Genomic DNA, 55,965 nt, shown 5'->3' on the forward strand with positions numbered 1-55,965 from the left:
TTTCCCTTTCCGGCGAGTCCGACTCTATCAGATCCTTTCGGGCCTGATTCCCAGTCAGTGGGATTTGTCTTCCCGGCTGTTGGGCCGTTCCGACGAGTGAGACTTTAGCGAATCCTGCGCCCCGACGCTAATCGGGGTCACGCTCCTTCGAACGCGGATTCTTCATTTCGCAAATACGCACGCAAAGCCGGGCGACAGGCGTCGCTCGCTCGTTGTGGTTACTGCGGAATGGCTGTCCGGGGACCGACCGGGGTCGGCACTCACGTCGGACAACTCGGAGCACATTACGGATGCAGGCGGGCCATGTCAACCTCCGGTTGGTCCAGGGTGTGCTGGAAAGCCAGGCGGTAGTCACGGGGGCTGGTGGCCAGGTGGGTGGCGAAGTGCTGGCGCATCGTGATCTCGCTGCCGAAGCCGGTACGGCGGGCCACCTCGGGGAGAGGGAGGTCGGTGCGCTCCAGAAGCTTTTGAGCTGCGGCGATGCGCTGAGTGATCAGCCAGCGCAGGGGGGTGGTGCCCGTAGTCGCCTGGAAGTGGCGGGCGAAGGAGCGGGGGGACATGCCGGCGCGGGCGGCGAGGCCCGCCACCGTGTGCGGTTCGGCCAGATGGGTAAGAGCGTAGGCCCGTACGGCGGCCAGGGTGTCGGCATCCCGGTCGGTGTGCGGGGTGGGGTGCTCGATGAATTGGGCCTGGGTTCCGGTGCGGAACGGGGCCGTGACCATCGAACGGGCGATCGCTGCTGCGGCTTCGGCGCCATGGGTCGTACGGACGAGATGGAGGCAGAGGTCGATGCCGGCCGCAGTGCCCGCTGACGTCCAGATGTTGTCGTCGTGGAGGAACAGCGCATCCGGGACGACCGTCACGCGGGGGTGGTGGGTGCGGAGGAGGTCGGTGAGGTTCCAGTGGGTGACGGCCCGGCGGCCGTCGAGGAGGCCTGCCTGGGCGAGGGTGAATGCGCCGCCGCAGAGCGCGGCGATCGGGGTGGAGCGGGCGTGGGCGCGGCGGAGGGCTTCGAGGACCGGGGCGGGGGCGGGTGTCAGGTGGTCGTCGAGGCCGGGGACGACGATCAGGTCGGCGCGGGTCAGCCAGGCGAGGGTGCGGTCCGGGGTGAGGGAGAGGCCACCGCGCAGGGGGATGGGGGCCGGGTCGGCGGCGATGCGGCGCAGGTCGAACGGCGGGACGCCGCGGTCGGTGCGGTCCACCCCCCAGACCTCGGTGATGACCGAGACGTCGAACGCCCGGACGCCAGGGAACGAGAGAAGGGCGATGCGGGCGGGGGTGGGTGTGTGTCCGGTCGCCATGGTGGCAGTAAAGCATCGATCGATGACTTTTCGACCTCTGGGCGATACGGGCGCGAGGCGGCAGCATCGTTCCCATGGAGATTGCAGAGAACGCAACATTGGTCGTGGTGGACGTGCAGGAAGGCTTTGAGGAGGAGGGGTACTGGGGGCCACGGAACAATCCCGAGGCGGATCGGAACATCGCCGAGCTGATCGATGCGTGGCAGGAGAGCGGGCGCCCCGTCGTATTCGTACGGCATGACTCGACGAAGCCGGATTCGCCACTGCGGCCCGGGTACTCGGGGAACGCGTTCAAGGGATACGTGGAGGAGCGGCGGGGGAAGGGTAGTGGGCCCGAGCTGTTCCTGACGAAGACGGTCAATTCCGCCTTCTACGGGACGCCCGATCTGGGGGTGTGGCTGAACGAGGCCGGAGTGCGGCAGATCGTGGTGGCTGGGATCCAGACCAATATGTGCGCAGAGACGACGGCGCGAATGGGCGGGAATCTCGGGTACGAGGTGTTCTTCGCGTTCGATGCGACGTACACGTTCGACGCGATCGGGCCGTGGGGGTGGGAACTGAGCGCGGAGCGGCTGGCGCGGGCCACCGCTGTGACGCTGCACAGCGGTGGGTTCGCGAAGGTTGTGGCGAGTGCGGAGCTGGTGGCGGCCGCGGGGAAGTGAGGGTCAGCCGTTGCCCGAGGCCAGCTCGCGGCTGCGGTCGCGGGCTGCTTCGAGGGCGGCGATCAGGGCGGCCCGTACGCCGTGGTTCTCCAGCTCACGGATGGCGCTGATGGTGGTGCCTGCCGGGCTGGTGACGGCTTCGCGGAGCTTGACCGGGTGTTCGCCGCTGTCGCGGAGCATCACCGCAGCGCCGATGGCGGCCTGCACGATCAGGTCGTGGGCCTGGGCGCGGGGCAGGCCGAGCAGAATGCCCGCGTCGGTCATCGCCTCGACAAGGAAGTAGAAGTACGCGGGTCCCGAGCCGGAGAGCGCGGTCGCCGCGTCCTGCTGGGACTCGGGGACGCGAAGGGTCTTGCCGACGCCGCCGAAGATCGCCTCGGCGGCGGCGAGGTGTTCGGTGGTGGCGTGACTGCCCGCGGAGATGACGGACATGCCCTCGTCCACGAGGACCGGGGTGTTCGGCATGACACGTACGACCGGAGTCCTCGCAGCGAGGCGGTCCTCGATGAAGCCGGTCGTGATGCCGGCGGCGGCGCTGATGACCAGGCGGTCGGCGGTGATGTGAGGGGTGAGCTCCTCGAGTAGCCGGCCCATGTCCTGGGGCTTGACCGCGAGGATGAGGATGTCGGCGCGCTTGGCGGCCTCGGCGTTGGTGACGGACTCGACGCCGTAGCGGGTGCGGAGTTCCTCGGCACGCTCGGAGCGGCGGGCGGTGACCAGCAGGTGGACGGGGCGCCAGCCCGCCCGGATCATGCCGCTGAGCAGGGCCTCGCCGATCTTGCCGGTGCCGAGGACTGCGACTGTCTGGGTCATGCGGTTCACCCTCCGGACGGTGCGGTGGTACGCGGTTCTGGTGGTACGTCGTCGCCGCCATCCTCGCACCGGGACATCAGGCGGTGCGGCGGCGGAGGGTGGCTGCGCCGAGGGTGAGGACGAGGAGGGCGCAGCCCGCCACGATCAGGACGTCACGGACGAAGTTGCCGGTGACGTCGGTGTGGTGGAGGACTTCATTCATGCCGTCGACCGCGTAGGACATGGGCAGGACGTTCGAGATGGCTTCGAGGACGGGCGCCATCCGGTCGCGTGCGATGAACAGGCCGCAGAGCAGGAGCTGCGGGAAGATCACGGCCGGCATGAACTGGACGGCCTGGAACTCGGATGCGGCGAAAGCGGAGACGAACAGGCCGAGCGCCGTGCCGAGCAGGGCGTCGAGCAGGGCGACGAGGAGCAGCAGCCAGGGGGAGCCGACCACGTCGAGGCCGAGCACCCATACCGAGAGCGCGGTGGCCAGGAGGGACTGGAGGATCGCGACGGCGCCGAACGCGAGGGCGTAACCGGCGATCAGATCACCCTTGCCCAGCGGCATGGCGAGGAGGCGTTCCAGGGTGCCCGAGGTGCGTTCGCGGAGGGTGGCGATCGACGTCACCAGGAACATCGTGATCAGCGGAAAGATGCCGAGCAGCGAGGCGCCGATCGCGTCGAACGTGCGCGGGCTGCCGTCGAAGACGTACCGCAGCAGGGTGATCATCACGACCGGGATGAGGAGCAGCAGCGCGACCGTGCGCGGGTCGTGGGTCAGCTGGCGCAGGACGCGGGCGGCGGTGGCGAGGGTGCGGGCGGGGCTGAGGGCCTGGGTCCCGCGCTGCGCGTGGGGGTGAGGGTCGGCGGTTTCCTGCGGAGTGGCGGGGGCTTGCTGCGGTGTGTGCGTCGAGCTCATCGGGCGTTCTCCTGACGGGTGGCGGCCTCGTCGACCAGGTGGAGGAAGGCTTCTTCGACGGTGGCGGTGCGGGCGTCGGTGCGCAGCGCCTCGGGGGTGCCGTCGGCGAGGATCTCGCCCTCGCGCATAAGGAGCAGTCGGTGGCAGCGCTCGGCCTCATCCATGACGTGGGACGAGACGAGGAGTGTGGTGCCGTGGTCGGCGGCGAGGCTGTGGAAGAGGTTCCACAGATCGCGGCGGAGTACCGGGTCGAGCCCGACCGTGGGTTCGTCGAGGATCAGCAGTTCGGGGGTGCCGAGCAGGGCGGCGGCGAGGGAGACGCGGGTGAGCTGGCCGCCGGAGAGAGTGCCGGCAAGGGCGTCCGCGTGGCTGGTCAGGTCCACATCGGCGATGGCCCGGGCGACGGTGGCCCGGCGGGCGTCCCGGTGGCTGCGGCCCGGCTGGAGGATGGCCGCGAAGTAGTCGAGGTTCTGCCGGACGCTGAGGTCGGTGTAGACCGACGGTGCCTGGGTGACGTACCCGATGCGCGGGCGGAGGGTGGGGTGGCCCGCAGGAGTGCCGAGGACGTCGAGGGTGCCGGTGACCTTGGCCTGGGTGCCGACGACAGCTCGCATCAGGGTGGTCTTGCCGCAGCCCGAGGGGCCGAGGAGGCCGGTGATCCTGCCTGGTTCGACGGTGAAGTCGAGGCCGCGCAGGACGGTTCGATCGCCTCGTACGACGGTGAGGCCGCGGGCCTCGATGGCGACGCCCGAATAATTCATCATGCGATGAATTTTGATCCCGTGGCGTCCCCGCGTCAAGGGACCTGGCTATGGCGATACGGGCGCGGGGCCGTCGGGGACAGGCGGAGCCTCCGCTTCGGCATGACGGTCAGCACGTTGCCACGCTGAGGTCGACCACGTAGCTCTCCTCGACCGTGCCGTCAGGGAAGAGCTCCGCGAGGCGGACGCGCTCCTCGGCGAGGAACCGGCGGGTGGGTTCCTCACCGAGGACGAGGAACGCGGAGTGACTGCCGAGGTTGGCGAGGTGGGTGTCCAGCGGCACCCGGCGGGTCCAGGGCACCGTGCGATGTACGAAGCCGAGCCCGGCCGGCAGGTCGCGGGAGCGGACGGGCGAACCATGGGCGCTGTCGCCGGCGCCGAAGAAGCGGCGGAGGCGGGCGTCCTGCTCGGCGATCCAGGGGACGGAATGGTCGGAGACGTTCCACCAGAGCGCAAGGGCGCCGCCCGGGCGCAGGACACGGAGGGCCTCGGGGGTGGCGAGGGCCTGGTCGGTCCAGTGCCAGGACTGGGCATAGGTGATCAGATCGGCCGAGGCCGTGGCGAAGGGGAGGCGGTTGCCGTCACCGCGCACGATCGGGATCTGCGGGAGCTCCCGGTGGAGTTCCGCCGCCATGCCGGGGCCCGGCTCGACGGTCGTGACGTGGGCGCCCCGGTCGTGGAGGAGGCGGGTGGAGATGCCGGTACCGGCCCCGATGTCGAGGGTGCGGGCACCGCGCAGGGGGCGACCGCTGAGCCCTTCGACCGTGGTGAAGAGAGCGGGCGGGTAGCCGGGCCGGGCCGCGGCGTACTGGGCGGCGGCGCGATCGAAGGACAGGGCGCGGGGATGGGGGGTGGGCGGGTCCGTGTGAGGCACGGGGCCATCGTCGCCCGGGTGGAGCTACTTGCGCCGGGGTTTCCTGGCCTTGGCCGTCTTGCGGCCCGCCGGGTTTCCGGTCCTCGTCGAGCGGCGCTTCGCGTACCGGGCGAGGGCCGTCTCGTACTCCGTACGCCGCAGCTTCTCGCCCGGCGCCTCCAGGAACGAGCGGACGAAGTACGCAAGCAGCGAGCCGATGAAGCCGATCGTCTTGAGACCGCGCAGGTTGTCCTCACCGGCCTGGTCGGCGGGGCGGTGGCTGAATCCTTCCCAGGTCTTGCGGAAGGCGACGGCGCTGCAGACGGCGAACATCAGGACGACCAGGATGCCGACGAGGCTGCCGACATCGGCGATCTCCAGGCCCTGGTAGGCGAAGCGGAGCACGAAGCAGGAGGCGACGGCCGCGGCGAGGGAGCCGAGGGCGACGCCGACGCGGCGGAGCCCGTACTGACCGTCGTGCTCCACCCAGGTCGTACCGAAGAAGCGGATGGGCTCGGGCCGCGGGCCCGGGGCGGTGGATCCGGGCTCCGGGCCGCTGGGTGCTTCGCTGTTCTCGCTCACGAGGTCGATTATCCCCGGGCGGCGACGGTGGCTGCCGCGGCACTGTCCCAGTGCGGGGCAAGGGCAGCCTGATCCTCAGCGGGTGTGCGTCGGCCCCCGGCGATCACTGGGTCGCCGGGGGCCGGGAGAGGTCGGGGTGTGTGCGCGTCAGCCGAGCCTGGAGACGTCGCGCACGGCGCCGCGGTCCGCGCTCGTCGCCATCGCCGCGTACGCCCGCAGCGCCGCCGAGACCTTGCGCTCGCGGCTCTTCGGCGCGTACACGCCGTTCAGCGCGTCACGGCGGGCGGTCAGCTCTGCCTCGGGGACGAGGAGGTCGATCGAGCGGTTCGGGATGTCGATCCTGATCCGGTCGCCGTCCTCGACGAGCGCGATCGTGCCGCCCGAAGCCGCCTCCGGCGAGGCGTGGCCGATCGACAGACCCGACGTACCGCCGGAGAAGCGGCCGTCGGTCACCAGGGCGCAGCTCTTGCCGAGGCCGCGGCCCTTGAGGAAGGAGGTGGGGTAGAGCATCTCCTGCATGCCGGGGCCGCCGCGCGGACCTTCGTAACGGATGACGACCACGTCGCCCTCCTTGATCTCCTTGCGGAGGATCTTGTCGACGGCCTCTTCCTGGGACTCGCAGACGACCGCCGGGCCCTCGAAGGTCCAGATCGACTCGTCGACGCCCGCCGTCTTCACGACGCAGCCGTCCTCGGCGAGATTCCCCTTGAGGACCGCGAGACCGCCGTCCTTGGAGTACGCGTGCTCCAGGTCGCGGATGCAGCCGCCCGCCGCGTCCAGGTCGAGGGTCTCCCAGCGCTCGGACTGCGAGAAGGCGGTCGCGGAACGGACGCAGCCGGGGGCCGCGTGCCACAGCTCGACGGCTTCGGGGGACGGAGAGCCGCCGCGGACGTCCCAGTTCTTCAGCCACTCGGCGAGGGTGGCGGAGTGCACCGAGTGCACGTCCTCGTTGAGCAGGCCGCCGCGGTGGAGCTCACCGAGGATGGCGGGGATGCCGCCGGCCCGGTGGACGTCCTCCATGTAGTACGTGCCGCCGGGGGCCACGTTGGGCGCGACCTTCGACAGGCAGGGGACGCGGCGGGAGACCTCGTTGATGTCGTCGAGGTCGTAGGCCAGCTCGGCCTCCTGAGCGGCGGCGAGCAGGTGCAGGATCGTGTTGGTGGAGCCGCCCATGGCGATGTCCAGCGCCATGGCGTTGTCGAAGGCGGCGCGGGTGCCGATGGAGCGCGGCAGGACCGTCGCGTCGTCCTGCTCGTAGTAGCGCTTGGTGATCTCGACGACCGTACGGCCGGCCTCCTCGTACAGCGCCTTGCGAGCGGTGTGCGTGGCGAGGACGGAGCCGTTGCCGGGGAGCGAGAGGCCGAGGACCTCGGTCAGGCAGTTCATCGAGTTGGCGGTGAACATGCCGGAACAGCTGCCGCAGGTGGGACAGGCGTTCTCCTCGATACGGAGGATGTCCTCGTCCGAGACGTTCTCGTTGACCGCGTCGCTGATCGCGTTGATCAGGTCGAGCTTGCGGACCGTACCGTCGACGAGGGTGGCCCGGCCGGCCTCCATCGGGCCGCCGGAGACGAAGACCGTCGGGATGTTCAGACGCATCGCGGCCATCAGCATGCCGGGCGTGATCTTGTCGCAGTTGGAGATGCAGATCAGCGCGTCCGCGCAGTGTGCCTCGACCATGTACTCGACGGAGTCGGCGATCAGGTCGCGGGAGGGGAGCGAGTAGAGCATCCCCGCGTGGCCCATCGCGATGCCGTCGTCGACGGCGATGGTGTTGAACTCGCGCGGCACCGCGCCCGCGGCCTTGATGGCATCGGAGACGATCCTGCCCACCGGTGCGAGATGGGTGTGGCCGGGGACGAACTCGGTGAAGGAGTTGGCGACCGCAACGATCGGCTTGCCGATGTCCTCGCTCGCTACGCCCGAGGCCCGCATAAGGGCGCGGGCGCCCGCCATGTTGCGGCCGTGGGTGACAGTGCGGGACCTCAGCTGGGGCATCGTCGCTCGCTCCTTCGACAGATATGACTCCCTCCGAGGGTACGCCTCGGCTCCAGGATCTGGACACTCTGTCCGGAATGCGGGACGGCGTGCTCGCTGTGCGAGCGGGGCGCCCCGCTCCCGTGCCTGAACGGCGGACGGGCCGGTCGATGACGCCCGGAAGATCGGTCAGGCCTGCGTCAGATAGCGCTGCAGCGTCGGTGCGACCATCGCGACGATCTTCTCCGGCTCCGCCGAGGCCAGCGGCTCCGCCTTGATCACGTACCGCAGCATCGCGATCCCGATCATGTGCGAGGCGGCCAGCTCCGCGCGGAAGGTCGCGTCCGGTACGTCCAGTGCCTCCGCGATCCGTTCCAGCAGTCGCCGCAGCACAAAGCCGCGCAGCACCTTGGCTGCCGCCTCGTGTGTCAGCGCGGACCGCATGATCGCCAGCAAGGGGGCTCTGGACGCCGGGTTCTCCCATACGCCGATGAAGTAGCGGGCCAGCCGCTCCCCCAGGCCGTTCGTGCCGCCGCTGAGGATGGCCGGGATCACCAGCGCGGGTTCGAAGGAGACCTCGATCGCCGCTGCGAAGACCTCGTCCTTCGTACCGAAGTAGTGGTGCACGAGCGCGGCGTCGACTCCGGCCTTCTTGGCGATTCCCCTGATCGACGTCTTGTCGTAGCCGCGCTCGGCGAACTCGGTACGGGCCGCCTCCAGGATGCGTTCGCGGGCGCCGGGGCCGGTGGTCTCGGCCGTACGGGCGGGGCGGCCGCGGCGTTTGGGGCGTTCGGCGGGGCCGTGCGGGCCACTGCCCCCGTCGGTGGTCACGGGCGCGGCACCTGCGCCGTCGCCGACGCCAGGTGGAGCCGGGTGAAGGCCAGCGCCTCCGCCAGGTCGGCCTCACGTTCGGCGGCGGACATGGCGCGGCGGGTATTGACCTCGATGACCACATGGCCGTCGAAGCCGGTACGGGCCAGCCGTTCCAGCAGTTCGGCACAGGGCTGGTCACCGCGGCCGGGCACCAGGTGCTCGTCCTTGTTGGAGCCCTTGCCGTCGGCCAGGTGGATGTGGGCGAGCCGGTCGCCCATCCGCTCGACCATGGCCATGCCGTCGGTACGGGCGGTCGCGGTGTGCGAGAGGTCGACGGTGAAGTGACGGTAGTCGTCGTTGGTGACGTCCCAGTCGGGGGCGTACGCAAGCATCTCGCGATCCCGGTACCGCCACGGGTACATGTTCTCGACGGCGAACCGCACGTCCGTCTCGTCCGCCATGCGCCAGATACCGGTGACGAAATCGCGGGCGTACTGCCGCTGCCAGCGGAACGGCGGATGGACGACGACCGTCGACGCTCCGAGCTTCTCCGCGGCCGCCCGGGCCCGCTGGAGCTTCACCCATGGATCGGTGGACCAGACCCGCTGCGTGATCAGCAGACAGGGCGCGTGAACGGCGAGGATCGGCACCTGGTGATAGTCCGAGAGCCGTCGTAGCGCCTCGATGTCCTGGCTGACGGGGTCGGTCCAGACCATGATCTCGACACCGTCGTAGCCCAGACGCGCGGCGATCTCGAAGGCCGTCGCCGTCGACTCCGGATAGACGGAAGCCGTCGACAGGGCGACCTTCGCATCCGGGATGCGCACCACTGGTTCTGCCACGGAGACAGGGTACGGGGCGGCTGTGCGCGCCACCGAGGGGCCGAGGCGGAAAGTGAGCAGGGCCATGGTCGGCTCCACGTGCTTCCGATCGACCCTCGGCCGGGCTTCGGTCGGTTGCGGGCGGCTTTCGGTCGGCGCCGGACGGTTTCGGTCGGCGCCGACCTGTTTCCGGTTGGCTGCGGACGGCTTCCGCGGCTCCGGACCGCTTCCGGCTCGGCTTCCGGACGGCTTCCTGTCGGGTCCTCCGCGTCGTCCGGTCCGCGGGGTGGGAGCTGGGTGAGGCGTGGGTCAGTTCAGGGCGGCGGACGCCGTCGGGAGGTGGTCCAGGCGGCGCAGGATCACTCCCTCGCGCAGCGCCCACGGGCAGATCTCCAACTCCTCCACCCCGAAGAGGTCCATCGCCCCCTCGGCGACCAGCGCCCCGGCCAGCAGCTGCGCGGCCCGCCCCTCGGAGACCCCGGGCAGGCGCCCGCGCTGGTCGGCGGTCATCGCCGCCAGCTTCGGCACCCACTCCTCCAGCGCCTTGCGGGTCAGGGTGCGCTGCACGTACAGGCCCTCCGCGGAGCGCGCGGCGCCCGCGATCCTGGCGAGCTGCTTGAACGTCTTGGAGGTCGCCACGACATGGTCGGGACGGCCGAAGCGGCTGAATTCGCCGACCGTACGGGCGATCTGGGCCCGCACATGGCGGCGCAACGCCTTCACCTCCGCCGGGTCCGGCGGATCGCCAGGCAGCCAGCCGGAGGTGAGGCGTCCGGCCCCGAGCGGCAGCGACACCGCGGTGTCGGGCTCCTCGTCGATGCCGAAACCGATCTCCAGCGAGCCGCCACCGATGTCCAGGACCAGCAGCCTCCCGGCCGACCAGCCGAACCAGCGGCGGGCGGCGAGGAAGGTGAGCCGTGCCTCCTCCGCGCCGGTGAGGACAGCGAGGTCGACGCCGGTCTCTTCCCGCACCCGGGCCAGTACCTCGTCGGCGTTGCTCGCTTCCCGTACCGCGGACGTGGCGAACGGCAGCACGTCCTCGCAACCCTTGTCCTCGGCGGCCTGCAGCGCATCGGTGATCGTCATGACAAGCCGGTCCACGCCGGCGGGTCCGATCGCCCCGTCCGTGTCCAGCAGCTCGGCCAGGCGCAGCTCCGCCTTGTGCGAATGCGCGGGCAGCGGGCGGGCACCGGGGTGCGCGTCCACCACCAGCAGATGAACCGTGTTCGACCCCACGTCGAGGACTCCGAGTCTCATACCCGGCACGCTACTGCTCCCGCGGACTTACTCTTGGCCTGTGCCAAAGACGAAAAAGGCGAAGCCGGGCAAAGTCACCAAGAAGCAGAAAACGAAGCAGGAGATGCAGCAGCCGGAAGTGAGCGGGCCGGACCGGTCCGAAGACGAGAAGGGGATCGACTTCGCACGTGCCTGGGTCGAGTTCCCCGACCCCGCGGACGACGAACAGGTCTTCCGCTGCGACCTGACCTGGCTGACCTCCAGGTGGACCTGCATCTTCGGCAGTGGTTGTCAGGGCATCCAGGCGGGCCGTGCGGACGACGGGTGCTGCACGCTGGGCGCGCACTTCTCGGACGAGGACGACGAGAAGCGGGTGGCGGACCATGTCTCCCGGCTGACCCCGGAGCTGTGGCAGTTCCATGACGTCGGTACGGAGACGGGCTGGGTCGAGGTCGACGACGACGGGGAACGCCAGACGCGCCGCTGGGAGGGGTCCTGCATCTTCCAGAACCGGCCCGGGTTCGCGGCCGGAGCCGGCTGTTCGCTGCACATCCTGGCGCTCCGGGAGGGCAAGGAGCCCCTGGAGACCAAGCCGGACGTGTGCTGGCAGCTGCCGATCCGGCGTACATACGACTGGATCGACCGACCCGACGACACGCGCGTGCTCCAGGTCTCGATCGGTGAGTACGACCGACGGGGCTGGGGTCCGGGCGGTCACGATCTGCACTGGTGGTGCACGTCGGCGACGTCGGCGCACGGGGCCGGGGAGCCGGTCTATGTGTCGTACCGGCCCGAGCTCACCGAGCTCATGGGCAAGGAGGCGTACGAGCGGCTGGTCGAGCTGTGCGAGGAGCGGCTGTCCTCGCTGCTGCCCATGGCGCCGCATCCTGCGGATCCTCCGGTGCAGCCGTCGGGACCTGCGGGCTCCTGACGAGGCCGGGGCGGCGGGCTGAAGCCGTCTTTCAGCCCGTCGGCGCCGGGTCGCTCGGGCTTGTCCCCGGGTCGGAGGGGTCAGGGGACGGGTCGGAGGGGGTGGACGGGTGCGACGGGTCCGGGGACGGTGCCGGGTTCGTCGGTGACGGCGTGGGATGTGTCGGGTGGGTCGGATCCGTCGGCTCGGGCGAGGTCGATGGTGGGACGGACGGATGGCTCGGGCGGGACGGCGCAGTGGGGCCGGTCGGGCCGCCGGGCGGTGCCGGCGTCGCCCGGTGCCCGCGGACCAGCACTGTCGAGCTCGACGGGGCGAGACGGATGCTCGCACTCCAGGCCCCGGCCGGTTCCCGCGGATGGTCCACGTAGACGCGGATCGTGACGCTCTGCCCCGCGGCGAGGGTTCCGGAGTGCCTGCTGAGGCGGAGCCAGGGCGCATCCACCCGTGCCGACCAGGCCACGGGTGCACCGCCTGAGGCGGTCAGAGTGATCAGCGTGGTGTCGCCGGACGAGCGTGCCGTGACGGCGAACCGGCCGGGGCCGTGTTGCCCCGTCCCGGAGCTGATGACTTCGGCGGAGACATCCGGCATACGACTGCCGTCCTTGAAACGGGAGCCGGGCTCGGGGCTGGCATTGCCGGCGTTCTGGTAGCGGTCGTACGGGTCGCCGTCGAACTCGCTCCGGCCGTCCGTCTCGGTCGCGGTGACCGAGGAGCCGTCGTGTCCCTCGCCGGTCAGCGGCGCGCCCCGGTAAGCGGACCACAGCGCGATCACGGGGGCGGCGACGACCGTCGCCACCAACGTCGTCGTCACGACTCTCGCCCGCAGCCGGTCCCGGCGCGCGGCGTGGTCCTTCGGGTCCATCGGGAAGCCTGTCCGGTCGAAGCGCGGAGTGGCGGACCGATTCCTCTGTGCGTGGACCATCGCCACGTACGCGGAGGGCCGCGGGGCCTCGACGACCGGAAGCGCGGCACCCGGGCTGACGGACGCGCCCGGCCAGGGGCCTTCGGCGCCCGCCCGCTCGGCAGCGCGGCGACAGCGGGGGCAGTCGTCGACGTGGCGGACGAGCTCGCTGCGCAGGGCGGCGGAGAACAGGACGCGACGGTCGCCGAAGAGCCGGGCGACGGTGGAGCAGTTGCCGGTCTCGATGACGGCGAGGGCGGCCCGGGTGCGTTCCACTTCGCAGGCCGCGGCGGCCAGGAGCTCACGGGCGGTCGCGGGGTCGAGGCCGAGGACGGAGGCGACGGCGCGCGGGGCGAGGCGGTGGCGTACAGCCAGTTCGAGCGCTTCGCGCTGTTCGGGCGTGGTGCCGGCGGCCTCGGGCCAGGCGAGCTGCGCGAGTTCGCGGCGGTGCGCTTCGGCTGCCGCGGCGGTCTCGGAGGCGTCCGTAGCGTCTGCGGCGAGGGCGGTGGCGTTGGGGGGCAGACAGGTTTGTGACCGCGCCCCCTGGGCGGCCGCGGTCGTACCGCCCGGCCGCCCGGCCGCATGCTGGCGGTGCGCCTGCCGGCCCCGATTCTGCCTGTGGTTCTTCTGCTCCGCGAGCTTGCGCAGACACGTCCACCTGGCCAGCGCGTACAGCCAGGTTTTACGTTCCTCCTCCCCCCTGGGGCACCGCCCGTCCTGCCGTTCCGCAATGGCGAGTACGGCGCCCAGCGCCTCGATGGCTCCGTCGTGATCGCAGAGCACGGAGAGGCAGTAGGTGAACAGGCCGTCGAGATAGGCGTCGCAACGGGCAGGCGTTCGCTCCGGCGACGCCTGGGGCGCACGGCGCTGCGCCCGGTGTGCGCCGGTGGTGTGCCTGGGGGTCTCCAGCCTGCTGCTCGTCACCTTGCGACCGTAAGCAAGGCAGAGCATGGCCTTGGCACCCCTTTCGCACATTTAACCCTTACGGGTGAACGTATCCCTTGAAAGGGGACAGGAATCGTCAATTCCGTCGGACTTCCTGACCGGTCGCCCCTCTCCCGGCACTCCCCCGCGCTTCGCCTCCCCACACACCACAGACACCACCGCGAGCCCCCGCGTACCCTCGCCGGGCGGCGCTGTCAGTCCTCACCTATACGGTGGCGCCATGGCTGCCCGTACAAAATCCGCGAAGGACCGGCCGTCCTACCGCTGCACCGAGTGCGGCTGGACGACCGCCAAGTGGCTCGGCCGATGCCCCGAATGCCAGGCGTGGGGGACGGTGGAAGAGTTCGGCGGCGCCCCCGCCGTGCGGACGACGGCGGCCGGCCGCGTCAGCTCGGCCGCACTCCCCATCGGCCAGGTCGACAGCCGGCAGGCCACCGCCCGGCCGACCGGGGTCGACGAGCTGGACCGGGTGCTCGGTGGTGGGCTGGTCCCCGGCGCCGTGGTGCTGGTCGCGGGCGAGCCGGGCGTCGGCAAGTCGACGCTGCTGCTGGATGTGGCCGCCAAGGCCGCCAGCGACGAACACCGCACCCTCTATGTCACCGCGGAGGAGTCCGCGAGCCAGGTGCGGCTGCGCGCCGACCGGATCCGGGCGATCAACGACCACCTCTACCTCGCCGCCGAGACCGACCTCTCCGCGGTCCTCGGCCATCTGGACGCGGTCAAGCCGTCCCTGCTCATCCTCGACTCCGTGCAGACCGTCGCCTCGCCCGAGATCGAGGGCGCGCCCGGCGGGATGGCGCAGGTCCGGGAGGTAGCCGGTGCGCTCATCCGCGCCTCCAAGGAGCGCGGCATGTCCACGCTGCTGGTCGGCCATGTCACCAAGGACGGCGCCATCGCCGGGCCGCGGCTGCTGGAGCACCTCGTCGATGTGGTGCTGTCCTTCGAGGGCGACCGGCATGCGCGCCTCCGGCTGGTCCGGGGCGTGAAGAACCGGTACGGGGCAACCGACGAGGTCGGCTGTTTCGAACTGCACGACGAGGGCATCACGGGCCTCGCCGACCCGTCCGGCCTCTTCCTCACCCGGCGCGACGAGCCCGTGCCGGGCACCTGTCTGACGGTCACACTGGAGGGGCGGCGCCCGCTCGTCGCCGAAGTGCAGGCGCTGACGGTCGATTCGCAGATCCCCTCACCGCGGCGCACCACCTCCGGCCTGGAGACGTCCCGGGTCTCGATGATGCTGGCGGTTCTGGAGCAGCGCGGCCGGATCAGCGCACTCGGCAAGCGGGACATCTACAGCGCCACGGTCGGCGGCGTGAAGCTTTCCGAACCTGCCGCGGACCTTGCGATCGCGCTTGCGCTGGCCAGCGCGGCGAGCGACACACCGCTGCCCAAGAACCTGGTGGCGATCGGCGAGGTGGGCCTCGCGGGCGAGGTCAGACGGGTTACGGGCGTGCAGCGCAGACTGGCCGAAGCACACCGTCTGGGCTTCACCCACGCGCTGGTCCCGACCGACCCGGGAAGGGTTCCATCCGGTATGAAGGTCACGGAAGTCGCCAACATGGGCGACGCGCTCGGAGTGCTCCCGCGCCGGTCTCGTACAGAGGCCCCACGGGAGGCCGACGCACGCCGGTAGACTTTGCCCTGGTCTCGCCCGTCCGTACGAACGGTATGAGGGACATAAGGGCACCGCAAACCTGTGACCGGAGGAGTGCAGTGGCAGCCAGCGACCGGGCAGCATCGCCCGGAAAGTCCGGCCAAGGCACCGGTAATGAGGCGCTGATGCGCGCCTCATTGAGCGCCGTCGCGCCCGGAATGGCCCTGCGGGACGGCCTGGAGCGCATCCTCCGTGGCAACACCGGCGGCCTGATCGTGCTTGGCATGGACAAGACCGTCGAGTCGATGTGCACCGGCGGCTTCGTGCTGGACGTGGAGTTCACCGCGACGCGGCTGCGCGAGCTGGCCAAGCTCGACGGGGCACTGATCCTCGACAAGGACATGACGAAGATCCTGCGGGCCGGCGTGCAGCTGGTCCCGGACGCCTCCATCCCCACCGAGGAGACCGGAACCCGCCACCGCACGGCGGACCGGGTCTCCAGGCAGTGCAACTTCCCGGTCGTCTCGGTCTCGCAGTCGATGCGTCTGATCGCGCTGTACGTGGACGGGGAGCGCCGGGTCCTGGAGGAGTCCGCCGCGATCCTCTCCCGCGCCAACCAGGCCCTCGCCACCCTGGAGCGATACAAGCTCCGCCTCGACGAGGTCGCGGGCACGCTCTCCGCGCTGGAGATCGAGGACCTGGTGACGGTGCGGGACGTGACGGCTGTCGCACAGCGTCTGGAGATGGTCCGCCGGATCGCGACCGAAATCGCCGAGTACGTGGTGGAGCTGGGCACCGACGGCCGGCTTCTCTCCCTCCAGCTCGACGAGTTGATCGCGGGAGTCGAGCCGGAGCGAGAGCTGGTCGTGCGTGACTACGTGCCGGAGCCGACCGCCAAGCGGTCGCGTACGGTCGCGGAGGCGCTGACCGAGCTGGACGGGCTCTCCCACACCGAGCTGCTCGAACTCCCGGTCGTGGCACGGGCCCTGGGGTACAGCGGCTCACCCGAGACCCTCGACTCGGCGGTCTCGCCCCGCGGTTTCCGGCTGCTGGCGAAGGTGCCGCGGCTGCCCGGGGCGATCATCGAGCGGCTGGTGGAGTACTTCGGCGGACTGCAGAAACTGCTCGCAGCGAGCGTCGACGACCTTCAGACGGTGGACGGAGTCGGCGAGGCGCGGGCGCGGAGCGTGCGCGAGGGGCTGTCGCGACTGGCCGAGTCGTCGATTCTTGAGCGGTACGTGTAGCGGTACGCAGCTTGCGCGGAGCAGTACATGTCTCGGGGCCCGGTCGGTGAACCGGGCCCCGAACGTTTCGGACCGCGCCCGTGATCGACAGTGCCCGTGGTCGCGACAGTGATCGCGCACCGGTCCGGGACTGCTCGGACGGGCCCCGCTCAGTCCTTCGCGAGGACGAACGAGGCGCGCTGCACCGGCTCGCCGAGAGCGTTCGCCTCGACGAGATACGTACCGGCCCCCGCAGCCCCCGCGGGCGGCGTCGCGCACTGCGGGGCGCTCTTCCTCCGGTCCCACTCCACGGTGTGGACGATGGTCGCGCCCGCCGGAACCTCCAGCAGCACACTGCCCGCATTGCGTGGGCAGTCCTTGGAGGACCACACCTCGTCGTCGCCGCCACCGGCTTCGGTGATGGTCACCACCGCGCTCTTCGGCCCGAAGTCGGCCTTGCAGGCGGTGGACGAGGTGTTCTTGGCGACCAGTTCGAACTTCGGGTTCTCGCCGGGGCTGTAGTTGAGCTTGGTGCGCAGAGTCAACTGCAGTGCGGAGGACGTGCAGTCGGGGATCGAGGAGCCGGCCGGAACCTGCTGCCCCTCACTTCCGCCACCGGACGCGCTGCCGGAACCCGATCCGGATCCGGCGTCGGTGCCGGAGCCACCGTCGGCGGTGCCGTCGGAACCCGCGTCCGCGCCGCTGCCCCCACCGGAGTCGTCCGAATCGTCGCGCCCGCCCGGTTGTTGACTGATGGCCGGGCCGGAACTGGCGGGTCCCGGAGTGATCGAGTGTGCGGGGCCGGACCCGTTGGGCCGGGAGTCGTCCATGTTCCCCTTGCCGCCACCGGAAGTGACGACCCAGGCGATCAGGAACGCGAGCAGCGCAATCAGCATCACCGCTACGGCCCTCCGTCGCCAATAGATGCTGGAGGGAAGCGGCCCGATCGGATTGCGCAGAGATCCCACGGCCCAAACTGTACGAGAGATCCGCGCCAACTCCCGCCCCACCCGCCGCTCTGATCCTCAAGTTTTGCGGATCATCATCATGCAGTGGCCTGTTCCGACCCCGACTTTCCTCAGGCGTGCCCCCTGGTGATCGCCCACTGTGACAACCCAGCCCTGTTGGCTACGGTCCGTCACGTGGAGAGTTCAACTCCCTTCTCCTTCCTGCACAGCGACATCACCGATTTCGCACACGGCACGTGCGCGCGGCGCGGATGCGGGAGCCCTGCCCCTGTCTCTGCTCGCGCCACTCGCAGCAGCCGTCACCCACGTCGCCGGTGAGCTCCTCAAGTCGGTCGCGGACGACGAGCGTCCATACCGGTCGGTCGTTGCTGCGGCGGCCTCACCGGGCGCCGTGTCCGCCGACGGACCACTGGACGTTTCCCGGTAACCACACGGGGACAGCCGGCGCGACCGCCGCCGCTCTCGCGTTCCCCCCGGCCGCGCACGGCCCGGTGCACGGTGCCGCCGGCGCTGCTGATGGCGTTCTCGCGGGTCTTTGCCGGGGTGCGCCTTCCGCACGACGTGGCGGTTGGCCTGCTCGCGGGGGGATCGGTCGCGGCGCCGGTGATCGTCCTGCTGTCCCGGCCGGCACGGTCGCTCACCCTGACGGCAAGGAACCAGCCGGGTGCCCGTCGCGGTCCGGATACCGGGCCCTGGAACGGACGGCCGAGCCCGCGCCGAGCCCGGATGAAGACGCCGACCGAGGCTCACCGTGGGGACAGACGGGTGGCATTATCACTCCATGGGCCCCCATGACGGGCGACACCCCCGCTGCCATGACCGTTGTCCGCCCTTCCGTGCCAGGATCGGCTTGCGATGACTGCCATGACTGCGACACAGACGCCCCCCGCATCCCTCCACGCGCCCGTCATCGGGTGGTTCGACCAGCACGCCCGCGATCTGCCCTGGCGCCGCCCCGAAGCGGGCGCCTGGGGCGTGATGGTGAGCGAGTTCATGCTGCAGCAGACCCCCGTCAGCCGGGTTCTCCCGGTGTACGAACAGTGGCTGGCCCGCTGGCCGCGCCCCGCCGATCTGGCTGCCGAGCCGCCCGGTGAAGCGGTCCGCGCCTGGGGCCGGCTCGGCTACCCGCGGCGAGCGCTGCGCCTGCACGGAGCCGCGCAGGCAATAACTGAACGACACGGCGGCGACGTACCGAGGGAGCACAGTCAGCTGCTCGCGCTGCCCGGGATCGGTGAGTACACGGCGGCGGCCGTGGCCTCGTTCGCGTACGGACAGCGGCATGCCGTACTCGACACGAACGTCCGCCGGGTGTTCGCCCGGGCCGCGACCGGCATTCAGTACCCGCCGAATGCGACCACCGCCGCCGAGCGGAAGCTCGCCCGCGCGCTCCTGCCCGACGAGGACGAACGGGCGGCCCGCTGGGCGGCCGCGACGATGGAGCTCGGAGCGCTGGTCTGCACCGCCAAGAACGAGGACTGCACGCGATGCCCGATCGCCACGCAGTGCGCCTGGCGGCTGGCCGGGAAGCCGGAACATCAGGGGCCCCCGCGCCGCGGTCAGACCTATGCCGGTACCGACCGGCAGGTGCGCGGCCGGCTGCTCGCCGTGCTGCGCGAGGCGGTGGCCCCGGTTCCGCAGTCGGCGCTCGACGCCGTATGGGAGGAGCCGGCGCAACGGGCCCGGGCGCTGGACGGCCTGGTCGCCGACGGCCTGGTCGAACCACTTCCGGGCGGCCACTACCAGCTGCCGCTGGGCTAGGAGGCAAGAGGGCTCCTGCCCGCTGTTACACAACCGATGGACAGCCGTGCGTCTGTGTATGGCTGCTCCGCACAGCGCCGTGACAACCGCTCCGTAACGTCTCCGACCGTCAGCTCACGCGACCAGTGGCTGGCAGTGGTCGGACGGGGATCTACGGGGACGGAGGCGGTTGGAATGGCGCATGGCGAGGTGCTCGAATTCGAAGAGTACGTACGCACCCGGCAGGAGGCCCTGCTGCGCAGTGCGCGCCGCCTGGTCCCCGACCCGGTGGACGCGCAGGACCTGCTGCAGACCGCCCTGGCCCGTACGTACGGCCGCTGGGACGGCATCGCCGACAAGTCCCTCGCCGACGCCTACCTGCGCCGCGTCATGATCAACACGCGTACGGAGTGGTGGCGGGCCCGCAAGCTGGAGGAGGTTCCCACCGAGCAGCTGCCCGACGCCAGCGTCGAGGACGGCACCGAGCAGCGTGCCGACCGTGCTCTGCTCATGGACGTCCTGAGCGTGCTGGCTCCCAAGCAGCGCAGCGTTGTGGTGCTGCGACACTGGGAGCAGATGAGCACCGAGGAGACGGCCGCAGCGCTCGGAATGTCGGCCGGTACGGTGAAGAGCACGCTGCACCGGGCGCTGGCGCGACTGCGCCAGGAGCTGGAGAGCCGCGAGGCGATGAGCAGGGAAGTCACGATCCGTGAGGCCCAGGGCAGCACGGCGGGCAACCGGGCTCCGGACGCCGGTGCTCCGGGGCGTGCACGGGTACCGGCGCAGCTTCGCGGACAGGCGGACCGGCGGCATGACGAACGGGGGCGGGAGCGGTGCGCGGCCTGACAGGCAGAAGCAGGGCGACCGGCAGAGGCGGAGGCGGTCTCACCGGGTGGGCGGCGGGCAGCACGGCAATGGCCGGGCTCGCCGCCTTCGGGCTGCTCACCGTCAGCTGCTCCACCGGTGGCACGGGCACCCGCGATGAGGGACCGGCCGGCACGCAGCCGGTCGCCCAGGTCGCACCGTCGGCCACCACGCCGTCCACGGGGAAGTCCGTCCAGAAGGTCGATGCCGTCCAGCTGGTCAAACAGGACCCCAAGGTGAGCGAGCGGGTCAGGACGGACCTGAAGCCCTGCACGGGGGACGAGTACCCGGTCGACGCCTCGTACGGCACGCTGACCGGCGGCTCGTCGGCGGACGTCGTGGTGAACGTGATGACCTGCGGCGACTCGGTAGGGGTCGGCACCTACGTGTACCGCGCGCGGAGCAACGGCACGTACCAGAACGTCTTCACCACTGAGCAGCCCGCGGTCTACGGCACCATCGACCGGGGTGACCTGGTGGTGACGACGCAGGTGTACGAGAAGAAGGACGCGGTCGCATACCCGTCCGGCGACGAAGTGGTCACGTACCGCTGGGCCGGCAACCGGTTCAACGAGCACGACCGGGTGCACAACGACTTCAACAGAGCTGTCGGGAACGGAGAAGCGGAGTTCCCGGAGCCCGCCGAGCCGACGACGAACTGAGACCGCCGAAGGACCGAGACCGGCGCGAACGAGCCGGCGAAGAGCCGCCAACCCGAGATGCGAGAGCTGAGAGCAGTCGATGGCCGAGACCCACGTCCTGTTCGTCGAGGACGACGACGTCATCCGCGAGGCCACCCAGCTGGCGCTGGAGCGGGACGGATTCGTGGTCACCGCGATGCCCGACGGCCTCTCCGGCCTGGAGGCCTTCCGGGCCGACCGGCCGGACATCGCCCTTCTCGACGTGATGGTGCCGGGCCTGGACGGGGTCAGTCTGTGCCGGCGCATCCGGGACGAGTCGACGGTCCCGGTGATCATGCTGTCGGCCCGCGCCGACTCGATCGACGTGGTGCTCGGCCTGGAGGCCGGCGCCGACGACTACGTCACCAAACCTTTCGACGGCGCCGTGCTGGTCGCCAGGATCCGCGCCGTGCTGCGCCGCTTCGGTCATGCGTCGGGCGGGCAGTCAGGCGGTACGGAGACGGAGTCGCAGCCGGTCGGCGGGGTGCTGGTCTTCGGTGATCTGGAGGTCGACACCGAGGGCATGGAGGTACGCAAGGGCGGCGAGCAGGTGGCGCTCACCCCGACCGAGATGCGACTGCTGCTGGAGTTCTCGTCCGCGCCCGGCACAGTGCTCTCCCGCGACAAGCTGCTCGAACGGGTCTGGGACTACGGCTGGGGCGGCGACACCCGGGTCGTGGACGTCCATGTGCAGCGGCTGCGCACCAAGATCGGACAGGACAGGATCGAGACGGTCCGCGGCTTCGGCTACAAGCTCAAGGCATGACGCGGCCGGCTCTGCGGACAGGTGTCCGCTGGAAGATCAGCATCGCGATCGCGGCGGTCGGCGCGTTGATCGCGGTCGCGCTGAGCCTCGTCGTCCACAACGCCGCCCGCGTCTCGATGCTGGAGAACGCCCGTGAGGTCCAGCTGGAGCGGCTGACGTACGCGCAGCTGCTGTACGAGGCGACGAAGACGAAGAAGGCCGACCCCAAGTTCGGCGCCAAGCTCAACGACCCGACGATGCCGCAGAGCCTGCGCGCGGAGACCCGTAGGAACCGGCGCGCCACGCATGTCGACGAGTACGCGAACGGGGTGCCCGATGTGTGGGCGGCCGTGCCGCTGGCCAACGGTGACGTGCTGTCGCTGCACACCCGCTTCGCCAACCGCAGCGCCACGATCATGGGTGATCTCGACCGTGCGCTGATCATCGGCTCCGTCTCGGTGGTCTTCGGGGGCTGCGCGCTCGGCGTGCTGATCGGCGGCCAGCTGTCGCGCCGGCTGCGCAAGGCGGCAGCCGCGGCCGGAAAGGTCGCGCAGGGCAATACGGAGGTACGGGTCAGGGACGCCATCGGCGGCGTCATCCGGGACGAGACCGACGACCTGGCCCGTGCGGTGGACGCGCTCACGGACGCGCTGAACGAACGGATCGAGGCGGAGCGCCGGGTCACCGCGGACATCGCGCACGAGCTGCGCACCCCCGTGACCGGGTTGCTGACGGCGGCCGAGCTGCTGCCGCCGGGCCGCCCCACCGAGCTCGTACGGGACCGGGCGCAGGCGATGCGCACGCTTGTCGAGGACGTGCTGGAGGTGGCCAGGCTGGACAGTGCGTCGGAGCGGGCCGAGCTGCAGGAGATCGCGCTCGGCGAGTTCGTCAGCCGACGGGTCGCTCTGCTGGACCCGGACGTGCGGGTCCAGGTGGTGCACGAGTCGTGGGTCAACACCGATCCGCGCAGGCTGGAGCGCATTCTCGGCAATCTGTTGGGCAACGCGGCCAAGCACGGTTCCACTCCCGTGGAGGTCACGGTCGAGGGGCGGGTGGTACGCGTCCGCGATCACGGGCCCGGTTTCCCGGAGGCGCTGCTGCGTGAGGGCCCGAGCAGGTTCCGTACCGGAAGCAGCGATCGCTCCGGGCACGGGCACGGTCTGGGCCTGACCATCGCCGCCGGTCAGGCCCGGGTCCTCGGCGCCCGGCTGACCTTCCGGAACGCTGCACCGCAGGGCGCGGCGGAAGGGGCCGGCGGGGCGATCGCCGTGCTGTGGCTGCCTGAGCACGCCCCGACGAACACGGGCAGCTTCCCCGTCCTTCAGCTCGCCGAACAGCGCAGGGCAGCCAAGGCCGAACCGGGCGGCACGGACAGTCCGGGGGCGAACGCCGCGTCGGACGGCACACAGTTCGGCTGCTGAGGTGGGCTGAGCTGAGCGAGAAGACGGACAAGGCCCCTGGGGTGCGCGGACCGCGCACCCCAGGGGCCTTGCCGTTGTTGCCAGGTCGGCCGGATCAGACGGTCTGGCTCTGCTTGGCGTCGGCAACGGCGTCCGCGGGGATCTCCCCGTCGCCCTCCGCCTTGGCCTCCGGGCCGGCTCCGCGCAGCGGCACCTCCTTGACGAACACCGCCGCCAGCAGCGCGATCACGCCGACCGAAGCCCCGACCATGAAGGCGATGTGCGTCCCGGACGAGACTGCGAACTGGTACGCCTCACGCACCGGGTCCGGCAGCTTCGCCAGGCTCGCCGCGTCCAGCTGCGCGGATTTCGCGGTGGCCGCTCCGCCGCCGCGGGCCGCCATCTGGTCCTGCACCCGTCCGGTGAACAGGGCCCCCATGATCGCGACACCGAAGGAGCTGCCGAGCGTACGGAAGAGGGTGGTCGCGGAGGAGGCGACGCCCATGTCCTTCAGCTCGACACTGTTCTGCGCGACGAGCATCGTGATCTGCATCAGGAAGCCCATGCCCGCGCCGAGCACCGCCATGTAGACGCCGGAGGTGAAGCGGGTGGTGTCGGTGTCCATCTGCGAGAGCAGAAACAGACCGGCCACCATCAGGACGGAGCCGATGATGGGGAAGATCTTGTACTTTCCGGTGCTGGTGGTGACCCGTCCGGCGATCAGCGAGACGATCATCATCGACAGCAGCATCGGCAGGAGCAGGAGTCCGGAGTTGGTCGCGGACGCGCCCTGGACGGACTGCTGGAACAGCGGCAGGAAGAGCACCGCGCCGAACATCACGAAGCCGGACATGAAGCCGACGAGAGACATCAGCGTGAAGTTGCGGTTGCGGAAGATGTGGAGCGGAATGATCGGTTCTGCAGCCTTCGTCTCGACGAAGAGGAAGCCGACGAGGGAGACGACACCGATCGCGGCGAGCTCCATGATCACGGCGGAGTCCCAGGCGTACTCCGAACCGCCCCAGGTGGTGACCAGCACGATCGCTGTGATGCCGAGGGTCAGCAGCCCGGCACCGAGGTAGTCGACCTTCGCCTTGGTGCGCTCCTTGTTCGGCAGGTGCAGCACGGCGGTGACCATGGCGAGGGCGACCGCACCCAGCGGCAGGTTGATGTAGAAGCTCCAGCGCCAGCCGAGGTGGTCGGTGATGGTGCCGCCGACCAGCGGTCCGCCGATCATGGCGATCGCCATCACACCGGCCATCAGGCCCTGGTACTTGCCGCGCTCACGGGGCGGCACCAAGTCGCCGATGATCGCCATGACGCCGACCATCAGGCCGCCCGCACCGAGTCCCTGGATCGCCCGGAAGCCGATCAGCTGGCCCATGTCCTGGGCCATGCCGCTCAGCACGGAGCCGATCAGGAAGAGCACGATGGACGTGAGGAAGATGGCCTTGCGTCCGTACATGTCGCCGAGCTTGCCCCAGATGGGGGTGGAGGCAGCGGTGGCCAGGGTGTACGCGGTGACGACCCAGGACAGATGCTCCAGACCGCCGAGGTCACCGACGATGGTCGGCATGGCGGTGCCGACGATCAGGTTGTCGAGCATGGCCAGCAGCATCGTGATCATCAGGGCGAGCATCACCACCCGGACGCTGCGCTGCCGCGGCCCGGGCGCGGTGGCCGGCTCGTCGGCAGCCTTGTCGGCTGCTCTGCCGCCCGCCTTCCCGTCTGCCGCCTTCTTCAGGTCCGACATGATCCCCAACTCCCTGATCCCCTGTTCACCGGTCACTTACTTGCCGCCCGGCTAGTTGACTACACTGGGGACAGTAGAACCCGTAACTAGCCGGGCGTCAAGTAAGTTTTTGGGAGAGCACCATGGGCAGCACGCCGCAGCCACGCCGGGGCAACACGCGCCAGCGCATCCAGGACGTCGCCCTGGAGCTCTTCGCCGAGCAGGGTTACGAGAAGACCTCACTGCGCGAGATCTCCGAGAAGCTGGACGTCACCAAGGCGGCGCTGTACTACCACTTCAAGACCAAGGAAGACATCCTCGTCAGCATCTTCGACGACCTCAACCGGCCCGTCGAGAAGCTGATCGCCTGGGGCAAGGAGCAGCCGCGCACCCTGGAGACGAAGAAGGAGCTCCTGCTCCGTTACAGCGACGCCCTGATCGGCGCCGCCCCGCTGTTCCGTTTCATGCAGGAGAACCAGGCGGCCATGCGCGACCTCAGCATCGGGCAGACCTCGAAGAGCCGGTTCCTGGAGCTGCTCGATCTGCTCAAGGACCCCGACGCCCCACTCGCCGACCAGGTCCGGTGCGTCAGCGCGCTCTTCTCGATGCACGCCGGAATGTTCGTCCTCAAAGACGTCGACGGCGACATAGAGGACAAGCGCAAGGCCATCCTCGAAGTCGCCGTCGATCTGGTCACTCAAGCCCACAGCCCGGGCCCCGCGAAGTAGCGGGATCCCGGGCCGTGGCGGGTTCGTCCGGTCGGGTCAGACCGTGACACCCTCCTTGTGCAGGAACATGACCGGGTTGACCGCGGAACCGTAGTTCGCGGTGTGCCGGATCTCGAAGTGCAGGTGCGGACCGCTGGAGTTACCGGTGTTGCCCGAGAGGGCGATCTTCTCTCCGGTCTGCACGGCCTGACCTATGCGCACGTTGATCTGCGACAGGTGGGCGTACTGCGAGTACATGCCGTTGCTGTGCTTGATCACGATGGCGTTGCCGTACGCGGGACCGTCGCCGCCGCCGTTCGGACCGGCCTTCACGACAACGCCGCTGTGCGCGGCCTCGACCCTGGTGCCGATCGGCACGGCGAAGTCCTGGCCGGAGTGCTTGTGGGCCCAGCGCGAGCCGTCGTTGCCGAAGCTGGCGCTCAGCGTGTAGTGGCTGACCGGCGCCTCCCAGGAGGTCGCCAGCTGAGCGGCCTTCTTCGCGGCCTTCTTCGCCTCGGCAGCCTTCTTGGCCACCGCCTGCTTGGCGACCTGGGCCGCCTTGCCCTGCACGGTCGCCTGCTTGGCGACCGACTCGGCCGCAGCGGTATTGACCAGGCCCGCCGCGTCGGGGGCGCTCGCCGCCGCACCGGCCGCGAACGCAGCGCCCGCACCGAGAACCATCGTCGTCCCCAGCCCGGCTGCCACCACGGCGCCACGGACACGGGACACGGACGGGCGGCGGGAGTGCTGGAACGTAGCGCGCTTCGACATATGCGGAGATCCTCCGGAGGTGAGTCGTCCCGGCTTGTCCGCCGGGCTGGCTATCCCTTGGTAACCCGGACCCCCTCCAATGCCCAAACACCCCATCTACGAACAAAAGCCGTAGCCGACGCCATGGGAATCCACTTCCGCGGGCCCCGCGCCGCTCGCACCGCACCCCGCCGGATCTCTTCGGCCCGGCAGGTTTAACCCCAGTTCCAAACCGCCCTAAACGGACATTGCCTAGCGTTCCAGGCATCCCTCCCTGCCACCCCGGAGGTCCCGGTCGCCCCTGGGGCGGAGGTACCTCCCGCGATCGCGGTCGTGTCCCCTATGCCTCGTAGTAGGCCCTGAAAGGGCTGTGCGTCTTGTCACCCGCAGTGGGACCAAGGACCGTCCGATTCGGGACCTTCGGCCTGCAACCCGACGACGCCAACCGGGCAGGAGCCGGCCTCGCCGGCCGCGCCGCCCGGTCTCTCTGAGCCGGCCTGGACCTTCAGCACCTCCCTGAGACCGCTCCGTGCAGGTCTACGGGGGTGTGCCCCCGACGATGGCGAGGGCCTGACGTCGGGCAGGGCCGTTTCGGCGGCGAGGCCGTACAGCGCGGGCTCGGCCGGGCGGAGCGCGGTGACGGCGGGCGTCCGGCGCAGAACGGCGAAGAGGTCTACCGGCAGAGCGAGGGTGCGTACGCAGAGCGATGTGAGGCCCGTCCAGGCGCCGAGACCGTCCCATGAGACGTCCCTGTGAGGCCCGGGACCCAGCCGGCTCACCCCCGCGTTCATGGCGACGCTGTCCAGCCCGTACGCGGGCACGTGGGAAAGCTTCACCTGGCACAGGCCGGGATGGAGGCGATCGGTGTCGGGACAGGAAGTGGTCGGCGCCGGAGCTCACGCCGCTCCACGTCCTGCCCGGTCTCGATGCCGAGGTCGAGGACACCGATGTCCACGTGTTCGGCACCGACGGCCTCCGCATCACCCGCTGATCCCGAAGCGCACAGGAGAAGGAGCTGCCCCGGAACCGTACGGAACGGTCCGGGGCAGCCCCTTCACATGCTCAGACGCTCGACGCGCCCTTACGCGTCCTTCGTCAGGTTCGGGCCGGCGCCGCCTGCCGCCTGCTCGATCGGCGGGACGTCGGGCAGTGCCGACTTCTCCTCGCCACGGAAGGTGAACTTCTTGTCCTCACCCTCGCCCTCGGTGCCCACGACCACGATGTGACCGGGACGCAGCTCACCGAAGAGGATCTTCTCGGAGAGGATGTCCTCGATCTCGCGCTGGATCGTCCGGCGCAGCGGCCGGGCGCCCATCACGGGGTCGTAGCCCTTCTTCGCCAGGAGCGACTTGGCCTCCGCGCTGAGCTCGATGCCCATGTCGCGGTCCTTCAGGCGCTCGTCCACCTTGGCGATCATGAGGTCGACGATCTGGATGATGTCTTCCTCGGTCAGCTGGTGGAACACGACCGTGTCGTCGACACGGTTGAGGAACTCGGGCCGGAAGTGCTGCTTGAGCTCTTCGTTGACCTTGTTCTTCATCCGCTCGTAGCCGGTCTTGACGTCGCCCTGGGCGGCGAAGCCCAGGTTGAAGCCCTTGGAGATGTCCCGGGTCCCGAGGTTGGTCGTCATGATGATGACCGTGTTCTTGAAGTCCACGACCCGGCCCTGGGAGTCGGTCAGGCGACCGTCTTCCAGAATCTGGAGCAGGGAATTGAAGATATCGGGGTGGGCCTTCTCGACCTCGTCGAAGAGGACGACGGAGAACGGCTTGCGGCGCACCTTCTCGGTGAGCTGGCCGCCCTCTTCGTAACCCACGTAACCGGGGGGAGAACCGAAGAGGCGGGAAACCGTGTGCTTCTCGCTGAACTCCGACATGTCGAGGGAGATCAGCGCATCCTCGTCACCGAAGAGGAATTCGGCGAGCGTCTTGGAGAGCTCGGTCTTACCGACACCGGACGGGCCGGCGAAGATGAACGAGCCACCGGGGCGCTTCGGGTCCTTCAGACCGGCTCGCGTACGGCGGATCGCCTGCGAGAGGGCCTTGATGGCGTCCTTCTGGCCGATGACGCGCTTGTGGAGCTCGTCCTCCATGCGCAGCAGACGGGAGGACTCCTCCTCCGTCAGCTTGAAGACCGGGATACCGGTGGCCGTGGCCAGGACTTCGGCGATCAGCTCGCCGTCGACCTCGGCGACGACATCCATGTCGCCGGCCTTCCACTCCTTCTCCCGCTTGGTCTTCGCCGCCAGCAGCTGCTTCTCCTTGTCGCGGAGAGACGCTGCCTTCTCGAAGTCCTGGGAGTCGATGGCCGACTCCTTGTCGCGGCGGACGCCTGCGATCTTCTCGTCGAACTCGCGGAGGTCCGGCGGCGCGGTCATCCGGCGGATGCGCATCCGGGAACCGGCCTCGTCGATCAGGTCGATCGCCTTGTCCGGCAGGAAGCGGTCCGAGATGTAGCGGTCGGCCAGCGTCGCGGCCTGGACCAGCGCCTCGTCCGTGATGGAGACACGGTGGTGGGCCTCGTAGCGGTCGCGCAGACCCTTGAGGATCTCGATGGTGTGCGGCAGCGACGGCTCCGCGACCTGGATGGGCTGGAAGCGGCGCTCGAGGGCCGCGTCCTTCTCCAGGTGCTTGCGGTACTCGTCGAGCGTCGTCGCACCGATCGTCTGGAGCTCGCCTCGCGCCAGCATGGGCTTGAGGATGCTTGCCGCGTCGATCGCGCCCTCGGCGGCCCCCGCACCCACCAGGGTGTGGAGCTCGTCGATGAACAGGATGATGTCGCCGCGGGTGCGGATCTCCTTGAGGACCTTCTTCAGGCGCTCCTCGAAGTCACCGCGGTAGCGGGAGCCGGCGACCAGCGCGCCGAGGTCGAGGGTGTAGAGGTGCTTGTCCTTGAGGGTCTCGGGCACCTCGCCCTTGACGATGGCCTGCGCCAGGCCCTCGACGACCGCCGTCTTGCCGACGCCGGGCTCGCCGATGAGAACCGGGTTGTTCTTGGTACGGCGGGACAGCACCTGCATGACCCGCTCGATCTCCTTCTCGCGCCCGATGACCGGGTCGAGCTTGGATTCGCGAGCGGCCTGGGTGAGGTTCCGGCCGAACTGGTCGAGCACCAGGGACGTGGAGGGCGTGCCCTCCGCGGGGCCGCCTGCAGTGGCCGCCTCCTTGCCTCCCGAGTACCCGGAGAGCAGCTGGATGACCTGCTGCCGCACGCGGTTCAGGTCGGCGCCCAGCTTCACGAGGACCTGGGCGGCGACGCCCTCGCCCTCGCGGATCAGGCCGAGCAGGATGTGCTCGGTACCGATGTAGTTGTGGCCGAGCTGAAGAGCCTCGCGGAGCGACAGCTCCAGGACCTTCTTGGCTCGCGGAGTGAAGGGGATGTGCCCGGACGGGGCCTGCTGGCCCTGACCGATGATCTCCTCCACCTGCTGGCGGACCGCCTCGAGCGAAATCCCGAGGCTCTCCAGGGCCTTAGCGGCGACACCCTCACCCTCGTGGATCAGGCCCAGGAGGATGTGCTCGGTGCCGATGTAGTTGTGGTTGAGCATCCGGGCTTCTTCCTGAGCCAGGACGACAACCCGCCGCGCGCGGTCGGTGAACCTCTCGAACATCGTTAATCGCTCCTCAGAGCGGTCAGGCAGTAAGGGGTCGGTCCCCTCCCTGTCCTTCCGCAGCTTAGTCCCGCAAGCGGGGACCGCTCATTCCAACTGCCGACACCCGTCCTTGGCCTCCTGCCCCGAACGCCGACAACTGCTCCAACCCGATGGTGCGAGACGATGTTCCCGCAGGCCAGGCAGATACCCCTATCGCCAGTACGCCGACGGCGAACGTGAGACGTCTCAGCCTGCGTGTCGCCCCTCCCCACTAGGGATGTCTTACCCGCAATTACAGACAGTCCATGCGGCGCACGCCGGTTCCCTCCGCTACGGGCGAACATCCTTGCACTGCAAAATGCGCTCGTGCGCCTCCATTTCGGACACACTCCGCATGCAATTAAAGACTCTGCGTAACCCTAGGGGTCTTTCAGCAGTTCTTCCGGTATGGCCCTCACCGTCCCGCCTCCGCGCTCGCCGCTCGCGCACGACCGCGACGGGCATGCGCAGTGGTACGAGCGCGAGCTCGACTGGGCGACGACGGGCACCGCTCCGGTCCGGCTGCTGACCGGGCTGCGGTTCGACGTCCTGGAACTGCCCGCGGTCGCCGGTCACGCTGCGCTGCGGCGGGTGGGACGCACCGGGCCGGTGGCACTGACCGGGCAGACCATGGGGCTACTGGTGGCCCCGGGGAGCGCCGACGAGCTGCCGGGGCTGCTCGACTGGCTGGAGTGGGGCGGGGTGGCCCTCACGTTGACCGCCGTCGGTACGGGCGGGCGGATCATCGCGCCGGCACCGCCCGGCCGGGTGGCCGGCTCGCCGGGGGCCGCCGTATGGCTGCGGCCCCCCGAGCTGCGGCACGAGGGGGAGTCGGAGCTCCCGGCCCTCGCCGGCCTCGGGAGCAGGGGTGGGGATGCTCCCGATCTCGTACGGCTCGTGGACGCGGTGGCAACGGAATGCCACCGGGCCCGGTTGATGCGTGCCGGAACAGGATGGCCGGCAACGGGATGCACGGCCGATCAGTCGACAGCTCAGCCGTTGGCCTTCTCGTAAGCCTCGCGGATCTCTGCCGGAACACGACCGCGGTCATTCACATTGTGACCGTTCTCGCGCGCCCACTTACGGATCTCGGCGGTGTCCTTGTTGCCACCGGGAACGACGCGACCCTTGCCACGGCCGGCCGCGGCACGGCCACCGGTGCGTCGACCACCCTTGGTGTACGGCTCAAGAAGACCGCGGAGCTTGTCCGCGTTGGTCGTGGTGAGGTCAATCTCGTACGTCTTGCCATCCAGAGCGAACGTCACTGTCTCGTCCGCCTCGCCACCGTCGAGGTCATCGACAAGAAGGACCTGAACCTTCTGTGCCACCGGATTTCCTTTCATCGAAAATGCAGTACGCGGAAAGGAAACCGCTTTTCTCCGGAAAACACAAACCCCTGGGAGAGGTTCAGGAGTGCAAGAACGCGGGAAACATGCGCGATTCGGACATAGGGCTCCGGGTTCTTCCGGCGGTCACAGGTGCAGAAGCATCCGGCTGTTGCCCAAGGTGTTCGGCTTCACTCGTTCGAGACCGAGGAACTCTGCTACGCCCTCGTCATAGGAACGCAGCAGCTCGCTGTAGACATCTGTGTCGACCGGCGTCTCTCCGATCTCCACGAAGCCGTGCTTGGCGAAGAAGTCGACTTCGAAGGTGAGACAGAAAACCCGGCGCACACCCAGCCAGCGGGCGGTCTGCAACAGCTTGTCCAGTACTTGATGCCCCACTCCGGCACCCTTGATGCTGTGATCGACCGCGAGAGTACGGACTTCGGCGAGGTCTTCCCACATCACATGGAGTGCACCGCAGCCGATGACCCGGGCATCCGCGTCGCGTTCCGCGATCCAGAACTCCTGGATGTCCTCGTAAAGCGTCACTGTCGCTTTGTCGAGCAGGATGCCTTCGCGTACGTACCCGTCGAGGAGACGGCGGACCGAGGGTACATCGCTCGTCCTGGCACGGCGGACAGTGATGGCTGCGTTTATAACCGACGGTTCGGTACGGAAATCTGTATGCGGAAGCTCTGAGGACATGCCCCGACGCTATCGCTCGGTCTCCGGGCCCGCGTCATCAGCCGGGTGATCCCCGGCCTCCGAGGTGTCCGGGGATACGATCCGCATCGCATCGCGAAGAGCTTCGCGCTGCTCGGCGGACATCATGCCGAAGAAGGCGACAAGAGCGGCGGCCGGGTTGTCACTGTGCGACCAGGCTTCGTTCATCAGTGCGGCCGAGTAGGCGGCGCGGGTGGAGACCGCCGTATATCGATATGCGCGGCCCTCGACTTCCCTGCGCACCCAGCCCTTCTGATGGAGATTGTCCATTACCGTCATGACGGTCGTGTACGCGATGGACCGTTCCTGCTGAAGATCCTCAAGGACTTCCCGCACGGTGACCGGACGGTTCCATTGCCAGACCCGTGTCATCACGGCGTCTTCCAGCTCTCCCAATTGGCGGGGCACAGCGTCACCATAGTGCTAGATGTCTGGAATGGCAGGTTATTTACACAGCAAAAGGGCGTACGGCTCATGATGAGCCGTACGCCCTTCGCTCGGTGCAGTGCAGTGCGGTGCGACCCACTGCTGTGCAGTGGCAGCGGCGGTACGCGGGATACCGGTCAGACCCCGTCGGTCCGCGAGGTCTTCTGCACCGCCTCGGCGCGGCTGATCGCCGAGTCCACGGCCGCGTCCTCCTTGGCCTTGTTGGGGCCGCCCTGGCTCTTGACGATCGTCACGACGAGGCCGATGAAGAAGGCAGCCATCACCACGGGGGGCACGAGCGCGGATACGTAGTCCATGGCGTCCAGAGTAGCGAGCCCGGTACGGACTTCCGCGTACCCCCTCCGCCGTCCGGCGTGGCTATCCCGCGGCGCGCTGCTGCGCCGGCGGGGCCGGGCGGCGGCGGGGCGGGAAGACCTCCGAGGGCTTCGGTGCAGGGCGCTCGGGCTGCGGCACCGGACGGACCGGGGCCGGCGGGGTCTTCGGCCGTTCGGGTTCGGCGGCCGCTGCCCGGCCGCCGGGCAGCGCCAGCAGCCGGCTGCGCGGGGCGGGGGTCGTCGCGAGTACGGCCCGGCCGGCGAGCCGGGCCCGTACCGACCGTTCGGCGAGCACCTGGCAGCGCTCCAGGAGCGCTGCGGCGACCGGTCTGCCGCGCTGGAGGCGCAGTGCGGCCAGATCCTCCGGGTGGGGGTCGTACCCGGCGGCCAGGGCGTCCTGGAGCAGTTCCAGATAGCCGGTGGCGGAGCCGGGAAGGGAGTCTCGGTAGCGGACGAGGTCGGCAAGGAGGAACGCGCGCAGCCGTCCCGCCTCGCCCGCCACCTCGTCGACGGAGCCCGCAAGCCGCAGGCAGTCCTGGAGATCGTCGTCGGGCAGGGGCGCGGGGTGGAGGGCGTTGGCGAGGGCGCGTCGGAGCACTCGCAGCTCGTCCGCGCTGAACGCCATACCGCCGCGTGATCCGTAAGGCGTGGGCATAACGCGACAATACGTGCTAAATGGACAAAATCGGCTTAGCTGGCCGACGGCGGCGCGGCGGCGGCCGTCCCGCCGCCCCGCCGTTCCCGCAGGTGCCCGGCCTGCGCCTACATCCGGGCCACGTTGCGCTCGTACACCAGACGCAGGCCGATGAGCGTGAGCCAGGGCTCGTGCTCATCGATCACGGAGGACTCGCCCAACACCATCGGAGCAAGGCCGCCGGTCGCGATGACGGTGACGTCGTCCGGGTCGGCCGCCAGCTCCTTCTTCATGCGTTCGACGACGCCGTCGACCTGGCCCGCGAAGCCGTACACGATGCCCGCCTGCATGGCCTCGACCGTGTTCTTGCCGATCACGCTGCGCGGCCTGGCCAGCTCGATCTTGCGGAGCTGGGCGCCCTTGACGCCGAGCGCCTCGACCGAGATCTCGATGCCGGGGGCGATGACCCCGCCCGCGTACTCGCCGCGGGCGGAGACCGCATCGAAAGTGGTGGCGGTGCCGAAGTCGACGACGATCGCCGGACCGCCGTAGAGCTCGACGGCGGCGACCGAGTTGATGATGCGGTCCGCGCCGACCTCCTTCGGGTTGTCCACCAGGATCGGCACCCCCGTCTTGATGCCGGGCTCCACGAGCACGGCAGGGACGTCCCCGTAGTAACGGCGGGTGACCTCGCGCAGCTCGTGCAGCACCGCCGGGACGGTGGCGCAGATCGCTATGCCCTCGATGCCGTCGCCCAGCTCCTCGCCGAGCAGCGGGTGCATGCCCATCAGGCCGTTGAGCAGCACCGCGAACTCGTCCGCGGTGCGCCGGGCGTCGGTGGAGATCCGCCAGTGCTCGACGATCTCCTCACCGTCGAACAGGCCCAGGACGGTGTGGGTGTTGCCGACGTCGATGGTGAGCAGCATCAGGCGCCGGCCCCGTGGGTGTCGCGGAAGTCCAGGCCGATGTCGAGGATCGGTGAGGAGTGGGTGAGCGCACCGACGGCGAGGTAGTCGACGCCCGCGTCGGCGTAGGCGCGGGCGCTGTCGAGGGTGAGACGGCCGGACGACTCCAGGGCCGCGCGGCCGCCGACGACCGCTACGGCCTCCTCGGTCTCGGCCGGGGTGAAGTTGTCCAGCAGGATCAGGTCGGCGCCCGCCGCCAGGACCTCGTGGACCTGGTCCAGGGTATCGACCTCGACCTCGATCGGTACGTCCGGGAACTCGTCCCGCACCCGCTTGAACGCCTCGGCGACTCCGCCCGCCGCGATGACGTGGTTGTCCTTGACCAGCGCGGCGTCGGAGAGCGACATCCGGTGGTTGACGCCGCCGCCGCAGCGCACCGCGTACTTCTCCAGGGCGCGCAGTCCCGGAGTGGTCTTCCGGGTGTCGCGGACCTTGGCCTTCGTGCCTTCGAGTACGTCGGCCCAGGCGCGGGTCGCGGTCGCGATGCCGGAGAGCCTGCAGAGCAGGTTGAGCGCGCTGCGCTCGCCGGTGAGCAGGTCGCGGGTGCGGGTGGTGACCGTCAGCAGCTTCTGGCCGGGAACGACGCGGTCGCCGTCCTCGACGTGGCGCTCGACCTCGAACTCGGCCGTACAGACGATGGACAGGACGGCCTCGGCGACCCGCAGACCGGCGACGACACCGGCCTCGCGGGCGGTGAAGTCACCGGTGGCCATTGCCTCCTCGGAGACCGTCGCGACGGTCGTGACGTCCACGCCGTGGTCGAGGTCCTCCTCGATGGCGACGTGCGCGATGTCCTCGACCTGAACGGGGTCGAGGCCCGCGTCGGCGAGGAGCTGGGCGAGGTCGGGGTCGAGTCCGCACTCCAGCGGGTCCAGCTCGTAGCCGTCGTCCCCGCCGCAGCCGCAGGCGTCCCCGCAGCCTCCCGCGTACGGTGCGGGCGCGCCGATCTGGATCAGCGGTACGTCCACGGGTGTGGGGCGCGGATTCTCTTCGGGCGTGCTCACGGTTACGGCTCCTCGGGGGTGGGGTGGGTCGTGGTTGCTGCTGCGCAGTCTGGTGCCCCCGCCGGGTGTACGGGCGGGAATGCCTCGGATTCCGTACGGCTGAGGACGAGCCGGCGGTCCGGGGTGAGCTGCACGACGAGATGGCGGCGCCAGGTCTCGTCGTCCCGCTCGGGCCGGTCCTCGCGCCAGTGGCAGCCGCGGGTCTCCTCGCGCTGCCGGGCGGCGGCCACCAGGACGCGCGAGACGAGAAGCAGGTTGGTCGCCTCCCACGCCTCGACACCGGGCTCCGCGCGCTTCGGCCCGGTCGTCCAGGCGTCGGCGGCCGCACTGTTGTGCAGGGCCTCGAGATCGTCTGCGGCGGTGACGAGACTGGCGGCGGAACGCAGGACGCCGGCGCCCCGGGTCATGATCCGCTGGATCGTGGTCCGCGCCTCGGGGGCGAGCAGCGGCGAGGGGGCGGGGTCGGTGTCCCGTTCGGTGTCCCGGTCCGCCACCAGGGTCGCCGCCTTCGCCACAGGGGCTGCCGCCTCCGTCGCGCGCGGCCGGTCCTCGACGATGTCCGCCGCGATGCGTTCGGCGAAGACCAGGCCCTCCAGGAGCGAGTTGGACGCCAGCCGGTTGGCCCCGTGCACGCCCGTGCAGGCGACCTCGCCGCACGCGTACAGCCCCGGGACCGTCGTCCGGCCGCGCAGATCGGTACGGATGCCGCCGGAGGCGTAGTGCGCGGCGGGGGCGACCGGGATCGGTTCGTTGATCGGGTCGATGCCGTGGGCACGGCAGGCCGCCAGGATCGTGGGAAAGCGCTGTTCCCACATCTCGGCCCCGAAATGGCGGGCGTCGAGGTACATGTGCTCGGTGCCGTGCAGCTGCATCTGGCGGGTGATGGCCTTGGCGACGATGTCGCGCGGCGCCAGTTCCGCCAGTTCGTGCTGCCCGACCATGAACCGGGTTCCGGACGCGTCGACGAGGTGGGCGCCCTCGCCCCGTACCGCTTCCGATACGAGGGGCTGCTGGCCCTCGGAGTCGGCGCCGAGGAAGAGCACCGTCGGGTGGAACTGGACGAATTCGAGGTCGGAGACCTCCGCGCCGGCCCGCAGCGCGAGGGCGACGCCGTCGCCCGTGGAGACCGGCGGGTTGGTGGTGGCGGAGAAGACCTGGCCCATGCCGCCGGTGGCGAGGACCACCGCGGGCGCGTGGACCGCGCCGACGCCGTCGTGCTGGCCCTCGCCCATGACGTGCAGGGTGACGCCGGCGGTGCGTCCTTCGTCGTCCGTCAGCAGGTCCAGGACCAGGGCGTTCTCCACGGTGTGGAGGGCTGCGGAGCGGACCGCCTCGACCAGGGCGCGGGAGATCTCGGCGCCCGTCGCGTCCCCGCCCGCGTGCGCGATCCGGCGGCGGTGGTGGCCGCCCTCGCGGGTGAGCGCGATGTCGCCGGTGTCGGTGGTGTCGAAGTGTGCGCCGGTCTTGATCAGGCGGCGTACGGCGTCGGGGCCCTCGGTGACCAGGGCCCGTACCGCCGACTCGTCGCACAGGCCCGCGCCCGCGACCAGGGTGTCGGCCAGATGCTGTTCCGGGGTGTCGCCCTCGCCGAGGGCTGCCGCGATACCGCCCTGCGCCCAGCGGGTGGAGCCGTCGTCGAGCCGGGCCTTGGTGACGACGACGGTGGCGAGGCCCGCGGCCGCGCAGCGCAGCGCGGTGGTGAGGCCGGCGACGCCGGAGCCGACCACCACGACATCCGCGTCGATGGCCCAGCCGGGGGCGGGGGCGGTCAGCCGTATTCCGGTCACGTGTCGGCTCCGAAGGTCAGCGGGATGTTGTCAATGAGGCGGGTGGCGCCCACCCGCGCGGCAACGGCGAGGATCGCGTCACCGGTGGTCCGGTCGTCGGGGATCTCGGTGAAGTCCGCCGGGTCCACGAGCGCCAGGTAGTCCAGGGCGAGCGGGGGCTGTTCGGCGGCCGCGTCGTCGAGGATCATGCGCGCTGCGGCGCGCACCGCAGCGGGTCCGTCGTCCGGCCTGGCCCAGGCCACCGCCTGGGTGTCGGCGGCCGCGCGGGCCTCGCCGAGCCGGGTGAGCGCGGCGGCCCGGTCCGTCGTCGCCGGGGTGGTCTGCGCGCGGGCGTGCAGCGCCTGCTGGGCGGCGAGCCTGTCACGGGCCGCGAACAGGGCCCGGGACAGGGCCAGGGCGGTGTGGCGCTCCTCGGCGTCGAGGAAACGGTTGCGGCTGGAGAGCGCGAGGCCGTCCGGCTCGCGGGCCGTCTCCACGCCGACGATCTCCACCGGGAAGTTCAGGTCGCGCACCATACGGCGGATCAGCGCCAGCTGCTGGGCGTCCTTCTGCCCGAAGAACGCGACATCGGGGCGGGTGAGGTGCAGGAACTTGGCGACGACGGTCAGCATCCCGTCGAAATGGCCGGGACGAAACGCCCCTTCCAGCCGCTCGCCCATCGGGCCCGCGGCGATCCTGACCTGCGGCTCACCGTCGGGGTAGACCTCGTCGACGGACGGGGCGAAGACCACGTCGGCACCGGCCGCGCCCGCGACGGCGAGATCGGCATCGAGGGTACGGGGGTAGCGGTCGAGGTCCGCGGCCTCCCCGAACTGGAGCGGGTTGACGAAGACGGTGACGACGACCTCGCCGTCCGGGCCCGCGGCGGCGCGGGCGGCACGGATCAGGCCGGCGTGCCCCTCGTGCAGGGCGCCCATGGTCATGACGACGGCCCGCGGTCCCTTGCGTCCGCCGGACGCGTCCAGCTCGGCGGCCGTACGGAGCAGGGTGGTGGAGGTTTCGGTCATCGGGTCTCTCCCGGTCCGGTGCTGCCCGTGGTGCCCGCACCCGTGGCCCCGTCGGCCAGGACGCCGAGCAGGTCCTCCGCCAGCTCCGGCTTGAGCAGGCCGTGCGCCAGCGCCCGGTCGGCGGTGGCGCGGGCCATCGCGAGGTAACCGGCCACGGTCTGCGGGGCGTGCCTGCGCAGCTCGCCGATGTGAGCGGCGACCGTGCCCGCGTCGCCGCGGGCGACCGGGCCGGTCAGCGCGCCGTCACCGGAACGCAGGGCGTTGTCGAGAGCGGCGCCGAGGAGCGGGCCGAGCATCCGGTCGGGGGCCTCGACCCCTGCCGTGCGCAGCAGCTCCATCGACTGGGCGACCAGCGTGACCAGGTGGTTCGCGCCCAGGGCGAGCGCCGCGTGGTAGAGCGGACGGGACTCCTCCGCGATCCATTCGGGCTCGCCGCCCATCTCGATGACGAGTGCCTCTGCGGCGAGCCGCAGCTCCTCGGGCGCGGTGACGCCGAAGGAGCAGCCGGCCAGCCGCTGGACGTCGACGCTCGTGCCGGTGAACGTCATCGCCGGGTGCAGGGCGAGCGGCAGTGCACCGGCCCGCAGGGCGGGGTCCAGGACCCGTGTCCCGTAACGCCCCGACGTGTGGACGATCAGCTGCCCCGGGCGGACCGCACCGGTCTCGGCGAGGCCCTCGACGAGGCCGGGCAGGGCGTCGTCGGGCACGGTCAGCAGGACCAGCTCGGCACGCGCGAGCACCTCGGCGGGCGGCACGAGGGGCACGTCGGGCAGGAGCGCGGCGGCCCGGCGCACCGACGCGTCGGAGACGCCCGACACGGCGACCGGACGGTGACCGGCGAGCTGCAGGGACGCGGCGAGGGCAGGGCCGACCCTGCCCGCGCCCACGACACCCACGGTGAGGCGGGCGGGGCGGTCCCTCGCGTCGAGGGGCTCCTTGGGTGCTGTTGCGTTCACGCGGCGATGGCCTTCCGTTCCAGTCCGCGGGGGGTACCGGACGATTTCTCTGCATGCTACGCCAGCGTTTCGCGCAGACTCCTGGCCGTCCACAGGCTGTGGACGAATGCGTGGATGGCCGCGGGGGCGGGGACCGCGAAACCGTGTGGGCGGGGGCCGCCTTCTGCGTGATGATCGTCCCATGGCAGACAGGCATGAGCAGGCACGAGCGCAGGCGCAGGGCGAGATCCGGGACGAGGTCCGGGACCGGACAGGGGACCGGATACGGGACGGTGAGCCGGACCGCGAAACGGCTGAGCGGTTCCGGCGGATCGCCGCCTGGCGCCGGGCCGAGCGGATCCTCTGGCGGCCACCCGTCGACCGCACCCTCGGCGAGCAACTGGCCGACCTGGGCGCGTACGCCGGTTCCGTGGCCGATCTGGACCGGCCCGCCGACATCTACGGCGACGGGATCGTCGCCGTACTGGAGCAGCGCATCGCCGACCTGCTCGGCATGGAGGCCGCGGCCTTCTTCCCGACCGGAACGATGGCTCAGCAGGTCGCGCTGCGCTGCTGGGCGGGGCGCACCGGCAGCCCGACCGTGGCGCTGCACCCGCTCTCCCACCCGGAGGTGCACGAGCGCGGTGCTCTGGGGTCGGTGAGCGGGCTGCGCACCGTCCACCCGACGTCCGAGCCGCGGCTGCCCACCGCGCAGGAGATCCGCGACTTCGCCGAACCTTTCGGCACGCTGATGCTGGAGCTGCCGTTGCGCGACGCCGGCTTCGTACTGCCGGAGTGGGAGGAACTGGAGGCCGTGGTGGCGGCCGCCCGCGAACGCGATGCAGTGGTGCACTTCGACGGCGCCCGACTGTGGGAGTGCGCCCCCCGCTTCGGGCGCGGGCTGCCGGAGATCGCAGCGCTCGCGGACAGCGTGTATGTGTCGTTCTACAAGACGCTCGGAGGGCTGTCCGGGGCCGCGCTCGCCGGTCCGGAGTCACTGATCGAGGAGGCCCGCACCTGGCGCCACCGGTACGGCGGCCAGCTCTACCAGCAGTTCCCGGCGGCGCTCTCCGCGCTGGTCGGCCTGGACCGGGAGCTGCCGAAGCTGTCGTCCTACGTGGCACAGGCGAAGGTGGTGGCCGGCGCCCTGGCCGAGGGCTTTGCGGAGTCCGCTGTTCCGTGGTTCCGGGTGCATCCGGAACCACCGCACACGCACCAGTTCCAGGTATGGCTGCCGTACGGGGCGGAGGCCCTGACCGAGGCGGCGGTACGGCAGGCGGAGGAGACGGGCGTGGCGCTCTTCCGCAGGTGGCACCCGGCTTCGGCGGGACCGCCCGGGGTGTCGTACACGGAGGTCACGGTGTCGGAGGCGGGGCTGGAGTGGACCGCGCGGGATGTGCGGGTGGCGGTGGGGGAGTTCGTGGAGCGGCTGGGTTAGCGGGGGCACCGGGGCCGTCCGGCGGCCGCTCTGTCCTCAAGCGCCGGAGGCGGTGGAGTTGCCCGGTGGGGTGGAGTTGCCCGGTGGGACGGAGTTGCCCGGTGGGATGGTGTGGTGGCCGTGGGTGAACAGTTCGCGTAGCGCCGTGCGCCAGCGGCGGCGGGCCGGGAGGCCCGCTGTCACCGCGTCGAAGCGGCGCCGGTCGCGTACGTCCCGTACCACCGCCCAGTCGTGCCGGCCGGGCAGCGGCGGCGGCAGTTCCCCGTGCTGGGCTGCGCGATAGCTGTCGATCATGTGCTGCTGCATGGCGTCCATGAATTCAGCGTGGGCCGGTCCCGGCGGTCCCGCGCGACGATTGACGACCACCGTCAAATGGCGCCTGACGCCTTCGCCGCACCCCGCACTATGGAGGGGTGAGCGTGAACATCGACATCGCGGGACTGCCGCCCGAGCGCATCGTCTTCGAGACCTCGCCCCTCGCCGAGCTGGGGCTGGCTCTGCATGCGCTCTCCGAGCCGGGGCACCATCCCGGACTTCACGGCTGGGCGACGGCGACCGCCGCCTCGCTCGAACCCGACCTGGCCGACCGGCTGCACGAGGCCGAGTTCCTGTGGCGCAACACGTTCTCCGACGTCTTCATGCCGTTCGCCGGGGTGCGCGGCGGCGACGGCCGGACCGGGGCGACGCTCGTCGAGGATCTGGACATCCTCGACCGGCTGGACGACGAACGGTTCGTCGCCTCCGCCCTGGAGTTCACCTGCGCCAGCCTGTACGGGACCGGCGCACCCTCCCCGCTCAGCGACCCGCTGATGCGCGCCCGCGCACTGGACATGGCGGCGGCGCGCGGTCCACGGCAGGTGGAGTTCACCCGGCAGTTGCTGGCCGACCCGGTCCCCGTACGCCGCTGGGTCCGGCGTCTCTTCGAGGACTGCGACGAGGCGTTCTTCGCGGACACCTGGCGGCGGGTCCAGGTCCAGCTGGTCGCCGACGCCCGGCACAAGACGGATCTGCTGCGCCGCAAGGGGGCCGGTGAGGCGTTGGGCGCGGTGTCCGCCGCGCTCTCGCTCGACGAGGGCGCGTGCAGGATCAGCGCCGACAAGATGACGGAGGGCTCGACCACCGCGACCGACCCGGCTGTCGGCGCCGGGCTCACGCTCATCCCGACCAGCTTCGGCTGGCCGCATCTGATGGTGCTGCACGCGCCGGGCTGGCGCCCGGTGATCCACTATCCGGTGCGCCGCCCCGAGCTGCCCTCCCCCGCCTCGGTCGAAATGCTCCAGCTGAGGTTGGAGGCGTTGGCCCACCCCATGCGGATGCGGCTGTGCCGCAACCTCGCCCGTTCTCCGTACACGACCGGTGAGCTCGCCGACTCGCACAGCATCACGGCGCCCGAGGTCTCCCGGCATCTTTCGGTACTGAAGAAGGCCGGTCTGGTCACCACACGGCGGCGCGGCCGGTACGTACTGCACCAGCTGGACCTGACGGTGGTGGCCCGGCTCGGCAGCGACTTCCTGGAGGGCGTACTGCGGTGAGGTGACCGGCCCTCCCGCCCTTGTCAGCCCGCCCCGCCTCCGCCGGCCCGCACCAGCCCCGTCTCGTACGCGAGCACGACGACCTGCACCCGGTCGCGCAGGTTCAGCTTGGTGAGGATGCGGCCGACGTGCGTCTTGACCGTCGCCTCGGAGAGCACCAGCCGCGCCGCGATCTCGCCGTTCGACATGCCCTGCGCGACCAGCAGCATCACTTCGCGTTCGCGTTCGGTGAGCTTGCCGATGTCCTTGTGCTTGGGTTCGTCGGTGCTGCTCGGCAGCATGGACGAGAAGCGGTCGAGGAGCCGCCGGGTGGTGGACGGGGCGACGACCGCGTCGCCGCTGTGCACCGAACGGATCGCGCCGAGCAGTTCGGCCGGCGGCACGTCCTTGAGCATGAAACCGCTGGCCCCGGCCTTCAGACCGGAGAAGGCGTATTCGTCCAGGTCGAATGTGGTCAGGATGAGCACCTTGGGCGCATCGGGCCGGGCGCAGATGCGCCGGGTCGCCTCGACCCCGTCCAGCCTCGGCATGCGCACGTCCATCAGCACCACGTCCACAGCGGTGGAGCGAAGGTTCTCGATCGCCTCCGCGCCGTCGCCGGCCTCGGCGACGACCTCCATGTCCGGCTGCGCTGCGAGCACCATCCGGAAGCCGGTGCGCAGCAGCACCTGGTCGTCGACGAGCATCACGCGGATCGCCATGAGGGTCCTTGTCTCCTGTTCCTGTCCAGCAAGGGGCAGTGGGCTAGTGGGCGGGCTTGAGCGGCAGCAGTGCGCTGATCCGGAACCCGCCGCCGGGCCGCGGCCCGGCGTCCAGCGTGCCGCCGACCATGCCGACCCGCTCGCGCATACCGATCATCCCGTGACCTGCGCCGTCGGCGCCGCCGTCCTCGTACAGTTCGTGCGCCGCGCCCCGGCCGTCGTCCTCGACCAGCAGTCCGAGCCCGTCGTCGAAGTAGACCAGCCGCACGCTGGCCCCCGCGTCCGGGCCGCCGTGCTTGCGGGTGTTGGTCAGGGCTTCCTGCACGATGCGGTACGCCGTCAGCTCGACGCCGCTGGGCAGCGGGCGCGGCGTGCCCTCGATCTTGAAGTCCACCGCCAGACCGGTCTGACGGACCTGCTCGATCAGGTCCTCGATCTGCCCGACATCGGGCTGCGGGACGTATTCCCCGCTCTCCTGGCTGTCGCCGGTGCGCAGCACGCCGAGCAGCCGCCGCATCTCGGCGAGGGCCTGCCTGCCGGTGCTGGAGATGGTCTCCAGGGCCTGCCGGGCCTGGTCGGGCGCCGCGTCCATCACGTACGCCGCCCCGTCGGCCTGCACCACCATCACCGAGACGTTGTGCGCGACGACGTCGTGCAGTTCGCGGGCGATACGGGCCCGCTCGGCGGCCACGGCGACCTTCGACTGCGCCTCGCGCTCCCGCTCCAGCCGGGCGGCCCGCTCCTCCAGCTGACTGAAGTACGCCCGCCGGGTCCGCATCGAGTCGCCGAGCACCCAGGCGAGGACGAACGGCACGGTCATGACGACGACGACGAAGACCTCCTGGACCCAGCCGCCCCGGGTGTCGTTGGGCCAGCGCAGCTGCGAGAGACCGGCCGCGCACAGGCTGCACACCAGTGCGAGCCGTGAGGCCCATCGCTCTCCGACCGTGGCCACCGTGAAGGTGATCACCAGCATGGCGAAGTTCGCGACGCTCGGCCTGACGTCGAGCATCAGCTGCGCGACGCCCGCCGCGACGGCGAGCAGCAGCATCTTCTCCGGCGCTCTGCGGCGCAGCGCGACGACCAGGCAGAGGCCGATGACGACCGGCACGGCGGCCAGCCGCTGCGTGCCGCGGCCCTGGTCGCCCACGACGGACACGCCGGAGAGCCCGAGGAGGACGACAGCCCAGAAGATGTCGACGCCCGTCGGGTGTCTGCGGATGAAGTCGTAGAGGCGCTGCACGTAACCCAGCGTAGGGACAGGCGGCAGGTGGGTGGGTCAGCCGGAGGGCCGATCCGGTTCCAGGGACCGTACTCCCCAAGGTGGAGACTTGGCCCCGTGACGGATGAGTGGCGTGGGTGGCAGGAGGCGGCCGAGGCCGCTTTGTACGGGGACGGGGGGTTCTACCGGAGCCTCGAAGGGCCGGCCGGGCACTTCCGTACGTCCGTGCACGCGTCCCCGCTGTTCGCCGCCGCCGTGGCCCGGCTGCTGGTGAGGACGGCGCAGGAGCTGGGGACGGACACGGTCGATCTGGTGGATCTGGGGGCCGGGCGGGGAGAGCTGGTGACGGGGGTGCTTGCGGCGCTGCCCGGCCTCGCCCCGGCGGGGCTTGCGGTACGGGCGTACGCCGTGGAGATCGCCGGGCGGCCGGCCGGCCTGGACCCCCGGATCGAGTGGTGCGCCGAGCCGCCGCCGGGGGCGCGGGGGCTGCTCTTCGCCAACGAGTGGCTGGACAACGTCCCGACGCCGGTCGCGGAGACCGATGCGGACGGCATCGACCGGTATGTCCTCGTCAGAACGGCGGACGGCGCGGAGCGGCTGGGTGAACCGGTGACCGGGGCGGACGCCGCCTGGCTGCGGCGCTGGTGGCCGTCGGCCGGGCCGGGCAGCCGCGCGGAGATCGGCCGGCCGCGCGACGAGGCGTGGGCGCGGGCGGTCTCCACCCTGTCCGCGGGGCTCGCGGTGGCTGTCGACTACGCCCACGCACAACAGGCGCGGCCGCCGTTCGGCACGCTGACCGGCTTCCGGGCGGGGCGCGAGGTGCGGCCGGTGCCGGACGGCAGTTGCGACCTCACCTCGCATGTGGCGCTGGACGCGTGCGCGGCGGCCGGGACCGTGGGCGGCGAGGAGCCCGAGGTGGTGGATCAGCGGAAGGCGCTGCGGGGGCTGGGTATCAGCGGGGAGCGGCCGTCGCTCGCCCTGGCCTCGACCGATCCGGCGGGATACGTGCGCGCGCTCGCATCGGCGGGTGAGGCGGCCGAGCTGACCGCGCGGGGCGGGCTCGGCGACTTCGGCTGGCTGCTGCAACGGGTGACTCGGCGGCCGTATCCGGCGGCCTCGCCCGGCACGACCGGCCCGTCCGGCGATTGAGTGCATCTTTCGGCCCGCCCGGCGTTGCGGACCGGGGTCCGGGGCGGAGCCCGGGGACGGGAAGGGCGCGCAGCGGAACAGGCCCGCCGCAGGCGCCCCACCCCGCACCGCCCCCGGCACTCAGGGAATACTGGCCGTATGACGGAGACGACAGTCGGCATCGGCGGCGCTGCGGAGAGCACCGACATGGTGCTCAACATCGGGCCCCAGCACCCCTCGACCCACGGCGTGCTCCGTCTGCGGATCGTCCTCGACGGCGAGCGGATCCAGCACGCCGAGCCGGTCATCGGCTATATGCACCGCGGCGCGGAGAAGCTCTTCGAGGCCCGCGACTACCGGCAGATCGTGATGCTCGCCAACCGCCACGACTGGCTGTCGGCGTTCTCCAACGAGCTGGGCGTCGTGATGGCCGTCGAGCGGATGCTCGGCATGGAGGTCCCGGAGCGAGCGGTCTGGACGCGGACCCTGCTCGCCGAGCTGAACCGGGTGCTGAACCATCTGATGTTCCTCGGTTCGTACCCGCTCGAACTGGGCGGTATCACCCCGGTGTTCTACGCCTTCCGGGAGCGCGAGGAGCTCCAGGCCGTGATGGAGGAGGTCTCCGGCGGCCGGATGCACTACATGTTCAACCGGGTCGGCGGTCTCAAGGAGGACCTCCCGGCGGGCTGGCTGGGCCGCGCGCGGGACGCCATCGCGTCGGTCCGCTCGCGGATGGACGTGTACGACAGGCTGGTGCTCGGCAACGAGATCTTCCGGGGCCGAACCCGGGGTGTCGGTGTGTTGTCCGCCGAGACCGTGCACGCGTACGGGGTGTCCGGTCCGATCGCCCGCGCCTCCGGGGTCGACTTCGATCTGCGGCGCGACGAGCCGTATCTCGCGTACGGGGAGCTGCAGGACACCCTCGAGGTCGTCACCCGCACCGAGGGCGACTGCCTGGCCCGGTTCGAATGCCTGCTGGAACAGACCCACAACGCGCTGGAGCTGGCGGACGCCTGCCTGGACCGGATGGCCGACCTGGCGCCCGGTCCGATCAACCAGCGGCTCCCCAAGGTGCTCAAGGCCCCCGAGGGCCACACCTACGCCTGGACCGAGAACCCCCTCGGCATCAACGGCTACTACCTGGTGTCCAAGGGCGAGAAGACCCCGTACCGGCTGAAGCTCCGCTCCGCCTCGTACAACAACATCCAGGCGCTCACCGAGCTGCTGCCGGGGACGCTCGTCGCCGACATGGTGGCGATCCTGGGCTCGCTGTTCTTCGTGGTCGGCGACATCGACAAGTAGCCGGTAGCCGCCAGGGCCCCGGGACCGCTGTCGCCGACCCCGCTACGGGATCCGTCGGCCCGCTACGAGATCGCGCTGCGCAGTCCGGCGACGTCCAGCTGTTCGGTCTCGTCGTGCGCCGTCAGGTCGATGACCTTGCCGACGGTGCGGTTCTCGGCCGTGCCCGTGCGGTGCGCGGCGAGCGCCTCCTCGCCGACCACGTCCGCGAGGTCCTCGTTCTGCACGGACTCGATCGCGGCGTGCGACTTCTGCGTACCGAAGAAGTCGAAGCTGCCCTGCGGCACCGGATGACGGCGGGACCCGGCGTACGGAACGACCGCGCTGGCGGCCGGGACCGTGCGCGGCGCCGGGAGCACCGTCGACGGGCGGCGGGCCGGGGGCAGGGCGGCCTGCGGGCGGCGCTGTTCGGTGCCCGGCGCCGCGGTCGCCGCATGCTTCCCCTGCGGCTCCTCGGCCTCCCTGGCGCGCTCCTCCAGGTCGCGCTTCCTGGCCTGCTCGGCCGTGCGGCGGGCCTCCTGGAGCGCGGCGTTGCGGCTGAGGTCCTGCAGGGCCTGGGCGGCGCGCAGATACGCGGCCGGCGTCGGCGTGGAACGGGCGGCGGGCAGCTCCCGGGGCGTGGCGGCCGCTTCGATCGCGAGCTGCCTGCGGCCCTCCAGCGCGCTGGCCCGCTCGGTCTCGGCGTTGGCGTACCGGCGCAGCAGTGCGGCGTGCTCACCGCGCAGACCGGCGAGCTCCACGCGCTTGCGGCGAAGCTTCGTCTCGAGCCGGACGCGCAGCGTCCGCGACTCGTCGAGGTCGGCCTCGAGCTCCGCTATGCGCTCCTCGGTCTTCCATTCGTCGCTGGCACGGGCGCGCGTCAGATCCGCGACGCGGCGGCCCGCTTCCCGGTCCCAGGCGCGCATCAGATACGCCCCGGTGACGGCGGTGGCCGCCGCGGCGGCGACCAGTGCGCGCAGGACGAGGGGTTCGGCGAGAAGCCAGGCACCCGCCGCACAGACGACTGCCGCTCCGGCGACGACCGAAGGAGGAAGGATTCTGTGCAGAGGTGGCGAATGGCGATGACGTCCACGTGGCATGGCCTGAAATTTACCGTGCGTAGGGGTCACTTGGGAGGCCGCCCGGCAATCTGTTCCCCGGCAGTTACCTGACGGGCTTACCGGCGGCCCCCTAAGTCGTCATCTGCTACTTCTCGATCAGGCCTTTCGACTGCAGATAGTCCTTGGCCACATCGGCGGGCTTGGCGCGCTCGGCGTCGACCTTGCGGTTCAGTTCCGCGAGGTCCTCCGTGGTGAGCACCTTGGTGAGCTTGCCGAGCGCATCGGCAATGTCCGGCGCGCCGGCGTCCTTGGCATTGAGAACCGGAAGGACGTTGTCCGCGTTCTGGAGGTTCTTGTCGTCGTCCAGGAACACCAGGTCGTAGCTGTCCAGCACCGCGTCCGTGGTGGTGGTGAGGACCAGCTGGTCCTTGCCGTCCTTCACGGCCTGCTTGGCCTGCGGGGTACCGACTCCCTTGGGGTCGATACCGGTGACATCAATGCCGTACGTCTTCTTCAGACCCGGTGCGCAGAACGGCCGCACCTCGCACTCGTCACCCGCCGCGATCTTCACCTTCAGCTTGGAAGCGCCGAGGTCCGAAAGAGTCTTCAGCTTGTTCTTGTCGGCGAATTCCTTGGTCACCGCGAAGGCGTTCTGGTCGACGGCGTCACCGGCCGGAAGCACCTTCAGTCCTCGCGGGGTGGCGAGCTTCTCCAGCGCGGCGACGGTGGCCGCCGCATCCCCGGAGGCAACCGGCTTCTCCTCGGCCGCCTTCGCCCCGTTCACCTTGGCGTTGAGGAATTCGGCGATCGTCGCGGCGTATTCCGGTACAACGTCGATCTCGCCCTTCTCCAGCGACGGCTCGTACAGTTCCCGGTTCTTCACCGTGGTGACCGAGGTGCTGTATCCGGCGTCGCCGAGAATCTGCGCGTACAGCTCCGCGACCACCTTGGACTCGGTGAAGGCGGCGGCACCGACGACGAGCGAGCCCTTCTTCCCGGAATCACCGGACGCGGCGGAACCGCCCTTGTCCTTCTCCAGGCTGTCGCCGCCGCAGGCTGCGAGCGAGCCGGCCAGCACGACCATGCCGATGACCGCGCCCGCTATGCGCGAGGTCTTGCTCATGTTGTTCTCCGTCCACAGCAACAGGGCTGTTTGCGAGGTGCGTTGGGCACATGAATGGGATCAGCTGATCAGGCGGTCCGTCGGCGGCGGAGCGGCGACAGGGCCCGGTCCAGCCCCACCAGCACCGCCTCGACGAGCAGGGCGAGCACGGCGACGAGCAGCGCGCCCGCGACCACCTGCGGTGTGTTGTACGTGTTGAATCCGGCGGTGATGATCCGGCCGAGACCGCCCTGTCCGACCATCGCGGCGATCGTGGCCGTGGCGACGACCTGGACCGCCGCCGAGCGCAGGCCGGTCATGATCATCGGATAGGCCAGGGGGAGCTCGACCCGTACGAAGAGCTGGCCACCGGACATCCCCATGCCCCGCGCCGCCTCCGCCACCGACCGGTCCACCTCCGTCATCCCGACATAGGCGTTGGTCAGCAGCGGCGGCACGGCGAACAGCACCAGCGCGATGATCGTCGGCACATATCCGGCGTTGCGCAGCGGCGACACCATGAACAGGGCCAGCACCGCGAAGACCGGGATCGCCCGCCCCACATTGGAGATGTTGACGGCCAGCGCACCCCCCTTCCCGATGTGCCCCAGATACAGGGCCAACGGCAGCGCGATCACACAGGCCAGCGCGAGCGACACCCCGCTGACGTACAGATGCTCGCCGAGCCGGTGGCCCGCCCCGCTCTCTCCCGACCAGTTGGCGCCGGTGGTCAGCCAGGTCCAGGCCTCTCCGAGAACTCCCATGCGTCAGACCGCCCCTGCCGTAGCGCCCGTGCCCACGGCGTCACGGGTCCTCGGTATCCGGGTCCAGGGCGTCAACAGCCGCTGCACCCCGAGCAGCAGCAGGTCGGCGACCACCGCGAGCAGGACGCAGAGCACCGATGCGGTGAGCACCTGCGCCTTGAAGAAGCTCGGCAGGGCATCCTCGATGAGGTTGCCGAGGCCGCCTCTGCCGACGATCGAGCCGACGGTCGTCAGTGCGATCGTGGAGACCGTGGCGATCCTGACCCCTGCCATCAACGCGGGCAGCGCCAGCGGGAGTTCGACCTCCCACAACAGTCTCCCCGGCCCGTACCCCATCCCCTTCGCGGCTTCCTTCGCCTCCTGCGGCACCGCTTCGAGCCCGGCCAGGATGTTCCGTACGAGAATGGTCAGCGAATACAGCACAAGGCCGGTGACGACCAGCGCGGCGGAAAGTCCGAACAGCGGCAGCAGCAGCGAGAACATCGCCAGCGAAGGCACGGTGTAGAGCACCGTCGTCAGTCCGAGCACCGGTCCCGCCAGCCGCCGGCTGCGGCGCGCGAGCAGCGCCAGCGGAAATGCCACCAGGAGTCCGATCACCACCGATACCGCGGTGATCCAGATGTGCTGGACGGTCGCATCGGTCAACTCCTGGCTGCGGGAACGGAGATACTCCCCGCAGATCCAGTCGTTCGCCACCAGGCAGTTCTGTCCGGCCATCCGTCCCCCCACCTCCCGTTTGCCGTGTCGGACCGATGTCTGGCGACCCTATCCTCGACCACTGACAATCGCCGCGGCCGTTGTATTCCAGCAACATGTCCTTCACAGAACACGCGCCACAATGGGGAACCATGATCCGATTCGAGCACGTCACCAAGCGGTACGCGGACGGCACGACCGCCGTCGACGATCTCTCCTTCGACGTGGCCGAGGGTGAACTGGTCACGCTCGTGGGGCCGTCGGGCTGCGGCAAGACCACCACCATGAAGATGGTGAACCGGTTGATCGAACCGACCGAGGGCCGGATATTCCTCGACGGGGACGACATATCCGCCATCGACCCCGTCCGACTGCGCCGCCGTATCGGCTATGTGATCCAGCAGGTCGGTCTCTTCCCGCACAAGACGGTGCTGGAAAACACGGCGACCGTTCCCCATCTCCTGGGCTGGAAACGGGGAAAGGGCCGGGAGCGCGCCTCCGAACTCCTCGACCTCGTGGGGCTCGATCCCTCCGTTTACGGTGACCGATATCCGGACCAGCTCTCCGGCGGTCAGCGCCAACGCGTCGGAGTGGCAAGGGCACTGGCCGCGGATCCGCCGGTACTGCTGATGGATGAACCTTTCGGCGCGGTCGACCCGGTCGTCCGTGAACGTCTGCAGAACGAATTCCTCAGGCTCCAGGCGCAGGTCCGCAAAACCGTGCTTTTCGTCACCCACGACATCGAGGAAGCCGTCCGGCTCGGCGACCGGATCGCCGTCTACGGGCAGGGCTCCATCGAGCAGTTCGACTCCCCGGCAACCGTACTCGGCGCACCTGCCACCCCGTACGTCGCGGACTTCGTCGGCGCGGACCGCGGTCTCAAGCGGCTCTCCGTCACCCCCATCGAGGAGAGCGACCTCGACCAGCCTCCCGTCGTGCATCTGGACGACCCGCTCTCCCGGGCGACCGAGCGGCTGCGCGCGGAAGGGGCGCGCTGGGCCGTCGTCCTGGACCGCGACGACAAGCTGCACGGCTGGATCCCGGCGGGCACCGCCCCCACCGAGGCCAAGGGCACGGTCCGTGAACACGCCCGCCGCATGGAGGCCTGGCTCCCCGTCGGCGCGCCGCTCAAGCAGGCGTTCGCCACCATGCTCCAGCACGACGCGGGCTGGATAGCGGTCATCGACAAGGAGAGCACCGGCCGGTTCCTCGGGGTGCTCACCCCGGCTCGCCTCCATGAAGCGCTGCGCCGCTCGATCGACGCGGACGCCCAGGACGTGCCCCGCGCCGAGGTGGCTGTGGAAACCGTGGCGACCGTTGCCAGGACCGGCACTCGCTGAGACCGGCACTCGCCGAGCCGGCGACGAACGCTCAGTTCTCACTCAGCCGGCTGCTCATCCACTCCAGCACCGAAGGGATCTCCCGCCGCCACGTGTTGAAGTTGTGCCCGCCACTGTCCAGCACGATCGACGACACCTGCGCGGGCGCCTTCACCTTCGCCATGAAGTGCCGCGTACCCCAGTAGTTCCCCTCGCCGTGCCGCGACGTGGTCACCAGGAAGGACGAGTCGGGCTGCGGCAGATGGTCCAGGCTCCACAGCAGGTCGGCGCGCTCACGGGCCTGTCGGCTCCCGTGGAAGAGATCACCGGTCGTCGGGTCCTCGGCCGCCCTGTAGTACGCGGACAGACCTGCGCTGGCCGAGAACCTGTCCGGGTGGTGCAGGCCGATCTTCAGCGCGCAGTAGCCACCGGTCGAGTTGCCGATGATGCCCCAGTTCCGCGCCCGCTTCCCGATCCGGTAGGCGTCCGAGACCGCCTGCGGCAGGTCCTTCGCGAGGAACGTCTCGGTCTGGGGGCCACCCTTTATGTTCACGCACTCGGTGTCCCTCGGCGGCGCGACCGTCGGCCTCAGCATCACCAGAATCACCGGCTGCGCCCGGCCGGCTCTCACCCGATCGAGTGCTGTCCGCGGGTACTGAAGACCCTTCAGGAGGTTCTCCGAGGTACCCGGGTAGCCGGTGAGGACGATGATCGCAGGGAACGTCCGGCGGGCGTACTCGGACTGGAAGTACTCCGGCGGCAGATACACATACGCCGAGCTCTCGATTCCCGACCGCCGTCCCGCGACGACCACCTTGTCGATCCGACCGACGGCCGTGGTCCGCGATTCGCCCGGGACATCGGGCCGCTCCATCCCGATCCGGACGATGTTCTTCGATGCCAACGCCCCGGTGGCACCGTCCGCCACCACGCCCAGTTCCTGCTGCCGGCCGAAAAAGTCGGCCCAGGAGCCGTAGAACTGAAACGAGTTGTTTGCCAGCAGGCCAACCGAGGCGAAGACCATCACCTGGGTGGCCAGCAACAGGCCGACCCGGCCGAACACCGCGGACACACTGCGGCGGGCGAGCCGCGGCCAAAGACAGACCGTGGCGGCGAACAGGACGACAGCCAGCCCGATGGCCAGGGCCAGAACAGCCTTACTGGTGAGCCCCATAATGGGTGAGCTTTCTTGTCAGGAAATTTCCGGGATGCGGGTGAACCCGCTGCCCGGAAGCCTCGTCCTAGAGGTCGCACATCGTCCGGGGCGCTTCGGCCGACGGACTCAAGAATCTCTCGCGGAGCCACGGGAAGCGATGTCTATCACGCTAGATAGGGATAAATCGGGTTTGGTTCCGCGTGCTGTACGCAAGCTCGTACGCGGACCGCGCCCGGAGGCCGTTCCGGCGCTCGTCGGCACCGCCTGCACGTTCGTCGGCCTGATCGACGTCGCCGCAGGCGTGTTCCCGCGCTTCAGGCACAGCCGGATGCACACGCTCGCCGAAGTGCTCCCCGGAGCCCTCGGCCCCTTCGCCGCCGCACTGTCGCTGAGCGCGGGAGTGCTGCTGCTGCTCCTCGCACACGGCCTCAAGCGGCGCAAGCGGCGGGCCTGGCGCGCCGCCGTGGCCCTCCTGCCGGCCGGTGCGGCAGCGCAGTTCGCCTACCGCCACTCGGTCATCGGCACCGTCGTCTCACTGGCGCTGTGCTACCTGCTGGTCCGCCACCGGAATGAATTCACCGCACTCCCCGACCCGCGGAGCCGTTGGAGGGCACTGGCCAACTTCGTTCTCCTCGGGGCGGGTTCGCTCGGTCTGGGGCTGGTCATCGTCTCCGTCCACCCCGGCCGGGTCGTCGGGAACCCCTCCATCGCCGACCGGCTCCAGCACGTCCTGTACGGAATGTTCGGCTTCGAGGGCCCCGTCGAGTACGCCGGGGTGACCACCTGGACCGTGGCGTACTCGCTCGGCGCACTCGGTCTGCTGACCGCCGTCACCACCATCTACCTCGCGTTCCGCCCCGAACATCCGGCCGCCCGGCTCACCGAGGAGGACGAGGTCCGGCTGCGCGCCCTCCTCGACAAGCACGGCGGCCGCGACTCGCTCGGCCACTTCGCACTCCGCCGCGACAAGGGCGTCGTCTTCTCCCCCAGCGGCAAGGCCGCCGTCTGCTACCGCGTCGTGTCCGGCGTGATGCTGGCCAGCGGCGACCCGATCGGCGACGTGGAGGCCTGGCCGGGCGCCATCGAGCGGTTCATGGACGAGGCCAAGGCACACTCCTGGACACCCGCGGTGATGGGCTGCAGCGAGACCGGCGGCGAGGTCTGGACCCGCGAGACCGGGCTCGACGCGCTGGAGCTCGGCGACGAGGCGGTGGTGGATGTCGCGGATTTCTCGCTCGCCGGTCGCGCGATGCGCAACGTGCGCCAGATGGTGAAGCGCATTGAGCGGGCCGGTTACGAGACCCGCGTCCGCCGCGTCCGCGACATCGGGGAGACCGAACTGGCCCGCATCCGGCGGGCCGCCGCCGACTGGCGCGGCACGGACACCGAGCGCGGTTTCTCCATGGCGCTCGGCCGGATCGGCGACCCGGCCGACGGCGACTGCGTCATCGCCACCGCCCACAAGGCCGACGAGCGCACCGCCGACTCCCCGTACGGCGACCTGAAGGCCGTGATCCACTTCGTCCCGTGGGGTACGGACGGCATGTCCCTGGAGCTCATGCGCCGCGACCGCTCCGCCGACCCCGGTATGAACGAGCTGCTGATCGTCGCCTCCCTCCAGGACGCACCCCGGCTCGGCATCGAGCGCATCTCGCTGAACTTCGCGATGTTCCGCTCGGCGCTCGCCCGCGGCGAGCGACTGGGTGCGGGCCCGGTGCTCCGGGGCTGGCGCGGCCTGCTGATCTTCCTGTCGCGCTGGTTCCAGATCGAGTCGCTGTACAAGTTCAACGCCAAGTTCTGTCCCCGCTGGGAGCCCCGCTTCGTCGTCTACCGCACCAGCCGCGACCTGCCCCGGATCTCGTTCGCCGCAATGCAGGCCGAGGGCTTCGTCAACGTCGGCATGCCCCGTCCGTTCGCCCGCCGCTTCGCGTCCGCCCGGCCCCTCCCCTGCGCCCACGCACCGGTCACCGGCCAGGAGCACGGTGCCCGCACGGCATAACACTGCTCGGTACGGGCCTACGCTGGTCGCATGAGTACGTTGCGTGGACGAGGCACGGTCCAAGGCCTGCCGGAGTGGGACCGCTGTGCGGTCATGGGCGTCGTCAATGTGACCCCGGACTCCTTCTCCGACGGGGGCCGCTGGTTCGACACCGCGGCTGCGATCAAGCACGGCCTCGACCTGGTCGCCGAGGGCGCCGACCTGGTCGATGTCGGCGGCGAGTCGACCCGCCCCGGCGCCAGCCGGGTGGACGAGTCCGAGGAGCTGCGGCGCGTGGTCCCGGTCGTCCGGGAGCTGGCCCGGGAAGGCGTCACGATCTCCGTGGACACCATGCGGGCCCGCGTCGCCGAACAGGCCGTCGCCGCCGGTGCGACCCTGGTCAACGATGTGAGCGGCGGGCTCGCCGACCCGGACATGATCCCGGTCGTCGCCGCGTCCGGCACGCCGTTCGTCGTCATGCACTGGCGCGGCTTCAGCGAGTCCATGAACAGCCGCGCCGTGTACGAGGACGTCGTCGCCGAGGTCGTCACGGAGCTGCGGATGCGGATGGACGCCGTGGTCACGGGCGGTGTCGCCCCCGAACGGATCGTGGTCGACCCGGGCCTGGGCTTCGCCAAGGACGCCGCCCACGACCTCGCCCTCGTCGCCCACCTCGACGAGCTGCGCGCCCTCGGCCGTCCGCTGCTGGTCGCCGCCTCCCGCAAGCGGTTCCTCGGCCACGTGCTGGCCCGCGAGGGCGCCGCCCCGCCGCCCGCCCGCGAACGCGACGCGGCCACCGCCGCGATCTCCGCCCTGTCCGCCCAGGCGGGCGCCTGGGCGGTCAGGGTCCACGAGGTCCGGGCCACCGCCGACGCCGTACGGGTCGCCCGCGCCGTCGAGGGAGCCGCGTGAGCGAGCGCCACGACGACCAGGCAGAGGCCGCCGCCGACATCGCAGCGGTCGAGCAGGCCAACACCGCCTTCTACGAGGCGATGGAACGCGGCGATCTCGACGAGCTCTCCGGGCTCTGGCTGCCCGGCGAGGACCTCACCGTCTCCTGCGTCCACCCCGGCTGGCCGGTACTCAGCGGCCGCGGCGAGGTGCTGCGCAGCTATGCGCTGATCATGGCGAACACCGAGTACATCCAGTTCTTCCTGACCGATGTCGGGGTCTCGATGACCGGTGACACGGCCCTGGTGACCTGCACCGAGAACATCCTCAGCGGCGGGCCGGCGGAGGACGGCGGCGAGCTCGGGCCGCTGGTCGGCCAACTCGTCGTGGCCACCAATGTGTTCCGCCGCACCACGGACGGCTGGAAGCTGTGGTCCCACCACGGCTCGCCGGTGCTGGCCGACTCCGATGACGACGACGAGGAGGAGGACACGCCCTCCTGAGCGGGTATGCCTCCGAAGGGAATGGAATCCGGGACCGCGGGTAGGGGGAGGCGGCTACCAGCCCAGCACGGCCTTGTCCATAGCCCCGCGGGCGAGCACTGTCGGTGCTCGCAGGTAGATTCGAATGAGGGCACCTCGCCGCCCGCACGCGGCCCCGGGCCTCTACGACCAACGACAGCAGGAGTGATTCGCGTGGATCGTGTCGCGCTGCGCGGCCTCAGGGCCCGTGGGAACCATGGTGTCTTTCCGCGGGAGCGGGAAGAGGGCCAGACCTTCATCGTGGACCTGGTCCTCAGCCTCGACACCCGTCCCGCGGCAGCCACCGACGACCTGACGAAGACCGTGCACTACGGCGTGGTCGCGGAGGAAGTCGTCGAAATCGTGCAGGGAGACCCCGTCGATCTGATCGAAACACTTGCGGAACGCATCGCCCAGAAGTGCCTGGGGCACGAAGGTGTCGAGGAGGTGGAGGTCGTCGTCCACAAGCCGGATGCGCCGATCACCGTTCCGTTCGACGATGTGAC

54 protein-coding genes (1 of these 54 only partly in view) are annotated in these 55,965 nt (G+C 70.3%); 20 read left to right on the forward strand and 34 right to left on the reverse strand.

Features of this window, described 5'->3' with window-relative positions:
- Positions 1–284: 284 nt before the first annotated feature.
- Positions 285–1,301: a GlxA family transcriptional regulator gene (locus tag ACWCP8_RS32680; protein WP_451119832.1), complete on the reverse strand. Its 1,017-nt coding sequence runs from the start codon at positions 1,299–1,301 to the stop codon at positions 285–287.
- A 74-nt stretch (positions 1,302–1,375) separates the two neighbouring features.
- On the opposite strand from ACWCP8_RS32680, the gene ACWCP8_RS32685 reads away from it, so the two are divergent.
- Positions 1,376–1,963 (forward strand): cysteine hydrolase family protein, encoded by a 588-nt coding sequence (locus ACWCP8_RS32685; RefSeq protein WP_451119834.1) that lies wholly within the window; start codon positions 1,376–1,378, stop codon positions 1,961–1,963.
- Positions 1,964–1,966: 3 nt separating this feature from the next.
- Here ACWCP8_RS32685 and proC read toward each other — a convergent pair whose 3' ends face one another.
- The 9 genes from proC to ACWCP8_RS32730 all read right to left on the reverse strand — a co-directional run bounded on the left by proC (position 1,967) and on the right by ACWCP8_RS32730 (position 10,744).
- On the reverse strand, positions 1,967–2,776 hold the full coding sequence (proC, locus tag ACWCP8_RS32690; RefSeq protein ID WP_352268546.1) for a pyrroline-5-carboxylate reductase: 810 nt from the start codon (positions 2,774–2,776) through the stop codon (positions 1,967–1,969).
- Between the two features lie 76 nt (positions 2,777–2,852).
- The gene (locus tag ACWCP8_RS32695; protein WP_451119836.1) at positions 2,853–3,680 is read right to left on the reverse strand and encodes an ABC transporter permease; all 828 of its coding nucleotides are present in this window, start codon (positions 3,678–3,680) and stop codon (positions 2,853–2,855) included.
- The gene (locus ACWCP8_RS32700; RefSeq protein ID WP_352268544.1) at positions 3,677–4,444 is read right to left on the reverse strand and encodes an ABC transporter ATP-binding protein; all 768 of its coding nucleotides are present in this window, start codon (positions 4,442–4,444) and stop codon (positions 3,677–3,679) included. The genes ACWCP8_RS32695 and ACWCP8_RS32700 overlap by 4 nt, the downstream gene beginning before the upstream one ends.
- A 106-nt stretch (positions 4,445–4,550) precedes the next feature.
- A complete protein-coding gene (locus tag ACWCP8_RS32705; RefSeq protein ID WP_451119838.1) occupies positions 4,551–5,315 on the reverse strand; it encodes a class I SAM-dependent methyltransferase in 765 nt (254 codons plus the stop codon).
- Positions 5,316–5,339: 24 nt separating this feature from the next.
- Positions 5,340–5,876 (reverse strand): hypothetical protein, encoded by a 537-nt coding sequence (locus ACWCP8_RS32710; protein WP_451119840.1) that lies wholly within the window; start codon positions 5,874–5,876, stop codon positions 5,340–5,342.
- Positions 5,877–6,023: 147 nt separating this feature from the next.
- Positions 6,024–7,874 carry a dihydroxy-acid dehydratase gene (ilvD, locus tag ACWCP8_RS32715; protein ID WP_451119842.1) on the reverse strand — a complete coding sequence of 617 codons (1,851 nt, stop codon included), beginning with the start codon at positions 7,872–7,874 and terminating at the stop codon, positions 6,024–6,026.
- A gap of 168 nt (positions 7,875–8,042) precedes the next feature.
- Positions 8,043–8,684: a TetR/AcrR family transcriptional regulator gene (locus tag ACWCP8_RS32720; RefSeq protein ID WP_352268539.1), complete on the reverse strand. Its 642-nt coding sequence runs from the start codon at positions 8,682–8,684 to the stop codon at positions 8,043–8,045.
- Positions 8,681–9,508 carry a sugar phosphate isomerase/epimerase family protein gene (locus tag ACWCP8_RS32725; protein ID WP_352268537.1) on the reverse strand — a complete coding sequence of 276 codons (828 nt, stop codon included), beginning with the start codon at positions 9,506–9,508 and terminating at the stop codon, positions 8,681–8,683. The genes ACWCP8_RS32720 and ACWCP8_RS32725 overlap by 4 nt, the downstream gene beginning before the upstream one ends.
- Before the next feature lie 288 nt (positions 9,509–9,796).
- Positions 9,797–10,744 carry a Ppx/GppA phosphatase family protein gene (locus tag ACWCP8_RS32730; protein WP_352268536.1) on the reverse strand — a complete coding sequence of 316 codons (948 nt, stop codon included), beginning with the start codon at positions 10,742–10,744 and terminating at the stop codon, positions 9,797–9,799.
- A gap of 40 nt (positions 10,745–10,784) precedes the next feature.
- Between ACWCP8_RS32730 and ACWCP8_RS32735 the strand changes: the two genes are divergently transcribed.
- Complete coding sequence (locus tag ACWCP8_RS32735) at positions 10,785–11,654, forward strand: hypothetical protein (RefSeq protein WP_352268534.1); 870 nt, start codon at positions 10,785–10,787, stop codon at positions 11,652–11,654.
- Between the two features lie 31 nt (positions 11,655–11,685).
- On the opposite strand, the gene ACWCP8_RS32740 is transcribed toward ACWCP8_RS32735, so the two are convergent.
- Entirely contained in the window at positions 11,686–13,479 is a 1,794-nt protein-coding gene (locus ACWCP8_RS32740) for a BACON domain-containing protein (protein WP_451119845.1), read from the reverse strand.
- 241 nt (positions 13,480–13,720) lie between these two features.
- On the opposite strand from ACWCP8_RS32740, the gene radA reads away from it, so the two are divergent.
- Complete coding sequence (radA, locus tag ACWCP8_RS32745) at positions 13,721–15,133, forward strand: DNA repair protein RadA (protein WP_352268532.1); 1,413 nt, start codon at positions 13,721–13,723, stop codon at positions 15,131–15,133.
- An 80-nt stretch (positions 15,134–15,213) separates the two neighbouring features.
- The gene (disA, locus tag ACWCP8_RS32750; RefSeq protein ID WP_352268531.1) at positions 15,214–16,338 is read left to right on the forward strand and encodes a DNA integrity scanning diadenylate cyclase DisA; all 1,125 of its coding nucleotides are present in this window, start codon (positions 15,214–15,216) and stop codon (positions 16,336–16,338) included.
- 149 nt (positions 16,339–16,487) lie between these two features.
- Here disA and ACWCP8_RS32755 read toward each other — a convergent pair whose 3' ends face one another.
- Positions 16,488–17,285: a hypothetical protein gene (locus ACWCP8_RS32755; RefSeq protein WP_451119848.1), complete on the reverse strand. Its 798-nt coding sequence runs from the start codon at positions 17,283–17,285 to the stop codon at positions 16,488–16,490.
- A gap of 855 nt (positions 17,286–18,140) precedes the next feature.
- Here ACWCP8_RS32755 and ACWCP8_RS32760 point away from each other — a divergent pair.
- From ACWCP8_RS32760 to cseC, 5 genes are all read left to right on the forward strand, one after another.
- Positions 18,141–19,043 carry an A/G-specific adenine glycosylase gene (locus ACWCP8_RS32760; protein ID WP_451119850.1) on the forward strand — a complete coding sequence of 301 codons (903 nt, stop codon included), beginning with the start codon at positions 18,141–18,143 and terminating at the stop codon, positions 19,041–19,043.
- 174 nt (positions 19,044–19,217) lie between these two features.
- The gene (locus ACWCP8_RS32765; RefSeq protein WP_352268528.1) at positions 19,218–19,868 is read left to right on the forward strand and encodes a SigE family RNA polymerase sigma factor; all 651 of its coding nucleotides are present in this window, start codon (positions 19,218–19,220) and stop codon (positions 19,866–19,868) included.
- Between the two features lie 68 nt (positions 19,869–19,936).
- Entirely contained in the window at positions 19,937–20,548 is a 612-nt protein-coding gene (locus ACWCP8_RS32770; protein WP_352268527.1) for a hypothetical protein, read from the forward strand.
- A 79-nt stretch (positions 20,549–20,627) separates the two neighbouring features.
- Positions 20,628–21,332 carry a two-component system response regulator CseB gene (gene cseB / locus ACWCP8_RS32775; protein ID WP_352268526.1) on the forward strand — a complete coding sequence of 235 codons (705 nt, stop codon included), beginning with the start codon at positions 20,628–20,630 and terminating at the stop codon, positions 21,330–21,332.
- Complete coding sequence (gene cseC / locus ACWCP8_RS32780; protein ID WP_352268525.1) at positions 21,329–22,732, forward strand: two-component system sensor histidine kinase CseC; 1,404 nt, start codon at positions 21,329–21,331, stop codon at positions 22,730–22,732. The genes cseB and cseC overlap by 4 nt, the downstream gene beginning before the upstream one ends.
- Before the next feature lie 94 nt (positions 22,733–22,826).
- Here cseC and ACWCP8_RS32785 read toward each other — a convergent pair whose 3' ends face one another.
- Positions 22,827–24,464 carry an MDR family MFS transporter gene (locus tag ACWCP8_RS32785; RefSeq protein WP_352268524.1) on the reverse strand — a complete coding sequence of 546 codons (1,638 nt, stop codon included), beginning with the start codon at positions 24,462–24,464 and terminating at the stop codon, positions 22,827–22,829.
- A 122-nt stretch (positions 24,465–24,586) separates the two neighbouring features.
- On the opposite strand from ACWCP8_RS32785, the gene ACWCP8_RS32790 reads away from it, so the two are divergent.
- Positions 24,587–25,171 carry a TetR/AcrR family transcriptional regulator gene (locus tag ACWCP8_RS32790; protein WP_352268523.1) on the forward strand — a complete coding sequence of 195 codons (585 nt, stop codon included), beginning with the start codon at positions 24,587–24,589 and terminating at the stop codon, positions 25,169–25,171.
- 36 nt (positions 25,172–25,207) lie between these two features.
- Here the strand turns inward: ACWCP8_RS32790 and ACWCP8_RS32795 are convergent, their stop codons facing one another.
- From ACWCP8_RS32795 to ACWCP8_RS32805, 3 genes are all read right to left on the reverse strand, one after another.
- Positions 25,208–25,921 carry a M23 family metallopeptidase gene (locus tag ACWCP8_RS32795; protein ID WP_451119854.1) on the reverse strand — a complete coding sequence of 238 codons (714 nt, stop codon included), beginning with the start codon at positions 25,919–25,921 and terminating at the stop codon, positions 25,208–25,210.
- Between the two features lie 359 nt (positions 25,922–26,280).
- Positions 26,281–26,736, reverse strand: a complete 456-nt coding sequence (locus ACWCP8_RS32800; RefSeq protein WP_451119856.1) for a hypothetical protein — start codon at positions 26,734–26,736, stop codon at positions 26,281–26,283.
- Positions 26,737–26,981: 245 nt separating this feature from the next.
- Positions 26,982–29,510, reverse strand: coding sequence for an ATP-dependent Clp protease ATP-binding subunit (locus ACWCP8_RS32805; protein WP_093777840.1), 2,529 nt, complete (start codon positions 29,508–29,510; stop codon positions 26,982–26,984).
- 429 nt (positions 29,511–29,939) lie between these two features.
- Here ACWCP8_RS32805 and ACWCP8_RS32810 point away from each other — a divergent pair, with 429 nt between their 5' ends.
- Positions 29,940–30,545, forward strand: coding sequence for an SCO3374 family protein (locus ACWCP8_RS32810; RefSeq protein WP_352268519.1), 606 nt, complete (start codon positions 29,940–29,942; stop codon positions 30,543–30,545).
- Here the strand turns inward: ACWCP8_RS32810 and ACWCP8_RS32815 are convergent.
- From ACWCP8_RS32815 to ACWCP8_RS32860, 10 genes are all read right to left on the reverse strand, one after another.
- Positions 30,524–30,859, reverse strand: a complete 336-nt coding sequence (locus tag ACWCP8_RS32815; protein WP_352268518.1) for a histone-like nucleoid-structuring protein Lsr2 — start codon at positions 30,857–30,859, stop codon at positions 30,524–30,526. The genes ACWCP8_RS32810 and ACWCP8_RS32815 overlap by 22 nt on opposite strands.
- A gap of 144 nt (positions 30,860–31,003) precedes the next feature.
- Entirely contained in the window at positions 31,004–31,561 is a 558-nt protein-coding gene (locus ACWCP8_RS32820) for an amino-acid N-acetyltransferase (RefSeq protein WP_326604451.1), read from the reverse strand.
- A 9-nt stretch (positions 31,562–31,570) separates the two neighbouring features.
- Positions 31,571–31,987 carry a BlaI/MecI/CopY family transcriptional regulator gene (locus tag ACWCP8_RS32825; protein WP_352268517.1) on the reverse strand — a complete coding sequence of 139 codons (417 nt, stop codon included), beginning with the start codon at positions 31,985–31,987 and terminating at the stop codon, positions 31,571–31,573.
- 155 nt (positions 31,988–32,142) lie between these two features.
- Positions 32,143–32,322 (reverse strand): hypothetical protein, encoded by a 180-nt coding sequence (locus ACWCP8_RS32830; RefSeq protein WP_352268515.1) that lies wholly within the window; start codon positions 32,320–32,322, stop codon positions 32,143–32,145.
- Positions 32,323–32,383: 61 nt separating this feature from the next.
- Positions 32,384–32,965, reverse strand: a complete 582-nt coding sequence (locus ACWCP8_RS32835; protein ID WP_451119905.1) for a hypothetical protein — start codon at positions 32,963–32,965, stop codon at positions 32,384–32,386.
- Positions 32,966–33,102: 137 nt separating this feature from the next.
- Complete coding sequence (locus ACWCP8_RS32840) at positions 33,103–33,900, reverse strand: type III pantothenate kinase (protein WP_451119859.1); 798 nt, start codon at positions 33,898–33,900, stop codon at positions 33,103–33,105.
- Positions 33,900–34,943 carry a carboxylating nicotinate-nucleotide diphosphorylase gene (gene nadC / locus ACWCP8_RS32845; RefSeq protein WP_356320313.1) on the reverse strand — a complete coding sequence of 348 codons (1,044 nt, stop codon included), beginning with the start codon at positions 34,941–34,943 and terminating at the stop codon, positions 33,900–33,902. Before nadC ends, ACWCP8_RS32840 begins: the two co-directional genes overlap by 1 nt.
- A gap of 2 nt (positions 34,944–34,945) precedes the next feature.
- The gene (locus ACWCP8_RS32850; RefSeq protein WP_451119861.1) at positions 34,946–36,730 is read right to left on the reverse strand and encodes an L-aspartate oxidase; all 1,785 of its coding nucleotides are present in this window, start codon (positions 36,728–36,730) and stop codon (positions 34,946–34,948) included.
- Entirely contained in the window at positions 36,727–37,737 is a 1,011-nt protein-coding gene (gene panC, locus ACWCP8_RS32855; protein WP_451119863.1) for a pantoate--beta-alanine ligase, read from the reverse strand. The genes ACWCP8_RS32850 and panC overlap by 4 nt, the downstream gene beginning before the upstream one ends.
- A complete protein-coding gene (locus ACWCP8_RS32860; protein ID WP_352268510.1) occupies positions 37,734–38,693 on the reverse strand; it encodes a Rossmann-like and DUF2520 domain-containing protein in 960 nt (319 codons plus the stop codon). The genes panC and ACWCP8_RS32860 overlap by 4 nt, the downstream gene beginning before the upstream one ends.
- Before the next feature lie 181 nt (positions 38,694–38,874).
- Here ACWCP8_RS32860 and ACWCP8_RS32865 point away from each other — a divergent pair, with 181 nt between their 5' ends.
- Complete coding sequence (locus tag ACWCP8_RS32865) at positions 38,875–40,110, forward strand: threonine aldolase family protein (RefSeq protein WP_451119865.1); 1,236 nt, start codon at positions 38,875–38,877, stop codon at positions 40,108–40,110.
- A 36-nt stretch (positions 40,111–40,146) separates the two neighbouring features.
- Here the strand turns inward: ACWCP8_RS32865 and ACWCP8_RS32870 are convergent, their stop codons facing one another.
- On the reverse strand, positions 40,147–40,425 hold the full coding sequence (locus ACWCP8_RS32870; protein ID WP_451119867.1) for a hypothetical protein: 279 nt from the start codon (positions 40,423–40,425) through the stop codon (positions 40,147–40,149).
- A gap of 104 nt (positions 40,426–40,529) precedes the next feature.
- Between ACWCP8_RS32870 and ACWCP8_RS32875 the strand changes: the two genes are divergently transcribed.
- On the forward strand, positions 40,530–41,642 hold the full coding sequence (locus ACWCP8_RS32875; protein WP_352268506.1) for a DUF5937 family protein: 1,113 nt from the start codon (positions 40,530–40,532) through the stop codon (positions 41,640–41,642).
- A gap of 23 nt (positions 41,643–41,665) precedes the next feature.
- Here the strand turns inward: ACWCP8_RS32875 and ACWCP8_RS32880 are convergent, their stop codons facing one another.
- Positions 41,666–42,343 carry a response regulator transcription factor gene (locus ACWCP8_RS32880; RefSeq protein ID WP_326604460.1) on the reverse strand — a complete coding sequence of 226 codons (678 nt, stop codon included), beginning with the start codon at positions 42,341–42,343 and terminating at the stop codon, positions 41,666–41,668.
- A gap of 43 nt (positions 42,344–42,386) precedes the next feature.
- Entirely contained in the window at positions 42,387–43,586 is a 1,200-nt protein-coding gene (locus ACWCP8_RS32885; protein WP_352268505.1) for a sensor histidine kinase, read from the reverse strand.
- 96 nt (positions 43,587–43,682) lie between these two features.
- Here ACWCP8_RS32885 and ACWCP8_RS32890 point away from each other — a divergent pair, with 96 nt between their 5' ends.
- Both ACWCP8_RS32890 and ACWCP8_RS32895 read left to right on the forward strand, forming a co-directional pair.
- Positions 43,683–44,714, forward strand: coding sequence for an SAM-dependent methyltransferase (locus ACWCP8_RS32890; protein WP_451119870.1), 1,032 nt, complete (start codon positions 43,683–43,685; stop codon positions 44,712–44,714).
- Positions 44,715–44,852: 138 nt separating this feature from the next.
- Positions 44,853–45,995 (forward strand): NADH-quinone oxidoreductase subunit D, encoded by a 1,143-nt coding sequence (locus ACWCP8_RS32895; RefSeq protein ID WP_352268502.1) that lies wholly within the window; start codon positions 44,853–44,855, stop codon positions 45,993–45,995.
- 62 nt (positions 45,996–46,057) lie between these two features.
- Here the strand turns inward: ACWCP8_RS32895 and ACWCP8_RS32900 are convergent, their stop codons facing one another.
- From ACWCP8_RS32900 to ACWCP8_RS32915, 4 genes are all read right to left on the reverse strand, one after another.
- Positions 46,058–47,071 (reverse strand): hypothetical protein, encoded by a 1,014-nt coding sequence (locus ACWCP8_RS32900; protein WP_352268501.1) that lies wholly within the window; start codon positions 47,069–47,071, stop codon positions 46,058–46,060.
- A gap of 106 nt (positions 47,072–47,177) precedes the next feature.
- On the reverse strand, positions 47,178–48,155 hold the full coding sequence (locus ACWCP8_RS32905) for an ABC transporter substrate-binding protein (RefSeq protein WP_451119872.1): 978 nt from the start codon (positions 48,153–48,155) through the stop codon (positions 47,178–47,180).
- Positions 48,156–48,223: 68 nt separating this feature from the next.
- Complete coding sequence (locus tag ACWCP8_RS32910; protein WP_352268499.1) at positions 48,224–48,898, reverse strand: ABC transporter permease; 675 nt, start codon at positions 48,896–48,898, stop codon at positions 48,224–48,226.
- Positions 48,899–48,901: 3 nt separating this feature from the next.
- Entirely contained in the window at positions 48,902–49,615 is a 714-nt protein-coding gene (locus ACWCP8_RS32915; protein WP_451119875.1) for an ABC transporter permease, read from the reverse strand.
- Positions 49,616–49,746: 131 nt separating this feature from the next.
- Between ACWCP8_RS32915 and ACWCP8_RS32920 the strand changes: the two genes are divergently transcribed.
- Positions 49,747–50,934 (forward strand): ABC transporter ATP-binding protein, encoded by a 1,188-nt coding sequence (locus ACWCP8_RS32920; RefSeq protein WP_352268496.1) that lies wholly within the window; start codon positions 49,747–49,749, stop codon positions 50,932–50,934.
- Positions 50,935–50,965: 31 nt separating this feature from the next.
- Here ACWCP8_RS32920 and ACWCP8_RS32925 read toward each other — a convergent pair whose 3' ends face one another.
- On the reverse strand, positions 50,966–52,087 hold the full coding sequence (locus tag ACWCP8_RS32925; protein ID WP_352268495.1) for an alpha/beta hydrolase: 1,122 nt from the start codon (positions 52,085–52,087) through the stop codon (positions 50,966–50,968).
- Positions 52,088–52,226: 139 nt separating this feature from the next.
- Here ACWCP8_RS32925 and ACWCP8_RS32930 point away from each other — a divergent pair, with 139 nt between their 5' ends.
- The 4 genes from ACWCP8_RS32930 to folB all read left to right on the forward strand — a co-directional run.
- Positions 52,227–54,068 carry a phosphatidylglycerol lysyltransferase domain-containing protein gene (locus tag ACWCP8_RS32930; RefSeq protein ID WP_451119878.1) on the forward strand — a complete coding sequence of 614 codons (1,842 nt, stop codon included), beginning with the start codon at positions 52,227–52,229 and terminating at the stop codon, positions 54,066–54,068.
- A 30-nt stretch (positions 54,069–54,098) separates the two neighbouring features.
- Entirely contained in the window at positions 54,099–54,959 is an 861-nt protein-coding gene (folP, locus tag ACWCP8_RS32935) for a dihydropteroate synthase (RefSeq protein WP_451119880.1), read from the forward strand.
- Positions 54,956–55,441: a nuclear transport factor 2 family protein gene (locus ACWCP8_RS32940; RefSeq protein WP_352268493.1), complete on the forward strand. Its 486-nt coding sequence runs from the start codon at positions 54,956–54,958 to the stop codon at positions 55,439–55,441. Before folP ends, ACWCP8_RS32940 begins: the two co-directional genes overlap by 4 nt.
- A 192-nt stretch (positions 55,442–55,633) precedes the next feature.
- Positions 55,634–55,965 carry the 5' portion of a dihydroneopterin aldolase gene (folB, locus tag ACWCP8_RS32945; RefSeq protein ID WP_352268492.1) on the forward strand. Its footprint extends 28 nt past the window's final position, so only the first 332 of its 360 coding nucleotides appear in the window; the start codon lies at positions 55,634–55,636; its stop codon lies beyond the right edge, outside the window.

This window comes from Streptomyces sp. NPDC002206 (genome assembly GCF_053593595.1).

Coding starts and splice junctions, on each gene's coding strand:
- cseB (WP_352268526.1), top strand. CDS start 20,628: ATGGCCGAGACCCACGTCCTGTTCGTCGAGGACGACGACGTCATCCGC.
- ACWCP8_RS32830 (WP_352268515.1), bottom strand. CDS start 32,322: ATGGACTACGTATCCGCGCTCGTGCCCCCCGTGGTGATGGCTGCCTTC.
- ACWCP8_RS32795 (WP_451119854.1), bottom strand. CDS start 25,921: ATGTCGAAGCGCGCTACGTTCCAGCACTCCCGCCGCCCGTCCGTGTCC.
- ACWCP8_RS32910 (WP_352268499.1), bottom strand. CDS start 48,898: ATGGGAGTTCTCGGAGAGGCCTGGACCTGGCTGACCACCGGCGCCAAC.
- ACWCP8_RS32730 (WP_352268536.1), bottom strand. CDS start 10,744: ATGAGACTCGGAGTCCTCGACGTGGGGTCGAACACGGTTCATCTGCTG.
- proC (WP_352268546.1), bottom strand. CDS start 2,776: ATGACCCAGACAGTCGCAGTCCTCGGCACCGGCAAGATCGGCGAGGCC.
- ACWCP8_RS32760 (WP_451119850.1), top strand. CDS start 18,141: ATGACTGCCATGACTGCGACACAGACGCCCCCCGCATCCCTCCACGCG.
- cseC (WP_352268525.1), top strand. CDS start 21,329: ATGACGCGGCCGGCTCTGCGGACAGGTGTCCGCTGGAAGATCAGCATC.
- ACWCP8_RS32925 (WP_352268495.1), bottom strand. CDS start 52,087: ATGGGGCTCACCAGTAAGGCTGTTCTGGCCCTGGCCATCGGGCTGGCT.
- ACWCP8_RS32895 (WP_352268502.1), top strand. CDS start 44,853: ATGACGGAGACGACAGTCGGCATCGGCGGCGCTGCGGAGAGCACCGAC.
- ilvD (WP_451119842.1), bottom strand. CDS start 7,874: ATGCCCCAGCTGAGGTCCCGCACTGTCACCCACGGCCGCAACATGGCG.
- ACWCP8_RS32920 (WP_352268496.1), top strand. CDS start 49,747: ATGATCCGATTCGAGCACGTCACCAAGCGGTACGCGGACGGCACGACC.
- ACWCP8_RS32695 (WP_451119836.1), bottom strand. CDS start 3,680: ATGAGCTCGACGCACACACCGCAGCAAGCCCCCGCCACTCCGCAGGAA.
- ACWCP8_RS32900 (WP_352268501.1), bottom strand. CDS start 47,071: ATGCCACGTGGACGTCATCGCCATTCGCCACCTCTGCACAGAATCCTT.
- ACWCP8_RS32905 (WP_451119872.1), bottom strand. CDS start 48,155: ATGAGCAAGACCTCGCGCATAGCGGGCGCGGTCATCGGCATGGTCGTG.
- ACWCP8_RS32770 (WP_352268527.1), top strand. CDS start 19,937: ATGGCCGGGCTCGCCGCCTTCGGGCTGCTCACCGTCAGCTGCTCCACC.
- ACWCP8_RS32870 (WP_451119867.1), bottom strand. CDS start 40,425: ATGGACGCCATGCAGCAGCACATGATCGACAGCTATCGCGCAGCCCAG.
- ACWCP8_RS32790 (WP_352268523.1), top strand. CDS start 24,587: ATGGGCAGCACGCCGCAGCCACGCCGGGGCAACACGCGCCAGCGCATC.
- ACWCP8_RS32810 (WP_352268519.1), top strand. CDS start 29,940: ATGGCCCTCACCGTCCCGCCTCCGCGCTCGCCGCTCGCGCACGACCGC.
- radA (WP_352268532.1), top strand. CDS start 13,721: ATGGCTGCCCGTACAAAATCCGCGAAGGACCGGCCGTCCTACCGCTGC.
- ACWCP8_RS32835 (WP_451119905.1), bottom strand. CDS start 32,965: ATGGCGTTCAGCGCGGACGAGCTGCGAGTGCTCCGACGCGCCCTCGCC.
- ACWCP8_RS32930 (WP_451119878.1), top strand. CDS start 52,227: ATGTCTATCACGCTAGATAGGGATAAATCGGGTTTGGTTCCGCGTGCT.
- ACWCP8_RS32820 (WP_326604451.1), bottom strand. CDS start 31,561: ATGTCCTCAGAGCTTCCGCATACAGATTTCCGTACCGAACCGTCGGTT.
- ACWCP8_RS32700 (WP_352268544.1), bottom strand. CDS start 4,444: ATGATGAATTATTCGGGCGTCGCCATCGAGGCCCGCGGCCTCACCGTC.
- ACWCP8_RS32680 (WP_451119832.1), bottom strand. CDS start 1,301: ATGGCGACCGGACACACACCCACCCCCGCCCGCATCGCCCTTCTCTCG.
- ACWCP8_RS32915 (WP_451119875.1), bottom strand. CDS start 49,615: ATGGCCGGACAGAACTGCCTGGTGGCGAACGACTGGATCTGCGGGGAG.
- ACWCP8_RS32805 (WP_093777840.1), bottom strand. CDS start 29,510: ATGTTCGAGAGGTTCACCGACCGCGCGCGGCGGGTTGTCGTCCTGGCT.
- ACWCP8_RS32685 (WP_451119834.1), top strand. CDS start 1,376: ATGGAGATTGCAGAGAACGCAACATTGGTCGTGGTGGACGTGCAGGAA.
- folP (WP_451119880.1), top strand. CDS start 54,099: ATGAGTACGTTGCGTGGACGAGGCACGGTCCAAGGCCTGCCGGAGTGG.
- ACWCP8_RS32840 (WP_451119859.1), bottom strand. CDS start 33,900: ATGCTGCTCACCATCGACGTCGGCAACACCCACACCGTCCTGGGCCTG.
- ACWCP8_RS32765 (WP_352268528.1), top strand. CDS start 19,218: ATGGCGCATGGCGAGGTGCTCGAATTCGAAGAGTACGTACGCACCCGG.
- ACWCP8_RS32865 (WP_451119865.1), top strand. CDS start 38,875: ATGGCAGACAGGCATGAGCAGGCACGAGCGCAGGCGCAGGGCGAGATC.
- ACWCP8_RS32785 (WP_352268524.1), bottom strand. CDS start 24,464: ATGTCGGACCTGAAGAAGGCGGCAGACGGGAAGGCGGGCGGCAGAGCA.
- ACWCP8_RS32880 (WP_326604460.1), bottom strand. CDS start 42,343: ATGGCGATCCGCGTGATGCTCGTCGACGACCAGGTGCTGCTGCGCACC.
- panC (WP_451119863.1), bottom strand. CDS start 37,737: ATGACCGAAACCTCCACCACCCTGCTCCGTACGGCCGCCGAGCTGGAC.